Genomic DNA, 53,847 nt, shown 5'->3' with positions numbered 1-53,847 from the left:
GCGTCACCCGCAGCGAGAACGGCACGAACTTCGCGACCAACCAGCGGGCCCAGATCGACGCCTACCTCGACGTCCACCCCGACCCCGACTCCGCCCGTGTCTCGCAGGGGCTGGTCGTCATCCCGACCGACACCGCGACCCGCGAGCAGGAGGCCCGCTACCGCGCCTACGTCGCGAGCCGCTCGGGGCGCGTGGGTGTGCCGATGGGACCCGCGGGGATGCTCTTCGCCGCCGACCTGGTGGGGACCTCTGCCGAGATCGCGGACCGGTTGCGTGCCGACGCCGGCTACCAGGCGGTCACCGAGGTCGCCTTCGCACTGCCGTTCTCGTTCGAGCCGGACGACTACGCGCAGATCATCACGGACATCGCCGAGCACCTGGGTCCGCAACTCGGCTGGGCGCCGGGACCGGCGGCCTGAGAACGGCGCCAGACCGCCGGACGGGAGGCACGGGGCCAGCTTTCGCCGTGCCTCCCGTCCGCTCTGTGGTCGCGCCCAGGGCGCGTGATCAGTCCTGCTGGTCGGCCTCGACCGCATCCCGCAACCGGTCGAGCACGTCCGGCACCGCGGAGCGCACCCGGCTCCAGCTCGGGATGAACGGCTTGTCGTTCGGGCGCGCGGTGAACGCGCCACCGGCGTCGAGGATCGCCTTGGTGAAGAGCTCGACGGCGGCTTCTTCCGCGTGCTGGTCGAAGCCGAGGCCGCTCATCTCCGCCTCGTGCCGGTAGACCTCGACGATGTCGAGCGCGTTCCGGTAGTACGTCGCCTTGAGCACCCGGAACGAGTCCGAGGTGAGCGGCACGCCCATCGTCGCGAGCTTCCGCAGCAGCGACTGCACGATGTCGTTCCCCATGCGGGCGAGTCCGCCGGTGCCGTCGGCCTCGGCGAGGGGTTGGTGCTTGTGGTCGTAGGCGTCCGCGATCTCCACCTGGCACACCTGGCGCGTCGCGTAGTCGCGGTACACCTCGGACAGCATGCCGATCTCGAGGCCCCAGTCCCCCGGGATCTTCAACCCGTTCAGCACGTGCGCGCGCATCGCGAACTCGCCCGACAGCGGGTACCGGAAGCTGCTGAGGTACTCCAGGTACTCGGACTCGCCGTAGACCTGGCGGAGCGACCGGAGCAGCGGACCGACGAGCAGGCGTCCGACGCGCCCGTTGATCCGGCCGTCGGCGACGCGGGCGTAGAAGCCCTTCGAGAACTCGTAGTCGAACGCGGGGTTCGCGACCGGGTAGAACAGCCGCGCGAGCATGCCCCGCTCGTACGTGGTGATGTCGCAGTCGTGCAGCGCGATGCACTCGGCGCGCTCCGACGCCAACGCGTAGCCCGTGCAGTACCAGACGTTCCGGCCCTTGCCCGGCTCGCCGGGAGCCAGCCCCTCGCGCTCCAGCTCGGCGTCGAGCTCCCGCAGGCGCGGCCCGTCGTTCCACAGGATGCGGTGCCGCTGCGGCAGCCGTGCGAAGAACTCCCGCGCGTGCTCGAACTGCGCACGGTCGGCGCGGTCAAGCCCGATCACGATCTCGCTGAGCCAGTCGGCCTCGGCCAGCTCGTCGACGATCCGTGCGAGCGCGGGACGCTCGAGCTCCGAGTACAGCGCCGGCAGGATCAGGCTCATCGGCCGCTTCTCGGCGAACCCGCGCAGGTCGTCCTCGATGCTCGCGGTGCTGCGGCGGCCGAGGTCGTGGAACGTCGTGATGACGCCGTTCTGGTGGAAGTCGCTCATCGGTGGCTCCTGACGGACGGGGTGGTGAACCGGGTGAGGCCCTCGGCCCAGCCCTGCGGGCCGGGGGCGGTCGTGCGGTGGACGCGCTCGGGGCGGTCGTCGGCGAGGGGTCCGGGTGCCGGGCCGTGGCCGCGCACGACGACCGCCAGGTCGACGGCGTCGAGGAGCGCGGTGTCGTTCGGGCCGTCGCCGAGCCCGATGGTGCGCGGGACGGCGCCGGTGCGGCGCTCGTGGTCGGCGACGAGCAGGCGGACCGCGGTGCCCTTGTCGCGTCCGGCCGGCAGGACGTGCCAGAAGCGGCCGCCGCGCACGAGGTCGAGGCCGGCCGCGGCGAGCGCCCGTCGGAACGCCTCGGCGCGGTCGTCGTCCTCGGCATGCCAGAACAGGACCTCGGAGGCTTCGCGCTGCCGGGCGGCGGCCGCCGCCACGACGTCGAGTCCGGTCCACGCGGCGACGACCGCGTCGGTCTCGCCGCCGAACGTCGCGAAGTGCAGGTCCAGGTCCGCTCGGATGCGGTCGAGATCCGCACAGAGCCGCGCGACTTCGCCGTCTGGCGGTCCCGCGAGCACGTTGCCGTCTCGTCCCACGACGATCGCGCCGTTCTCCGCGACGAACGCCTGCCCGTCCAGACCGGTCCGCCGCTGCAGGGCGGTGATCTCGGCCCGGGTCTTGCTGCTGCAGAACACCACCGGCACGCCGTCCGCGCGCAGGCGTTCGAGCATCGGCAGGGCAGCGTCGAACGAGTAGTCGTGGTGGTCGAGGAACGTCCCGTCGAGGTCCGTGACGACCATCAGGTCGGGTGGTGGCATCGTGCTCCGCTCGCGGCTGGCTGGGCTGCGGGCGACGATGCCCCGGACCACCCTGCCATGCGCGGGAGTCCGGTTGGTGAACGGCGCATCCCGGCATTTTCCACGCACGTGTCGGAAAAGTCGTATGGTGGGTCCGTGCAGAGCAGCGCGCCCGTGCGGGCAACCGATCCCCGTCCAGCGCGGACCCGTGCCGCGATCGTCCGCGCCGTCGAGGGCCTCGCCGCCGACGCGTCGACGGAGATCACCGTCAACGCGATCGCCCGCGCTGCCGGGGTGAGCCGGAGCGCGTTCTACGCGCAGTTCGCGGACCTCGACGACCTCGCGGTCGCGATGCTGGTCGACGCCTTCCGGGACATCGGGCTCGACGACCTCCGGGCACGGGACGACCGCGATGCCGACCTGCGCACCCTGGCCGTCTCGGCGAACCGCCGGATGCTCGCGCACATCGGTTCGCGTTCCGCCTTCTACCGGGCGTCCCTGGACTGGCGGTTGTCCGGGCGGGTGCACGAGAGCGTGGTCGCCGCGTACGCGCAGCAGGTCCTCGCGACGATCCGACTGCTCGGCGTGCGCGTCCCCCGGACCGTCCACGCCGAGGACACCGCCCGGTTCATCGCCGGCGGTGCGATCGCGATGCTCACGGCGTGGCTGCGCGACGACGCTCCCGCCGAACAGGACGCGATGGCCGAACGACTGGTCGCCGTCATGCCCGAGTGGCTGGTCGGCAGCGACTGACCCCTGACTTCTCCGCTGCCCGAGCGGAGCTCGCGCGCTCCCGCGCGCCGACGTCGACGATGACGAGAGGAACCACCATGAGCAGGACGTACGTGGTCACCGGAGCCGCTTCCGGTATCGGCAAGGCCACCGCAGAACGACTCGAAGCCGACGGGCACCGCGTGATCGGTGTCGACATCAAGGACGCGGACGTCGTCGCGGACCTCAGTACCGGCGAGGGCCGCACCGCGCTCGTGCACGAGGTCGAGCAGCGCTCCGGAGGCCGGGTCGACGGCGTGATCGCCGTCGCCGGGCTCGTCGCGGCGAGTCCCGTGACGGTCGGGGTCAACTACTTCGGCGCGACGGCCACGCTCGAGGGACTCCGCCCGCTCCTCGCCGGCTCCGACGCCCCGCGCGCCGTGGTCGTCGCGTCCCTCGCGGCCCTCGAGGAGGTCGACGAGGGCCTGTACGAGCGGCTCCTCGCGGACGACGAGCCGGGCGCACTCCAGGAGGCCGAGCGCATCGGCACCGCGACGAACGCCGCCGGGTCCAGCGCCATCTACTCGACCACCAAGAAGGCGATCGCGCAGTGGGTCCGCACCCACGCGAAGGACCCGGAGTGGGCCGGCGCCGGCATCGCACTGAACGCCATCGCTCCCGGCGTCATCGAGACGCCGATGACCGCCGCAGCACTGGAGAGCGCCGAAGGCCGCGCCGCCCTCGACGCGGGAGCCCCGTCTCCCCTGGACGGTCCGGCCGCACCACCCGCAGCCCCGGCAGCGCTCCTGGCCTGGCTCGCCAGCGCCGAGAACACGCACGTCACCGGACAGATCGTCTTCATCGACGGCGGCGCCGAGAGCATCCGACGCCCCGAACGCATCTGACCCCCACCACGAGAGCAGGAGACACGACATGGCACGACTCGACGACAAGGTCGCGATCATCACCGGCGCAGCGAGCGGCATGGGCCTCGCCGGAGCCCAGCTGTTCGCCCGGGAGGGCGCGACCGTCATCATGACCGACGTCAGCGAAGCGGCACTGCAGCGGGAAGCGGCCACGATCCGCGACGAAGGAGGTCGGGCCACCGCGATCACGCTCGACGTCACGTCGCCGGAATCGTGGAACGGCGTCGTCGAACGGGTGGTCGCCGACCACGGACGCGTCGACGTGCTCGTCAACAACGCGGGCATCCACATCGCGAAGGGCATCCTCGAAGCCGAGCTCGACGACTGGAACACGGTCATGGCGGTGAACACCACCGGCGTGTGGTTCGGCATGAAGTCGGTCATCCCGCACATGCAGCGGCAGGGCGGCGGCTCGATCGTCAACGTGTCGTCCATCGCCGCGATCGTCGGCGGCGTCTCCGATGCCGGCGGAGCCGCGTACTCGGCGTCGAAGGGCGCCGTGCGGTCCCTCACGAAGCACGCCGCACAGTGGTTCGCCGGCGACGGTGTCCGCGTCAACTCGATCCACCCCGGTTCCGTCTACACCGGCCTCGCCGCCGCTGCGGGCATGACGAAGGAGACGATGGCCGAGCAGCTCGGCGGCGAGGTGCCCCTGCCGCCGCACGTCGGCGAACCGACCGACATCGGCTACGGCATGGTCTACCTCGCCTCCGACGAGGCGAAGTACGTCACCGGCGAGGAACTCGTCATCGACGGCGGCTGGACCACCCACTAGCCGCTTCCGAGACGGATGCGGCCTCCTGCGCGCGTGGACCGGGCCCGGGACGCGACACCACGGCGGACGGGAGACAGGGTGCCAGCCGGCACCGTGCCTCCCGTCCCTCGTCGCCCCGACAGTGGACACTGAAGACGTGAACGCACGAATCCCTGGCCGCGTCGGCGTCGGTGCCGCCGTCATCCTGACAGCGGCTCTGAGCGCTGCCGGTTGCAGCAACGCTCCCGGGAGCAAGGCGGCGGATCCGTCCGAAGCGAAGCAGTCGATCGTCAGCATCGTCGAGGAATCCGCCGACGCCGTCGGCGGTGACTGGACCGTGTACCGCGGCCCTGCCGCCGAGGTCTGCACCCAGTCGGGCGGTGGGGACGGCGCCCGTTTCGTGTACATCCTGGAGCGGAGCGACACCGACGGCACCGACGCGGCTGACATCCGTGCGGTCGAGGATCTCTGGCAGGCGAAGGGCATCACGACGGAGCGGTTCGAGAGCGGCGGCTCGGACCCGCTCACCGGCATCCGGGGTGTCGACGGCACGGTCACCTCGATCGGCTTCAACGCCTACCCGCAGCGGTACAGCGTCACCGGGGTCTCGAAGTGCTCCGACGGGGATGTGCAGGAGCTCCGCAGCGCCGAGTGAGGCAGGCGCCATGGTCCGCTGATCGCGCCGTGACACCCGCCCTGACGGGAGGTGGGCCCCACCCGCCGGTACCGGCGCACCGCGCCAGCGGGGTGACGGCCGTGCCGGGAGGCCCGGTGCCAGCTGGCACCGGGCCTCCCGTCCCTCGTGGGGACGTCTACCGAGACAGCCCCGTCACGGGGCCGTCCTGGCGCCCGGCTGCGCGACTGATCGGCGAAGGATCGCCGAGCAGTCGTCGGGTCCAGTCCGCAAGGGCCGCGGTCGCGGTCCGCGAGATCGCGGCGTCGGGCACCATGCTCGTGAACCCGTGGAAGGCTCCGGGCCAGACGTGGAGCTCCGCGTCGACCCCTGCTGCCCAGAGGCGGCTCGCGAAGGCGACGTCCTCGTCGCGGAAGACCTCAGCACTGCCGCAGTCGATGTAGGTGCGCGGCAACGCCGACAGGTCTGCGGCACGAGCCGGAGCGGCGTACTCCGAGACGTCCGCCGTGGCACGGCGTGCCCCGAGGTACGCATCCCACGCGAAGCGGTTCATCTGACGGTCGGCGACCCCGACGCCGTCGATCTGCTGGGTCGAGACGGTCTCGTCACGGTCGTCGAGCATGGGTGACACGAGGATCTGCGCCATCAGGTCGGGACCCTGCCGGTCACGGGCGAGCAGGGCTGTCCCCACGGCGAGTCCGCCGCCGGCGCTCTGCCCCGCGATGACGATCCGTGCCGGGTCGATGCCGAGCTCGTCGGCGTGCGCCGCCACCCAGACGAGACCGGCGTAGCAGTCCTCCACCGGGTACGGATCGGGGTACTCGGGTGCGAGGCGGTAGTCGACGCTGACGAGGACCACGTCGTGGTCGAGCAGCCAGTCGTCGAACGAGTCGAGGTTCCCGAGGTGGTGGCCGAACATCATGCCTCCGCCGTGGATCGAGAAGACGGCCGCGGTCGCGCTGGTCGCGCTGGTCTCCTCAGTGCGCTCGACGCGGTCGATGATCGCGAGGTCGACGGGGTCGCCGAGGTGCCCCGGCACGGTGACGGTGCGCCGCTGGTACCCGCGGGAACGCAGGCGCTCGTCGACGACGTCCTCGGGCACGTCGAGCTGTCGCATGCGGGGCAGCATCTCCGCGGTGAGGGTGAACGGACCGCGGGCCTCGAGCGCCGTCAGGAAGGTCGCGAGTTCGGGGTCAAACGGCGGGCGGGCGATGGGGTCGGACACGGGCGCACTCCTTCGATGAAGAAGTGGCGACTCCCGTGAGACGCGTGTGCGGTCCCGCCTGCCGGAGCAGCGCGGGCTTTTTCCCTCTGCCGACGACAGTAGTGCACACGACACCACGGGTCGCACACCGCTGTACACGGAAGCGGGCGTCAGCTGTAGGACGCGCGGTTGATCGCCACGAGGAATCGCCCCTCCGTGGCGTCACCACCGCCTCGGACGTAGTCGCCGATGACCTCCATCGCCAGGTCGCGGCGCTTCGGCACGCGCTCCTTCTCGGCGGCGGCGAGCCAGTCCGGCATCTCGGCGCGCGTGCGGTCGGTGCAGTAGACGGGGGAACCAGGCTGCTGACGCCACGACTCGGCGAGGACGCCGGCGTCGACGGCGTCGAAGCCGGTCTGCTCCACCAGCTGCATCGCGAGGGCTCGATCGGCGTCGCGGTCGGCCGCCACGGGGATCGCCACACGAGCAGGGTCACCCGGTTCCACGGCCTTCGCATCGAACGACTGCGAGGTGATCGCGTTCCACGCCTTCACGACGGGGCGTCCGAACAGCTCCGACAGCCACACGCTCTCCGGAACGCCCTCCTCGAAGGCGCGCACCGAGCCGTCGCGCATCGGGTAGTAGTTCGAGGTGTCGATGACGACTGCGCCTTCTGGAGCGGATCGGACGTACTCGGCGATGTCGGCGTTGCGGTTCATCGGGACCGAAACGATCAGGACGTCGACTCCATGCGCGACCTCGGCCGCGGCGACTGCCCTGGCTCCGGTACGCAGCGCTGCCTCGTCGATCGTCTCGGGGCCGCGCGAGTTGGCGATCATCACGTCGTGACCCTGCCGGCTCAGGCGTCGGGCGATGGTGGAGCCGATCGACCCTGCACCGATGATCCCGATCGTCAGGTGGTCTTCTTCTACAACAGACATCCCACTAGGATCAACCTTCTCATTAGTGTGAAGGTCAAGTCGCCCGAGGAGGACGCGTGCGCATCGGAGAGCTGTCGAAGCGAACGGGCGTGCCGTCTCGCATGCTCCGCTACTACGAGGAGCAGGGGCTGATCACTCCGAGGCGTCTGGACAACGGGTACCGGGAGTACGACGAGTACTTGATCGATCGCGTGGGCAAGATCAAGGGCCTGATCGACGCGGGCATCCCCACACGCATCGTGTCGGACATCCTCCCCTGCCTCGGGCAACCCCAGACGATCGTCGTCGAGAACGCCGAACCCGGGTTGTTCGCCCTGCTCGAGACCGAACGCGACCGGATGACCGAGAAGATCGACTTCCTGGTGCACAACCGGGACGCCATCACCAGCTACCTCCGAGCCCTCGAGCTCGCCGGCATCCAGTCACCGGAGACCCGGGCGAGCTAGTCCGGTTCGCCGTTCCGGGCCGGACTGACGGTCCGTCGTCAGGACTTCGCCAGGCAGTTCGGCCAGTACGATCGCACGATGTCGAGCATCGCCGGAAGCCGTTGGGTCATCACCGGTGCTGCCGGGAACATCGGGTCTGCACTCCGGTCGGCACTGTTGGAGCGTCACGCGGTCCTCGTCTCCACCGACATTCGTCCGATCACCTCCAGCGCCCCACACGAGTCCGTCGCAGAGGTCGACCTCGCCGACCTGGAGAACCTGGTGGAGCTCTTCGCCGGAGCGGACGGCGTGGTCCACCTCGGTGGCATCGCCGACGAGGCCGACTTCCACGACCTGGCCGAGGCCAACATCCTCGGGACCTACCACGTGCTCGAAGCCGCCCGGCGGGCAGGGGTACGCCGGGTCGTGTACGCGAGCAGCAATCGCTTGACGGGCTCGTACACCGCGGGTGACCACGTGACGCCCGACATGCCGCCGCGACCTGACGGTTTCTACGGGGTGTCGAAGGCGGCGGGGGAAGCGCTCTGTCGGCTGTACGCGGACAAGTTCGGGATGAGCACCATCTCGTTGCGCATCGGCAGTTACGAGGAGCAGCCGTCGTCCGCTCGAGAGCAGCGGACGTGGCTCAGCCCCTCGGACGCGATCCGCGCCTTCGTCGCAGCGATGACGACGACCGAACACACCGCAGTGTTCTACGCCGTCTCCGCGAACACCGATGGCTGGTGGGACCTCCAGTCCGGGGAAGCCGTCGGTTTCTTCCCGCAGGACGACGCGGCCGCATGGAGCACGCGGGAGCTCATCGACCCCGACGTGCCGCAAGGTGAGAAGTACGCCACCCCCGAGTACTCGACAGACCGGATGCGCCGGTAGGCGATCGTCGACCGGGCCTGTTCCCGAGGCCACGCTCGGGCGCGGCGACCACCGGACGAGCCTTCCCCACCGCCCGCCCGACGCGTACAGTCCCCCGCAAGGTACGACTGGTGAGCGGGGAACGCGATGCGACTGATCACGGGGACGACACTGGTCGTGGCGCTTGCCGCAGCCGCGATGGTCGGCCTGGCGCCGCCAGCGGCTGCGGCCGGGTCGGGAACGATCGCCGTGCAGCTCGCAGCGCCGGACGGCACAGCGATCCGGCTGGCGGACGTCGAGCTCGCGGCGATCGGCATCGACGCCGTCGTCGGGAACGCCACCACCGATGCCGACGGCACCGCGACGTTCACCGACATCCCCGCGCCGGACACCGTCACGGTGACGACACGGCAGCTTCCGCCGCACGGAGCGGCGACCTACGCGCCCGGACTCCGCTCGGACATCGAGGTCCGCGGCGGTTCGACGGTCGCGGTCACCGTGCCGCTCGTGATCGGTGCCACCGTGCAGGGCGGTGTGGCCAGCCCCACGGGGCCCGCCACTGGGCGCCTGATGTACGCCTGGAACGAGGACACCTCGCAGGTGTTCCGGACGACCTCGGACGACAGGGGCCAGTACCGGTTCGTCGGGTTGAGCACCGGGAAGTACCGCATCGAGGCGTACGCCAGCGGAACGGCGTCGCCCGCCGTCTGGAAGACCCGGGTGTACCAGCAGCGTGGGACCCTCCCTGCTTCGCAGGTGACGTTGTCGAGGCACTACGCGCACAGTGACTACGACCTGGTCGTCTTCGCGGCCACGTCGTCCCGCGCCCCCTCGGCGCAGCTCAGTGGCGCGAGGGTGACGGTGACGAACGCGACGACCGGCGCGTCGTTCTCGACCCGGTTCTCGACGCTGCTCGACAGCGAGCAGACGGCGCAGTTCCAGATCCCCTCCGGGCAGTACGTGGTCGAGCTCCGGACAGTGGCGACGACCGCGACGCCGGCGCGTTCGCTGTGGCTCGGACGTCCGGGCGGCGTGTACCAGTACGTGGCCGACCGGGCGCAGGCCGTCCCGGTGAAGGTCGTGTTCGGAGGGTTCAACGGCTGGGGTGGGGCGGTGCCCGAAACGTCCGTGGCCGTGGCCGCTTCGACCGCAGCCACGTCTTGATCCACATGTCGACGCTCCGGGGTGACCGAAGCGGAAACGAGCGGAGCCGGCGACGCCGGGCGCGTGGCCGAGTACAACTAGCCGAGGGTGGTCCGTCCGGCGAGGACGGCGAGGGCGACCTCGGCGAGCGGGAGCTGGTTCCGCCGCGCGTGGTCGCGCAGCAGGGAGAACGCGGTCGCGGTGTCCACCCCGTTGCGGTTCGCGATCCACCCCTTCGCCTGCTCGATCACCGTGCGGCTGTCGAGCGCTGCTTGCAGCTGCCCCTGCGTCGTCACCGCGTCGTCGATGGAGCGCTGCTGCAGGAGCGAGATCGCTGCGATGTCGGCGAGCGCTCGGGCGGCGACGAGGTCGTCCTCGTCGAACGCGCCGGCGGACTCGCCGAACAGGTTGAGCGATCCGATGACGGTCGTCCGGAGCCGCAGCGGGATCGAGTGGACAGCCGTGTACCCGGCGTCAGCCGCAGCCCGGCAGAAGTGCGGCCATCGCGGCTCGGCCAGTCGGACGTCGGGGATCGAGACCACGCTCCCGGTCCGCGCTGCCTCGAGACAGGGCCCGTCGCCGACTTCGAGCTGCAGGAGCTCGAGCAGTCCGCTGTGGTGTCCCACCGAGGCGGTGATCTGCAACCGGTGGTCCGAGCCGAACAACATCAGCCCGGCAGCGTGGACGTCGAACAACGCCGCCGACTCGTCCGCCAGATGCTGCAGCCGCCCGCTGAGGTCCTCTGAACCGGTGGCACTGCCGACCAGCGCGATGATCATCTGCAACAGTCGTCGTTCGCGATCGGCGCCCACGGGGTCACTCCAGATGCTGTGATCAGAAGTGGCTGGTCGTGCCCTGCTCCAGCAGTCGAAGACCGCGTAACACCACCGTACGGCCCGGGGATGCGAACACACCTGGCGCGGGTTCACGTCACCCCGGTGATCCGATCGCAGACGCGCCGTGACGGGTGATGACGGAGCAAGCCGGCGCCGCTCCGCCGGTTCGAGCTGTGTCCGATCGCCGATCCTGCAACGGGTGATCACGGTCCTTGCGCCGGCGGTCGGTCACACCTACGCTGCCCGCATGTGGTGGCGGATCGGAACCGGTGTCGTCCTCGCGGTGCTGCTCGTGCTGTGGTTCGTCATGCACCGCTGGACGGACTTCGGCGCTCGGGCGGCGAAGTTCGAGGGGACTGACCCTGAGGTCGCGGACGCGCTTCGGCAGGCCGAATCGGACATCGCGCGGGGGCGCATGTACTTCTGACGCTCGCTCGCGCGCTGGTGGTCGTCCTGGACGTCATCGAGGGTGATGTCGAACACCCGTCGCAGGGACTCCCACACCGGCTCGTCGGCGGGGCGCTGATCGAGTGCTTCGGCCATCCGGTCGCCGAAGAGGTCGTACTTGCCGATCACGAGGGCGTCCGGGCTCGACACGAGATCCGGGAACGCTGTCACAGCATCCAGCAACTCGACCACCCCGAGGTCGGCCAGCTCGAACTGCTGGTCGAACGCGCTCCTGGTGGAAGTGGAGGTCGACCCATCGACGGACGGGAGGCCCGGTGCCAGCTGGCACCGGGCCTCCCGTCCGTCAGTGGTTCCGCTGCAGATCCCCGATCCCGTATCCGGGGCACGGTCGCGACCGAAAACACGTGCTCGACAAAGCGTTCTACCTCTGCCATGTTAACCACTGAACGGTTGGACTTCACCGTTCAGGGGGGGGGCAGTCAATGAGCAAGATCGGTCAGCAGGCTCGTCGAGTTGCTGCAGGCTTCGCCGCAGTAGTTGTCGGCGGGACAGTGTTCCTCGGCGCGATCCCTGCGCATGCGCAGGGTACGGGAGAGGGGGTCGTCGGCGGGTGGTCCGAGAGCGCCGGGACCATCGATGGCGCAGGAACCGGGATGTCGGTGTTCGCGGTGAACCACCGTGGTGCAGCGGAGCGGAAGACGATCAACGGGACGACGCACAAGCGCTCGCACGGTTGGACGACCTGGGCAGGCGTGCAGCACTACACCCGTGCGCGGCTCGAGCACGGCAGCCGCATCATCGCGGACTCTGGCCGGAAGTGGGGCAAGTCCGGCACCGAAGCAGTTACCGTGTGGAAGCCGTTCCGGCCGAACCAGCCCGGCAGCGGTGTCGGCACCGCGAACACTTACTACGGCAAGTGACACATCGCAGCGGGTGCGAGCCGACAGCTCTCACCCGCTGCGGCGTGAGGAGACGACGTGACGAAGCGACAGCTCACGGTGACAGCTGGCCTGGTCTTGCTGGCCATGCTCCTGACCGTGCTGATCGGAGTGTTCGACGCCCGTCGACGTGTCGTCGCCGTGGAGGGCAACGACCTCCGCGCTGGCCAGAGCGCGTGGGTGACCGCGACGCTCGACGAACTCCGGCGTGCAAGGAGCGCGTTCGAACCGGGAACGAAGGTGTTCGTGGACCTCGAGGAGAAGTTCCGCGCCGTTGCGGTCCTGTCGGGACGGTGGGTGGATGTTCCGCTGCATGACGGGCACCCATTGTCGGGGCGTCCCGGCGAAGCTCTCGTCGGCTCTGACGTCACCGTCCGCGGTGACGACCTCGCTGTCGGTGGCAAGACGTACACCGTGGTGGGACGTCTCGGCGTCCGGGCGGACAGTCTGCTGTCCGATGATGTGGTCCTCGCCGATCCGTCGCAGTTCTCGGGGTCACCCCAGCGGCTGCTCCTGGACGGCCCGAACAGTGTCCGCCACTACAACGCGCAGTTCCCTGGCCGAACCGTCGAGATCATCGACGACGGCACGAACCGCAGGACGAACGTCGACGCCGTGTCGCCGGTCCTGGTCGCGCTCGGCGCGCTCGTCATCATGCTCATCGCCGTGGTCGCAGGTCTTCAGGCTGGACGATGGGAACTCCGCGCTGCCGCCGTCCGCTTCACCACCGGGTTCCGACCGCTGAACTCCCTTCGCAGCGCGGCCGCCAGAGTCGCTGTGATCGGCACCGCCGCCTGTACGACCGCCCTCACGGGCGCGGCGGTCGTCAAGCAGACCACCACCCTCGACCTCGACGTCACCGCCGCAGTCATGGCGGTCGGAAGCGTCGTGTTTGCCCTGTCCGTCGCTTCGTTCTGGCATGGAAGCCGTCGATGGAACTGCTGAACGACCTCCGGTCCAACTGGCCGATCATCGTCGCCAAGATCGTCCTGCTCGTGCTGCTCGCACTCTGCTGGTACAACGTGGCGTCGTTCACCCAGTCCACATCGCAGGCCGTGGCCCAGGGACTGTCCGCTGATGCCGACGTCGACCTCTACACGGTGGTCGACGATCTCGACCCGGACGCTTTCGAAGCGATCCGGCGAGACCAGAACGCGCTCGACGCAGTCGCGTCGTTCGTCGATCGCATCGACGACGAGCCCGGATTCGACTTCATCTCTTCCTTCGACCAACCCGTCACCGTGCAGGACTTCCGCGGCGACGACCGCTTCGACGTCGGCTACGGCACCGAGTACACGCTCAACGGGAAGTACCAGGACGAGTCCGGACGGAGCGTCCAGGACATCAAGTCCATCCAGCTCAACGAGACCGCGTACGAGTTCGCGGGGCTCTCCGTGCAGGACGGCGAGCCGATCGAGTGGGATGCCGTCGACTGGGGGTCCGGCCAGATGCCGGTGCTCCTGGGCGCTGAGTACCGCGGCGTGTACGAGCTCGGACAGCGACTCACCGGCTCGGTCATCCTGCAGGAGCAGGAGCTCGAGGTCGTCGGTTTCCTCGAACCGAACAGTGCCATGTACTTCCGCGGTGAATCGAACCACTACCTCGACGACACCGTCATCGTGCCCTACCCGCCGACACTCGCCGGACTCGACCGAGCAGCACTCGACCGGCTGGATCCCGAGCTGTTCGGGCGCCTGGTGTTCCAGGTACTCAACGCCGACCTCGCCGTCGATCGCAGCCTCGATTTCAGTGGCGTCGTCGCGCGACTCGACGAGATCGGAGACGACACCGGCGTCCGGTCGTACACGTTGCTCGGAGTACCGACCTACCTCGTGCAGCTCTCCCTCGTCCGCCAGCTCATCCAGGACAACCTGATGCTCGTCACCGCGCTGCTCGTCTCGCTCACCGCGGGAGTGGGCATCATCACGGCGTTCCTCAACCGACTTCTCCATCACCGTCGAGCGCCAGTCGCGCGGGTGCACCATCTCCTCGGAAAGAGTCCGAACCACACGAACCGACTGTTCCGCGCAAGCCGCCTCACCGAGTACGCCGCCGCGTTCGGGCTGTTCCTCGCGACCAGCGCGGTGCTCCCCAACGACAGCGCAACGGCTCGACTCGGCGCCAGCACCGTCCTCCTGCTCTGGTGCGTGGTGGACGGCGCTGTCAGCCGACGAGCCGTCCGCATCGAACTGACCACCCAACGCCGAAGAGGTACCCCACGATGATCGCGCTGCGCGACGTCTCGAAGACGATCACCGAGCCCGACGGATCGACCCGAACACTGTTCGACCGACTCGACTTCGACCTTCGCGACGACGATCGGTCAGTAGCCATCACCGGGCGCAGCGGATCCGGCAAGAGCACACTGCTCCGGATCCTCGCCGGCCTCGACACAGACTTCGGCGGGACCTACGAGCATGACGGGCACGTGCTCGAGCGCACCGCGTCCAGGATGGCGGCGCACCGGCTCCGTCACATCGGCATCGTCACCCAGGATCACAACCTGCTCGGCGACCGCAGCGTGCTCGACAACGTCCGGCTCGGCGTTCCTGCTCATGCCGGCTCGGCCGCCCGAGCACATGACGCCCTCGATGCGGTCGGCATCAGTCACCTTGTCGCCAAGCGCCCACGGCGACTCTCGGGAGGAGAAGCGCAGCGCGTCGCGATCGCTCGAGCCATCGCGAAGCGCCCAGCCGTCGTCCTCGCCGACGAGCCCACCGGCGCACTGGACGAGACGACCGAAGACGACGTGCTCGCCCTCTTCGATCGGCTGCAGCAAGCAGGCACCAAGTTCGTGATCGTCACCCACAATGAGCGCGTTGCACAGCGATGTGGACGCCAACTCCAGCTGCACCACGAGCAACTCATCGCGCGCGGCTGAAGAACTCGTCGAACATCTCCCGTTTCGCCGCGTGCGAATCAGTCTCGAGCTCAAGTCCCTCCATGTTGAGGTCGGTTCCGAACAGTCGCAGGATTCCCGGGCCGTTGGACCCCGCGGTCTCGAGGGACACCGAGAACAGCGTCGGCGACGTCTCGCCAGCAGCAATCCGCCGGGCTTCTGCGAACGCCGCACGGTACGTCGCGTCGGTGACGCGGATCACACTGACTGACCAACTCGTGGCGTCCCAGTCGGGCGCGACCATCTCACCGCTCGGCGCATGGAAGAAGTGCACGACGAACGTGTCGCGCTCACCTTCGGTGCCGTACCGCCGTTCGTCCACGTCCTCGATCTGCACGGACTCATCCTGTCAGCGCACGCTGGGGCGTTCGAGCCCGTGAACCAGCAGGGCGCTACGCTCGGCTCGACCTCGGTTCACGGAGACCGCTGGCGGAGCAGGAACGATCGAGGCAATCCCCATGAAGACGCGTTTCGCGAGCACGTTCCGCAGAAGGAACGCTGCTCGAGACGACCTGGTGATCATCTGGGCTCTCAACGTGGTCGGGATCGTCGCCGTGGTCACCTCGTCCGGCTACGTGTTCAACGAGAACCTGTCCGCCTACGGGCTCTGCGCGGCCCCTCCACACACCGGCTGCTCGAACGCACCCTGGTTCAGCAGTATGAGCCTCTCGTTCTTCGGAGGCATTGCCGCGGTGGGCGTCGGCGCTTTCCTGGGCCTCCGACGGTACGGAAATGGCCGTCGCGGCATGTGGTTCCCGCTCGCTGCACTCGGAGCCGTGGCTGCGTTGACGGGATTGTCGATCGCCATCCTCACGATCGCGACTCCGTTGTAGTCCTGCTCGCGCCGAGTCGGATCGGCGTCCAGCAGCTCGGCGTCACTAGGCTTCTCCGGATGTCTTCCAACCCGTTCGGCGAAGTCCCCGTCCTGCCGGTCGCCATTCCCGTCGGCGTGGTCGTGTTCGTCGTCCGACTGGCGCTCCTGCTCCGCGGACGGCGCTTCACGTGGCCGCGTGCTGCCGTCGCGGCCGCGATCGCCGTCTACGCCGCAGGAATCATCGCGAACACGATCTTCCCGATCTTCCTCCGCCCGACGCCGAGCGACGAGCCGTGGGCACCGGCACTGGCGTTGATCCCGTTCCACGACTACGAACTCGCAGATGCGCTCACCAACGTTGCCGTGTTCGTACCGCTCGGCATCCTCCTCCCGCTCCTCATGCGTCGTCCGTCGTGGTTGCGGGTGCTCCTCACCTCAGCGGCGGTCAGCCTGACGATCGAGCTCCTGCAACTCGCCGCGCAGAAGCTGTTCTCCGGTGGTCACGTCGCTGACATCAACGACTTCATCTGGAACACATTCGGTGGGGCCATCGGCTACGCGATCTTCGTCTTGCTCACACGCGTACCGATCGTCGCCGTGCTCGTGAACCGGTTCCGCTGACGCTCGACCGCTCGGGCCTCACGCACCGCCTGAGCTGCAGAGCACCGTCCGCTTGCGATCGGTGAGCGGTCGCTCGCACCGAGACCTCGAACGCCGGGCGGATAACCTTCGGGACATGCCGCCCGAACAGCGTCCGCCGGAGAGCATCGTGCCGCCTCTGGAGGACGGGGAGCGCGACGTCTGGCTCATCGAGTGGCAGGTCGCGGAGGACGCCTTCGACGTCGCCGTTGGCGAACACGTCAGGTGGGACGTCGTGGACGCCGACCGGAGTCGTCTCGGCCATCTCGGCGGCCGACGCCTGGTGATTAAGGAACGCAACACCTACTCCGAGGAACTCGGTGCCGGGCCAGAGCGGCCGATCGTGGGTGTGGTCACCCGGATCGACCAGGTGTCGGTACGGTACGGGCCGTCCGCGAACGGCTCGGGGCAGGAACCGATCTCTGGCTCTGCGATGCAACACGCCGCGCGGGCACTGGCACCACGAATCCCGCACGAGGGGACGATCGTCGGTTGGGTCGTCCGCATCCGGGTCGACTGAGGCCGCGGGATCGCGTCCGGTTCGGCGTCGAGCCGTGCCCACCGGGGTAGGACGCCTCCTTCTTCCGCGCCCACGACGCCGGAGATGCTCGTGCCGAGGAAGCCATCGGGCGAGGGCGGTGGTCCTTCCGACCGGGCACGCCACCCGCTGAAGTTCAGCCCCTCGGTGGCCTGCGATTCGCGCGGACGACGATGACGGCGGAGATCATCACGCAGAGACCACTGACGGCGGTGAAGTACGGCCCTGGCCGGGAAGGATCGAGAGCGATCAGCACGACGTCGGCCAAGAACACGACCAGCGCGCTCCTCCCGTCCGGTAGCCAATCCCTTGCCGGACGCAGTCGTACGCTGTGTGAGTGGTGAGCATGATCATCCTGGTGATGGCCGAGTACATGGTCGACGATTCCCCGCTGTGGTACCGCGGATCGCGGTCCAGAGAACACTTCGGGGTTGCCGAGGCCACGGACCTCGGACTGAGCGCGTCACTCCGGCACGACCTGCAGGCATGGAACGACGTCTTCGAGCAGGTGAGGCAAGAGGTGTTCGACGATCGTGACGAGTCGCGCGCAGTCCCGTCGACCTCGGCGTCCCCCGAAGTGTTGGAAGCTCACCGAGTCGAGTCCTTCACCCTCGCGAGTCGCGTCCAGCTCGAGCTCGGTGACGACGTCCACGTCTGGTGCGGCGCAGGCAGTGGCATCGACATGGTGACCGAGTCGGGGACGGCCGTCGTGCTGCCGAACGGACGACCGGGCACCGATGTCGAGTTCCTGCGTGACGGGAAACGCGACGTCAGATCGGCGCGTGCTGCGGGCGCACGTGAGGGAACAGCCAAAGCAATCGTCCACTGGCGTGCCCTCACCGAACGAGCCGGGACCCCGTTCGGCGACGCCGAGACCCGCGCCCTCGGACTCCGAACAGCCGGGCGCCTGCAGGGCGACGTCGGACCTCGCGCCCAGGTCATCTTCTACGCCGGCGCGTCCGCGCCATACCGGGTCGACGAATTCGACTGAGGTGGCCAAGCACGACAACCGATCGGTTGTCGGAGGGGTCAGCGATCACGGACTTCGCCGAGCCAAGTCGTTCCGGCGGTAGTACTCCTCCAAGGCCGCGCGGTCCGGCAGGAACACCTTCGGCCGATCGAACTCGTCGAAGGCGTGTCGATACCGGAGACGGCTCTTCCTGGCGGGTCCGAGCAGGAACCGGACCATCTCGATGCGGACACGGTCGCGAGTACCGTCCAAGCTCCCAGCGCGGTCGGGCTCGAAGAGACTGCGTCGGAAGTACCGGCTGATGCTTGCTGCCGTCGAGGCGTCCAGGAGCACCAGACCAGTCGCTCGCCGTAACCGGCCGGGCAACCAGCGCGAGTAGTTGCCCTCGATGACCCACTGCTCGGTGTTCATCGCCTCGTTGTGCATGCGCTCGAAATCGGTGTCCGGACGCTCGACCCACTGTGTTCCGGGCAGGTGGCGGTACTGGTCGAGGTGGATCACAGGGAGCGAGCGGGCCCGGCCGATGGCTGCCGCGAGGGTCGACTTGCCGCTGTTCGATGGCCCCAGAATGCAGATTCGCTGGCCGAGGTCGTCGAGGTCCATCTGGCGAGTTTCGCAGGCGCACCGCTGGCCGGGCCCTCGTCCACGTTGACCCGTGCGGTTTTGGCTACCGGACCAGCTCGCGTTCGTAGAGGCTGGAAGCGAGTTGCCGCCCACCGTCAAGGGCACTGACCGTCACGTCGCGGACGTGCCGGAACCCTTGCTCTTCGTAGAAGCGCCGCAGACCCGGGTTGTCCGTCGCGCAGTCGAGCCGCACGAAGGCCGCCCCGCGCTCGGCGGCTCGCTGCCCTACCCACACCAGCAGTCGCTGCCCTAGCCGGCTGCCACGATGCGTCTGCGCCACGGCCAACCGGTGCACGTACACAGCGGAATCGTCCTCCGCGCACCACGTCTCGGAGTCCGAGTCGGACACCGTGACCATCGCCACGACCACCTGGTCCTGACTCACGACGAAGAGATTCCCCTGCTCTGCGTCGCGCAGCAGAACCGCGTCCGGCACCTGGTCCTGCCACTGATCGATCCCACGCGAGCGGAGCCACTGCCTCGCATCGTCGATGAGCCTCTGAGCCGCAGGAACGTCCGCGGCCGAGGCCGCTTCGACCGCCAACACGTCTTGATCCACGAGACGACGCTACGGGCGGACCTCAGCGGACACGAGCGGAATCGCCGCCGCTGACCGTCCGGTCGCCGATCAGGCGAGTACGGACACCGGCTCGCACTCCCCCGCGATCGGAAACGCGTCTCATACGGCGTGCTCGTCTGGTGGAGTTCTCGTGGTTGACGTGGTGGGGGCTCATGGTCATCGCGCTGACGGGGCTTGTGCTGATCGGGCGCGCTGCCGTCATGGCGGTTCGAAGAGATGGGGTCGCACTCGACAGCTGACTGCTGGCAGACCGAGATCGACTCGGTACGGGAACAGCCACCGAGGTCCCCATCTGACCCTGGGGTAGAGCGGCCGGTACGCTCCGACCATGAGCGTCAGAACTCCCTGGTCTACGCGACGGTGAGCATCGAGTCGTTCGACGTTGAACCGGTCGACCATCGCAGGTTGTTTCGATGGCTGCTCGGTCTGGTGGCTGCTGTCACTGGTGTTCTTGCAATCATCGGGTGGCCATTGCCGGCTGCGCCGGGACGATACGTGACGTCCGATTCATGGGAACGCACGACCGCCGTGATCGAAGCGTGGTGGACACACGACGGTTGGCGAATGTCGGGGGCGTCATGGTTTTGGGGCGGAGTCGCGATGGGCGCGACAACTGGCGCCATCGCGATCTGCGCCGGGAAGGAACGGACTTGGCGCAAGACATGGTTGCTGACCGTGCTACCGGGCGGAGCCATCGCGGCGCTGGGCCCGTTGGTCCAGGTCGTGTTGGGCATTCCGTGGTCGAATTACTCACAGAACGACGACACCCGCTCCACGATCATCGTGTACGTGGTCGGACTGGCGCTGGCGGTGGGCCTGCCATTTCTGCAGGGGTCGGTGATGCACGGCCGCGAGCAGAGCGAAGGCGACAGCGCGTTCCGACCTTGACTCAATGAGGTCGCCAGTGCAGGACGAGTCGCCGACTCGAAGCGTTGTCGTCGGATGACCGCCGCAATCCGAGTCGTCCATCCTGCAACGCTCTCCGGTGATGAGTCCGGTACCCGATCCCCTACCGGCGCGCTTTGAGGACCAGCTGCACCGCTTGCCTCGCCGTTTCCGGCACCAACGGGATTTGGGTGAGCAAGGCAACTTCCACCCACCTCGGCACGTACTGGTTCAGTTCTGATGCTCGTTCGATCTCTGGGCCACCGAGCATCAACGGACCAGGACGCACTTGGGCTGCGAAGTAGGCCGCTGGAGCGGCGCTATCCACTGGCACGTCGAGCAGATCACCGATGATCGCCTCAAGGCCAGTCTCCTCGCGCAGTTCGCGCCGGCAAGCCTCGCGGAGGCTCTCACCTTCCTCCACCCCACCACCAGGAAGCACCCAGTAGTTCCGACCGTCCTTCAACCGATCGATGACGAGCAGGCTCTCGTCTCGGATGACGACGGCCGCTGATCTGACGCGCATCCGGCTAGCACACCACGAAACGCCTGTTCGTGTCCCACAGCCCGGCGTCGAGGGGTCCCGAATGTCGATCCCTCCGCGGGACGCAGCCACGCCGTCCGCGCTCGGAGCGCTGACCGGCTCGTTACTCAGAGGCTTGGGCGTTCCGTCGTCACTTGCTGGCTTCGTCGATCAGCGTCGTCAACACACTGCGGTTGATTGGTCCGAGGATGCGGGCGCTCACTCGGCCCTCCTCGTCGAGAACGATGGTCGCCGGCGTCGAGTTGGGTGCGTTCGTACCGGAGAACGCGAGCTGCACGGCCGCGTCCTCATCGACGGCGTTGCTGTACGAGACGTCGTGCTCCTTCACGAAGGCACGCGCGGTCGCTGCCGAGTCCCGGACATCGACGCCGAGGAAGGTCGCCTGCGCGTGCCGATCATCGCTGACGGCTTGGAGATCCTTCGCCTCGATCCGGCAGGGCGCGCACGACGCGTACCAGAAGTTGAGGACGAGCGCCTTGCCGCGGTACTCGTCGGCGCGGATGACCTTGCCGTCGAGGTCGTGCGTTTCGAAAGTGACCGGAGCACCACGATCGTCTGCGGCGTAGTCTGTGACAGCGCCGTCGCCCGAGATGTAGTTCTTCGTGTCACCGTCCCGGTACTGCTCGGCGAGTCCGTCGTTGCCGGTCGTACAGCCCGTGAGCGTCGCGGCGACGCCGACCAACAGCGCAACACCCCAGACTCGAAGCACCCTCATGACGCCAGGGTACGCAACCTTGCGGGCAGAAGCGTGCCGCCCTCCCTCACCTCACGACGGGCCAAGGCCATCACGCAGCGAGCAGACGGAGAGGCTGTCGGACACTAGGCACCCGGGGCATGGGCCGTTGTGCGGTCAGGCAGCGTCCTTCGTTATGACCGTGATCTTCAATCTGACCGGAGTGTGTGACTCGGGCGTTCCGTCAACGATCCGGACAGTGGTGACTTCTCCGTGCCCGAGACCAATGGCGGGCAACAGCACAGCGTTTCGACACTGTCCGACCGCCGACCGTCGACCGTCGACCGTCGACCGTCGACCGCACCACGGCAACATCATCGGGTGGATCGTCCGCGTCCAAAGCGATATGTACCTCGTCCGCGGCAACGCTGCCGTCCGGAAGCCGATCGGCTACCGGACGGTTCGAGTGGTAGCCCGCTCGCGATCGAGCATGGCGTACTGGTAGCCATCGACCCAGCCCAGGTCGGCGTGCCAGGAGTCCTCGACGCCGTGCTGCTCACGTCGCATGCCGTTCTTCTCGAGGACGCGGGCTGAGGCGATGTTGTCGGCGTTGCAACTCGCCGTGACGCGTCGGAGCCGGAGCACGTCGAACGCTGCGGTCAGGAGACCGCGGACCAAGTCCGTTCCGAGTCCGCGTCCTGCGAGGTCGGGTTGCAGCATGTATCCGATGACCCCTTGTGTGCCTTGGGGCATCCCTGGTTGCCCCAGGCCGTCGACGACGTCGAAGAACCCCAAGCCGGCGACCCGGCCGTCCAAGTCAGCGATGCACGAGTAGTCGGTGTCGCTGTCGGGGATGCTCGCCCACTCTTGGGCGTAGACGTCCGGGTCGACGGAGGTGCGGAGCATGAACCGATTTACAACCGGGTTGTTCCGAAGCGCGACGAGCGTGTCTGCATCCTCGGGCCGAGGGTCGCGGAGGAGGAGGCCGGCGCTCCGAGCGGGTCAAGGAGAGCTGTTCACGCTGTCATCCTCCCAGGAGCCCGGCTCGGCGACCGATCGGCTACCAGACAGCAGAAGAGACCCGCGGCACTTCCTGGGTACTGCGGGTCGCTCTGGCTGGATCAGCCCCGATCGCGTGCCATTCCTGCCTCGGTGTTGCGTGGTCCGACAGCGACGCCGTGCGGGGAAGCAGCTTCGATGCGGTCGAGATCGCTCGTGGTGAGCACCACGTCAGCAGCGGCGACGTTCTCCTCGACTCGTGACGCTTTGGTCGTGCCCGGGATCGGGACCGTGTTGGCTTGGATCAGCCACGCCAGCGCAAGCTGCGCGGTCGTCACACCCTTCTCATCAGCGATGACCTTCAGCGCCTCGACGACGCGCAGATTCGCGTCGATGGCTTCGTCGGAGAACCTGGGGAGGTTTCGCCGCGCATCTCCTTCGGGGAGGTCGTCCTTCCGAGTGACGGTGCCCGAGAGGAACCCACGTCCGAGCGGCGAGAACGGCACGAACCCGATCCCGAGCTCCGCGGCGGTGTCGAGGACACCATTGTGTTCGGTGTCGCGCTCGAACAGGCTGTACTCGGACTGGATCGCAGTGATCGGGAATGTCGCGTGTGCACGGCGCAGGGTCTCGGATGAGGTCTCGGAGACGCCGATGTAGCGGGCCTTACCAGCGGTGACCGCTTCAGCCATCGCGCCGACCGTGTCCTCGATCGGCACGTTCGGGTCGGCTCGGTGCAGGTACCAGAGGTCGACATGGTCGGTGCCGAGGTGACGGAGGGACCTGTCGATCGCTCGACGCGCATGTTCTGGGGACCCGTCGAGTCCGATCGGGGTGCCGTCGTCGGTGAAGTCGGTGGCGAACTTCGATGCGACGACCACACGGTCCCGATCCCCGCCGAGCACGCGTCCGAGGAGCTTCTCGTTCTCGAACGGCCCGTACGCCTCCGCGGTGTCGAACAGGGTGACCCCGAGGTCGAGGGCCCGTCGGATGGTGTCCACGGAGCCCGCTTCGGTCGCGCCGCCGTAGTAGGCACTCATACCCATGCACCCGAGGCCGAGCGCGGACGTGACGAGGCCCTGGGAGCCGAGAGGGATCTGCTGCATGCGTGTTCTCCGTTCGTCGCCGGGAGCACCCGGACGCCGTCGACCCTCCACCCTGGTGTGCACACCATGTCAAGTGGAAGACTCGACCTTATGCTGCTTCCCGAGGTCCACGTCAACGAGCCGGTCACGATCAGCGCCGCCGCGGACCTACTCGGCATCACGGTCGACACGATCCGGTACTACGAGAAGGAAGGGATCGCACCGGCAGCGGAGCGCGGTCCGGATGGGTGGCGGCGGTATGACACGGCGGCGCTGAGCTGGCTGGCCGGGACGGTGATGCTCCGCGGCACCGGGATGAGCATGCAGGAGATGCGCGAGTACGCGGCCGCGTACCGGGCCGGCGCTGACGACGTCGCACGGCTCGCGCTCCTCGAGCAGCACCACGAGGCCGTCCTCGCCCGGCAAGCCGAGGTGTGGCGACACCTCGCGGCACTGGAACGGAAGATCGCGGCATACCGCGAAACCATCGCCGTGAGCGACACCCACTCGACAATGTGACCCCTCGCCCGGACACGACAGACGACAGTCGATGCCCCGTCTCGATGGACGATCGGCTATCGGACACCGATCCAGAGGCCGAGGAGTGCCACGAGGACGCACGCGACGAGGTTCACGAGGCCGTGTGCCGCTGCTGCGCGGTAGCGGTTCTCGAGTGCGAGCCGGACGGCTTCGACGCTGGCGGTGCTGAACGTCGTGTACCCGCCAATCAGGCCGGTACCGACGACGGTCACCCAGACCGCTGGCAGGACGGTGGTACCGAGCCGGTGATGATGCCGAGCGCGAGGGAGCCGGTGAGGTTGATGACGCTCGTGCCCCACGGGAACCGGGACCCGAGCCGGTTACGGACGGCGGTGTCGAGAAAGACCCGCAGCGAGGACCCTGCCCCACCCGCGATCGCGGTCCCGAGAATCAGCCAGCGGCCTCGGCGTCGAGGTGTTCACGAATTGACTCCTTTGTCAGGGAAGGTGCAGATCAGACGCTAACACGAAAATCTACACTGGTGTAGGTGTTTTCACACCTACCATCCCGCTACTCGCGAAGCGACAGAATGGACGCGATGAACACCAAGACCGAAAAGGGCTATGCCGCCGGCCGAGCTCGACGCGAGCAGATCGTCGCCGAAGCCACTCTGCAATTCGGTCGAGTCGGCTTCAACGGGGCCACGATCCTCGAGATCGCCGCCGCCTGCGGAATCTCGCAGGCCGGGCTCCTGCACCACTTCGCGACCAAGGAGTCCCTTCTCGAGGCGGTGCTCGAAGAGCGCGACCGGGCAGACCGAGCAAGTTTCCGTCGCAGCGGCTCCGCCCAGTCGGGCGGCGTGGGCGTCCTCCGCGGCATGGTCGACCTGGCTGCACGGAACGCCGAGCTCCCCGGCATCATCGCGCTTTACGCCGTCCTCTCGGCGGAGGCAACCGACCCGGCGCATCCCGCTCACGAGTACTTCGTCAAGCGCTACGCGCGCATCCGGTCAGGCACCGAGACAGCCCTTGACAAGGCAAAAGTGGCTGGCGACTTAATCGACAGTGTCGACGTCGCCGCGGCAGCCATCGAGCTCACCGCCTTGATGGACGGCCTGCAGGTGATGTGGCTCCTGGACCCCGATGGCATTGACATGGCTGCACAGGTCCGACGCGCCGTTCAACGACTCCTAGTTTTCCCTCTGTGAGGCACTCGATTTCGCCATTGCGCTAGCGATACGGAGGCGGCTTTGCCGGTGGTGCGGACGCGAGGCTCGTCGCGGCATCAGCCCTGGATGGTCCAGGCAGCGGAGATGCTCCGGTCGACGACACGGCGCCATCCGTCCGGAGCGGCAGGGTCATGGCTGGCCATCCCGGCCATCCACAGGACGGTCATCAGGTCCTCGGTGGTGAAGTCCTCGGCGAGCACGCCGGCGTTGTGTGCGTTGGCGACGAGTTCCGCTCCGAGCGCCATCGATCGTTCGCATGCGTTGATGAGGAGCACGGCGTCGGGGTATCGCCGGAGCATCGCGTCGTTCATCGCCGGGTCGCTCCGCTGCAGGTCGATCATCTCGGCGATGAAGGTCTCCAGCTGCGCGCGCGGACTGTCCTGGGCCAGTGTCCGTTCCCGCAGGGTCCGAAGCTTCGCGCCCGCGATGTCGGGCACGACGGCGTCGATGAGGTCTTCGCGCGATCCGATGCGGTTGTAGAGCGTGCCGATGCTCACCCCGGCTTCCCGGGCGATGTCCTCCAGGGGAGCGGACAACCCTCGCTGCGAGAACACGGCGATGGCGGCAGCGCGCAGCTTCTGGAGGTTCGCCTGCGCGTCTCGACGCAGACGGGGTGGGGTGCTCACAGCGACTCCGAAGGAACTTGAGGGCGGTCTCAACATATGCTGCAGTGGATTTGAGGACGGTCTCAACTTACCGCACCAGCTTGCAGGGCCCGGCGGTGGGCCACGGAAGGACGCATCATGCCCCTCATCACCATCATCGGCGCAGGCCCTGGTCTGGGTCTCGAGATCGCGCGGGCCTTCGGGCAGAAGGGCTTCGACGTCGCGCTCGTGGCCCGCAGCCAGGCGAACGTGGACTCCCTGGCGGGTGAGCTCGTCGCGGAGGGCATCCAGGCTCGTGGTTTCACCGCCGACGTCAGCGAGCCCGACACGATCCGGACTGCTCTCCGATCGATCCGGGAGACGCTCGGGCCGATCGACGTCCTCGAGTTCTCCCCGGCTGACCGGACCCTGGAGTCGGTCGACGCGGTGGACGTGACGATGGAGAACCTGCAGCCACAGCTCGACTTCTACCTCGGCGGCGCCATCGCGGCCGTCGGGGAGGTCCTGCCGGGCATGATCGCGGCGGGCGCCGGCACGGTCCTCGTGACCACCGGTGGCGGTGCGCTCGCCCAGACGCCGGTCCGCGGGAACGTCAACATCGCAGCGGCGGGGCTCCGGAACTGGACGCTCAACCTCAACGCCGCTCTCGCTGACAAGGGTGTCTACGTCGGGTTCGTCGCCATCACCGCGCTGATCGGCGGTGGGCGACCGGACGCTGAACCGGCGGTCATCGCGCAGTCCTACGTGAAGCTCCACGACGAGCGGCGGGATGCCGAGCTGCACTACGTCGCGTACGACGGCTGACGCTCCTCCCGCCCGGGCTGCTGGCCTGGGCGGGATCCGCCGGGCTGCCGGGACCCGGGTCCGCGCGGTTCAGCCAGCGCCAGCCGCTGCCGCTGCGAAGGTCCGGAGAGCCGCCACCTGCTCGGCCGTGCTCGGGGGCGCGTCCGCCATCTGCCACGTCGACACGAGCGCGATCATGCCGCCGATCGTGAAGGTCCGGGCGTCCCCGGTCAGAGCGATCTCCGATCCTCGGTGATCGTGGTCCGACTCCGACAGCCAGGTCGTCATCGCGTCTGCGAGCACCTCGGCAACACGCTCGCCACGTGGAACGGCGCGAAGCTTGTCGAAGAAGCCGCGATCCGCACGTCCCGCGGCGAGCAGCGGTTCGATCCCGCGCTCCCTAACGGCGTCAGTGAGGGCCTGTGGGAGGTTCGCCGCGGCCTCGTCGAGCGGAAGCTGGTCCTCGAGGAGGCGGCTGATCCAGAGGTCCGTCGCCAGGTCACCGACATTGCTGTAGTGGTTGTGGAGGGCCTGCCTGCTCAACCCAGCACGCTGTGCCACGGCGCTCATCGAGATCGTCTCGCCCTTCGGCGTCTCGGACACCAGGGCGGCCAGCGCCCGGATCAGGGCGGCGCGGGTGCGGATGATGCGCGGGTCCACCCGCTGGCTCGCGCGTGGCGCCGTGCGCGCTCCCTCGGTCATGAGTCCATCTTGCCAGAGCCCGAACCCTGATGTACGTTCGTCATCTACTGGACAACTGTAAAGGACACCATGACGCACGTAACCGAGCCCGCCACTGGCCGCGGAGACGGCCCGCAGCACCCCGAGTTCGAAGCGGCGGTCGCGGGCGGCGCGCTGGACTCCGAAGGGCCGGGATCAGCGCATCGCTACCGGAACGTGATCCTCGGCGGGATCGCGATCCTGCTCCTGGCGATGGCGATGCTGACGAGCTACTCGAGCGCGTTCGGTAACCCGACGCCGAACAACGTGCACCTCGCGGTCACCGGCGACGCTGACGCGATCGTCGCGCTCGAACAGCACGGATCGCTGGATCTCACCGTCGTGGCCTCCGAGCAGCAGGCGCGAACCGCGGTGCTCGACCGCGACGTCGACGGCGCTGTCGTGTTGCCTGCACCGGGGAAGGGCGCCGGCGTCACCACCTACATCGCCAGCGGCGGCGGCCGGGGCCTCGGACAGGCGATCTCAGGTATCGGTGACTCGATCGCAGCGAAACTGCAGACCACCAACACGGCCACAGACCTCGCGCCCCTGCCGGAGAAGGACCCGGTCGGGTCGATCGAGTTCTACGCGATCCTCTTCGCCGGCCTGGGGGCCGCCCTCGGCGCGACAGTCTTCGGGCGCATCCTCGGCACGGTCGACACAGCCGCGAAGTTCGTCGAGCGCAGCATCGTCCTCGTGCTCTACGCCGGTCTCCTCGCCGCACTGATCACCCTGTGGATCGACTCCGCCCTCGGCGCGGTGACCGTCGGCCCCTGGGCGGTGTTCGGGATCCTCTGGCTGACCGGAGTCGCCATCGGGGGAGCGGTAACGGGCGTCGCAGCACTCGGCGGAACCATCGCGGCGCTGGTGATGACGCTCGCCCTGGTGATCCTGGGGAACACGTCTTCCGGTGGTCCCCTCGGGATCCACGTCCTCAACGATTTCTTCCAGACGCTCTACTACGTCTTCCCGCAGGGCGACGCGCTCGACCTGCTGCGGTCCGTCCAGTACTTCGACGGCGCCGCGGTCGCCGCCCCGATCATCCGGCTGAGCATCTGGGCTGTGGCAGGCATCCTGCTCACGCTGACAGCGATGCTCATCCGGAACCGACGCGAAGCTGCGGCTCGACCGAAGGGCGGCCTCCGCTCCGAGCAGGATCCCCGCCCGACTGTCGGACCCTCGGGCTCCCACCTCGAGGCCGCTGCAGTCACGCCCAACGCGGCCTTGCTGCCGTTGACCCCAACGCCCTGAACACAACAGGGGTCCTCGACGGGCGGGGATCCCTCATGACACCCACTCCTGCACACGACAACCAGCCCTCATTGCTGAGGACGATCGGAGGACCGCACCATGCCAGGAAAGATCGATGTCCACCAGCACCTGCTCCCGCCACGCTACTTCGAGGCACTGGCAGCGGCAGGATCGCAAGCGATGGGGGCCGGCGCCCCGGCGGGCGCCCGGGCGGATGCGCCGGCTGCGACCGGAGGGTCCGCGCAGTGGGACCCGTGGGGTGCGAGCGGCGGGACCGCACCGCGACGAGGCCCCCGGGCCATCGGCGGCTGGTCGATGCCGGAGTGGAGCCCCGAAGCGACGATCGCGATGATGGACGAAACGGGGATCGAGACCGGGATGCTCTCGATCAGCGCACCGGGCGTGCACTTCGGTGACGACGCCGCGGCGCGCGAACTCGCCCGCGAACTGAACGACTACCAGGCCGAGCTGGTCCGTGAGGCGCCAGACCGGTTCGGGCACTTCGCGGTGCTGCCGCTGCCGGACTTCGACGGCGCGGTCGCCGAAGCCGTGCGAGCACTCGACGAACTCCACGCCGACGGGGTGCTCCTGCTGTCGAACGCGCACGGACGGTACCTCGGCGACCCCGCGTACGAGCCGCTCTGGGCAGAACTCGCCGCCCGCTCAGCCGTGGTCTTCGTGCACCCCACCGCACCAACGATCGCCCAGTTGCCGGGGATGCCCACCGCACTGCTGGACTTCCCGTTCGACACCACCCGCACCGCCGTGGACCTCGTCGCGCACGGTGTGTTTGACCGCTACCCGAATCTTCGCGTGATCCTCTCCCACGCCGGCGGGTTCCTGCCCTACGCAGCCAGTCGTTTCAGCGCCGCCGCGATGTTTAACCCGGACACCACGCCGGAGAGCATCCAAGCGGGCCTCCGGAAGTTCTACTTCGACACCGCCCTGTCCGCATCTCCCACCTCGCTGCCGTCACTGCTGGCATTCGCGGAGCCCGGCCACGTCCTCTACGGCAGCGACTTCCCCTACGCACACCCCGACTGGAGTGCCCGCTTCGACCACGACCTGGACACCTACGACGGCCCCGGCGCAGAACGACTGGGCGAGGTGCTCCGAACAGCCGCCGAACAGCTCTTCCCTCGCTTGACCGCCGAGCGCGTTCCGGGGAGCGAGTGAGTGTCGAAGCGGTTCGTGAGTCATCAGGGTGCGCCAGCCTGACCGTTCAGCCGAGTGTTGGCGGGAGCGCCCCGATCTGCCCGAGGATGCTGAGCACGTCCGGCTGGCCGACCTCGTCGACGATCAGTCCCTCGTCGAAACGGTAGAAGTTGCTCGCGTTCGCGACCACCGTCCTCCCCGTAGCGGGGACACCGAGGAACTCGCCGTCGTGCGTGCCGCGGAGTTCGAAACGTGCTGCGACTGTGTCGCCCTCGACGACGATCCGGTCGATGCTCCACTGGATGTCAGAGAACGCGCTCCGCATGATCGTCAGGATCTGCAGGTACCCCGGCAGCCCGCGCAGCGGCTCGGGCGAGAACGGCGTCAAGAACGCCGCTTCCGGTGCGATGACCGTCTCACCGATGGACGGGTCGGCGCTGTTGATGAAGTCGACGAATCGCAGGAAGGAGAGGCGTGTGTCTGTGGTCATGGACAACTACTTTACATAGCAAGTAGATGCCGTAGAGTCGAAGCATGAGCACGGACCTTGCACCCCTCCACGGAACCGACGCCCCGGATGACCGGACTGGGCGAGCGGCGCGTCTGCGGGAGTACTTCGCCGCGCTGGTGCGGCACGAGACCGACGTGTGGAACGCGGTCGAGAAGCGGATGCGGGGCGAGGGCGTGCTGAGCCTGGCCCGACTGGAGGTGTTGCGGATCGTCCAGGCAGCCCCATCGGGCGCCCGGGTGCAGGACGTCGCGACCGGCGTCGGGACGTCGATCGCTGCAGCCAGTCGCTTGCTCGATCGGCTCGCCGCGGATGGTTTCCTCGAGCGTTCGACGGACCCGGACGATCGGCGCAGTGTCCGCAGTGTGCTCTCGCCCCAGGGGAGAGATGCCTTCCCCCTCGCGGACGAGCGGTTCGACCAAGCGCTGGACGCCGTGCTCTCGGATGCCGGTGCCGCGGCGATCGCAGACTGTATCGCGGCACTCGAGCGCCTGCAGTCGACGTTGGAGGCAAGGCGATGACGGCGACCATGCGGGCCGTCGTGATCGACGCACCCGGCGGCCCCGACGTGTTGCACCTCCGTGAGCTGCCGGTCCCGATCCCAGGCCCGGGCCAGGTGCTGATCCGTGTGGGAGCGTTCGGACTCAACCGGTCCGAGCTGCACTTTCGCCGCGGCATCGGCCATTTCGGAAGCTAGCGGTGCGTGGTCGGGTGAAGTTCCACGCCCCTGCCCCGGACGCGAAGATCGACTGGGACGCGGCGGTTGCAACGGCTGGCGCCCTCGCAAAGATCTGACCGTCGGCGTTCGGCATCGGGCGCGACGTATCGCGGACTGTGCCGGTGCCGTCGTGTTCCCAGGGCCACGGCTATGCGCAGGGGTCTCACCAGCTCCTGCGCGGACCGGAGTCGAGACGAAGTTGCAACGGCCCGCCCCCACAGCCCAGTGGGTTCGTGCAGACCGTGCGGTGAGCGATCGGTGAGCGAGGCAATAGCCGGCACTCGATGTACACCGCCGGCAGCCTGACCGGACAGCTCAGTTCGGCTGTGCTGCAAAATGGACGACGGTGGCAGCGAGGGCAAACAGGGCGACGATAGTGAGGATCGCCGCTGCTCCAGACATCCACGCGCGACGACGGGCACGCCGACGGCGTTCAGCGACCGACGCCCAAATCACTGTGCTGACGACGGCCGCGATCGGGAAGCCGATGTAGGCGACCGATCCGGCGGTGTAGTTGCACCCCCCGTTACCACACGCGTCGAAGGCGAACATCGAGAGCACGACGCCGAACCAACCGACAACGAGCATGGGCAGGCTCAGACCGAACAACGTCAGTGTGGCTGCCAGATCTTTCCAGCCTGCAGGCGCCTGGATTGAGTGCGTGTGGCGGTCAGGGGCCCCGAGCGGGAAGAGCTCGTCATCGATGTCGTCCTGCCTCATGGCTATAAGTCTGCCGTGGAGCACCGCTACGCTGCCTGCCGCTTCCAGTCACAGGGCCAGGCATCCCCGACATAGTCGGCGGCGCGAAGGTCGCCAGTCGAGCACCCGCGGTATTTCGCTGGATGCCCAGCACGACCCGCCGACGCCGACCCGACGGCCCGTCTCGATAGCCGGTCCCCCCGCGGACTGCCGTACCGGACTCGAACCGGACGCCGCTCCGAGAAGAGCCGAGTCTCATGTGAGCAGCCTCGCTCTGTGTCGTCGTTTTCGCTGCGATCGGTGTCGGGTCAGGTGGTGCCGATGACGAGGGTGCTGCGGGCGGCCTCGACGACGTCGTTGGTGATGACGTCGAGCTCGTTGATCTTCAGGACGCGTTGGATCTGAGGGAGGAGGCGCTCAAGGAGCCGGAAGTTGCCGCGGGTGATGCGTTCGACGGCGGCGATGGCTTGCGCGTCGGTGAAGTCGTCGGGGTCGAGCGTCTTGCCGAGCTTGCGCCATTGACGTTCGAGGACGAAGAGCAGCTCGTCGTGGCCGAGCGGACGGTACTGGTGGGCGAAACCGAGGCGGCTGTAGAGCTGCGGGTAGTGGCTGAACTGCTTCTCGATGCCGGGCATGCCGATGAGGATCATCGCTATGCCGGTGCGGTCGTACTGGTCGCGGAGCCACTCGATCGCGTTGCCGGTGAGGCGTTCGGACTCGTCGATGATGATCAGCTCGAGCAGGGACGGGTTGGGGCCGTGTGCGTGGTCGAAGTGGCGACCCTGGAGCAGGAGGTGTTCCTCGATGCAGCGTTCGGTGCGGAGCATGTCGTGCCGGAGGTCGTCCTGCAGGGCGCGCATCGTGGCGGAGACCTCGGGCGTGTAGAAGACGGTGCGGGCTCGGTGGGCGGCGGCGTAGATCTTCGTGTCGTCTTCGCTGCGTGCGGCCCATCTGGCGATGAACGGGCCGATGCTGTCCCAGTGGGCGTAGCGGCGTGCGGAGAGGGTCTTGCCGACGCCAGCGGGGCCGAAGCAGACGCCGATGGTGTTCTGCTTCCGGACGGCGTCGGCGAACTCCGCGAACCGACGGTGTTCCTTCGTGATGATGAACTGGCTCGTCATGACCGGTCCTCCTCGTAGGTCATCAGTCGCGGTTGATCCGGTGCCGGTGCGGGTGCTGGTGGGGTGTGATCATCGGGTGTGGGGCGGACGATCGCGATGCGTTCGCGGATCTGCCCGCGCAGGGCTCTTCGTTGCGCGTTCCGGGCGGCCTGGATCTGCTTGAGACTGATGGTCTCGGTCTGATGCGCGGTACTGATCGCGGTGCACAGGAACGCGTCGCGGTGAAAGACACGGATCTCGGTGACGTCGCGGGGGTCGTACCGGACGCTGACGGTGCTGCCCACGAAGGGTGCGAGAGTGGTTGCGGTGTAGCGGAGCCCTTCGAAGTGGATGCCGTCTCGTTGCACGACACGCGTGGTCGGGACGGTGAGCAGGAACCCGTCGAGCTGCTCGAGGGAGTCCGGCATTCGTGGCAGCCACCCGTCTGCGATCCACGCTTCCAGTGGGCTCTTCCGGAGCTGGCGGTGGATGCGGGCGTTGTAGCGGCGGATGAACGTGTTGATGGCACTGTCGACACCGGCGAGATCCAGCGCCGGCGTCGGCGCCGGCGCCGAGGATCCGGGTGCGAGGTGGCCGGGGAGCGTTGGGAGCAGCTCGGTGTTGATGGTGCCGAAGAACCGCTCGATCTTCCCGCGGCCCTGGGGGCGAGCGACCTGCGAGTGGATGATGCGGAGGTGCAGCACGGCGGCGGTGTCGCCGATTCGGTGGCTGGTGAAGTCGGACCCGTGGTCTGTGTAGAGCACGTCTGGGATCCCGCAGACAGGCCAGTCCGGTTCCGGCTTGTGCCAGATCGCTTGCCGGAGCGCGAGCGCGGTGTTCGCGGCGGATGGGGCGCCGAGGAACACCATGTACCCGCAGACCGCGCGGGAGTAGTCGTCGAGGATCACCGTCAACCACGGCCGTTCGGGCTTGCCGTCGGGTCCGACGATGAGCAGATCGAGCATCGTGTGGTCCGCCTGCCAGATCGCGTTGGGGCGATCCGCACGACGTCGGAGCAGCAGTTCGTGCTTGTCCCGATATGACGCGGGCCCCTCAAGCGCGAGCGTCACCATCCCGGGATCAAGCCCGTTCACGATCGACCGCACAACGGAGTACGACGGCGCTGAGAGACCTCGTTTGGTGCAGTAATTGTCGACCTGGCGGTGAATCGTGGCGATCGAAGGTCGTGGCTTGGTGAGTGCGAGCCCCTCAATCAGGCGCACCAGTTCCGGTGCCGTCCGTCGGGCGCCGTGATCGGTGCGGGTGCCGTCGGCGAGAGCCGGGTATCCGCCGGTTCGGTAGCGGGCCAACCAGCGTTGCAGGGTGCGCTCAGCGACGCCCGTGGTGCGGGCCAGGGTGGCGAGCGGGATGGCGTCCTCGACGTGCAGTCGAAGGATGCCCCACCGCTCGCTCGCGTCCATAGCCAGCTACATCGTTGGGGAAGGCTTGGTTCGTCGCGCCGCGACGGGCTCGGCGTGCTTCGCGAGTGCACGGTAGATGGTGGTGCGGCTAACGCCGAGCACGTCGCCGATCTGCGCGACGGTCATGTCCTGCTGTTCGTAGAGCCGGCGTGCGGTGCGCACCTGGTCCGCGGAGAGCCGAGATGGTCGGCCGCCGGTGCGGCCGCGGGCTCGAGCGGCGGCGAGGCCGGCGTTGGTGCGTTCCTTGATGAGGTCCCGTTCGAACTCCGCCAACGCGGCGAAGACGTGGAACACGAGCCGGCCGCCGGGCGAGGTGGTGTCGATGGTCTCCTGCAGGGACCGGAACCCGATGCCGCGCTCGGCGAGAGCGTGCAGCTGATCGATGAGGTGCCGGATGGACCGGCCGAGCCGGTCGAGTCGCCAGACGACGAGAGTGTCGCCGGGGCGGAGCTGGTCGAGGAGCTTGTCGAGCTCGGGCCGGTGTTGGAGCGACCCGGACATGGTGTCGACGAACACGCGGTAGCAGCCAGCGGCGTTGAGCGCGTCGATCTGCAGCGACGCGTCCTGGTCTGTGGTGGACACGCGCGCATACCCGAGAAGGTGACCCATGAAGAGAACGTAGCGAAACTCGACCAGGAGGGGTAGTGGCGGCACGTAGATTCTGGGACTGGGTTCCGCTACAAGACACGGCGCCTCGCACCCGGACTGAGCGCCGGTACGGATAGTTGTAGCGGAATCGTTCGTATTTGTTACGTCTGCCGCGCTCGCGCGGCGAGCCGGAGTGCTTGCACGGAACGGAGGTGTTGTTCCGATCGGTGGCGGCCGTTGGCGGGAGACGGATGTGGTGCTGCGATGACCGGAAGGAGTCGGGGGTGCTCGTCCAGGGTGAAGTGTCGCATGACGCCGTCGAGGGCAACGGCCCCGTACGTGACGATCGCAGTGAGAGCGGGGAGGGCCGCGAGCAGTGTGGCGAGGGCATGCCGCCCCTCGTCGATGTCCTCGAGTCGCACGCGGTCGGGCAGTTCCCATGGGACAAGGTTCCAGCGGACGTACTCGCCGCGTGCGAGTCCGGACTCGATACGGGCTGCTCGGAACGCGGCCGCGGTCGGGCCCGGGTTGTCCTCGCTGCAGATCGCTGCGTGCGCTGCGGCGATGGTCTGGGGGCCAGGCGACTGCATCAGGACCAGGACACGGCTGAATCTGCCGCCGGATCGTGGGTCGAAGCTCGGGACGAACCGTCGGCTGCCGTCGGGCGCGGTCCGCCACGTCTCCGCGAGACCGTTCAGCGATCGAACGTCAGCGAGTTCCTCGGGGGTACTCATGCCGGCTGTGGCGGTGCCAGCAGGGTGCCACGGATGACGGATCCGTGAAAGGTGCGAAGGGCAACGGTGATCCATGCGGCGACGAGGCCGGCGTAGTAGATGACGGCGAGGACGGCAACGACGGTCAGGCCTGAGTGCAGGGCGAGCCCGTTCAGGCCGGTGACGCAGGTCCCGACGGGGAACGTGAAGGACCACCAAGTCAGGCTGAACGGCAAGTGTTCGCGGGCAGTGCGGATGGTGATCGCGAGGGCGATGACGGTCCACAGCAGCGCGAAGCCGAGCATCGCGAACCCGTACACCAGCGCCACGACCAGCAGGGCATGCGCGGTACTCGCATCGACAATGGTGGGGGCGTTCGATGCGAGGAGGTTCACCGCGGTGATCGACTGTCCGACCGGCCCGAGGACGATCCACAGAGTCGGGACCATGCCGGCGGCCCCGACCTTGTGCTGCGCGAGACGGTTCCAGATCAGCGTGATCACGACCAGCGACGTGATGAGGCTGAGGCCGAAGAAGCCGTAGCAGGACCACAGCAGCGTCTCCCGCGCCTGCCCGGCGGGGGCGTACGGCAGCAGGAGCGCACCGGTGGAGGCGGACACCATCGGCGGGACGATCGGCATCAGCCAGCCGCCGAACGCGGAGTCGGGCTTGTTCTCGTGGCGGGTGAACGCCAGGTACGGCACGAGCACTGCCGTGAGCAGTCCTCCGATGGTGCCGATGGTCCACAGGACCCAGTCGATGGTGACGGCGGCGGGCAGGCCGACCCAGTCCTTGCCGAGCAGGAGTGTCCCGGCGCCGACGGTGAGGAACGCCATCGGTGGTGCGCCGTAGAAGTGCGAGATCACCGGGTTGAGCTGGTGCCCGGCTGCAGTGCTCCGGTAGCGGATCCAGTGCAGCACCGTCGCGGTCGTGAGGGCGACGAGGAGCACCGCGGCGATCGCCCACACGACCGTCGCCGCGAGGCGCAGCCCGGGGAACTGCAGCGGCAGTGACGCAGCTGCGACAGCGACGATCCCCGTGCCCATGATCGACGCGAACCAGTTCGGTGTGAGATTCGACACGATCAGGCCTGGCCGCTCCAGGTCACGGAACAACGCCGTCTGCGGCCGTTGGGGCAGCTGGCTACCGTTCGCGGGTGCAGGGTCCGTGCGGAGCGTTGTCATGGGCCAAGCCTGCGCGAATCCTGCCTCTGGCGGTACCCGGAACCTCTTGGCAGGGCACAATCAATGATTGTGGCACTACGGCGACTCACGGACCGAACCCTCGACCTCGACACACTCGACGTGCTCGCACGCGTCGCCGAGACCGGCTCCCTCTCCGCTGCCGCTGGAGCGCTCGGCGTCACGCAACAGGCAGTGTCTGCTCGGATCCGGGTCGCCGAGCGCATGGTCGGTCACTTGTTGGTGCACCGCTCGACCACGGGGTCGGTGCTGACCGAGACCGGCAGGCTCGTCGTCGGGCTGGCCGGACCGGTCCTCGACGCGTCTCGCCACCTCGAAGCAGGAGTGGCTGCGCTGCGGACTCCCACGGGTTCGCTCGTCGTCGCAGCGTCACAGACGATCGCGGAGCTGCTGCTGCCGGGCTGGCTGCTCGAATTCCGCCGCCGCGAACCCGACGTGCGGGTGCGCCTGATCGCGGGCAACTCCGCCGCGGTGACGGACCTCGTGCAGTCGGGTGGCGCGAACCTCGGGTTCACGGAGACCCCGGTGACGGCGGCAGGTGTGTCCGCGCAGGTGATCGCGGACGATGAGCTCGCGGTCGTCGTTGCGCCGGAACATCCCTGGGCTCGGTCGACCGGGATCACTGCGGAGGTCCTGGCGGCGACGGCTCTGCTCCTGCGGGAAGAAGGTTCCGGAACTCGCGCGACCCTCGCCGCATGGCTCAGGGAGGCCGGTTTGAGCATGTCGGTTCCGGCCGCGGTGCTGGAGACCACGAGCATCATCCGGGCGAACGCGCAGGCTGGAATTGCACCGGCGGTGATGAGCCTTCGCACGGTCGCCGCCGACATCAACGACGGGTCGCTGGTGCGGGTCCCGCTCGCTGGGCCGCCACTTGCCCGGCCGTTGCGGGCGATCTGGTCGGGAGAGCCTCAGCCAGCTGGTTCTGCTTTCCTGCGCGTCGCCCACGAGGTGACCGGTCGGGGTCAGCGCAGCCCGTAGGGCAGCTCCGGATTGTTCTCCGCGATCTCGGTGAGCCGGTTGTACTTGGCGACGCGTTCTCCGCGGGCGGGTGCGCCGGACTTGATCTGTCCGGTTCCGGTGCCGACGACGAGGTCCGCGATGAACGTGTCGGTGGTCTCGCCGGACCGGTGCGACACCATGCTCCGCATCCCGAGCGAGCGTGCGACGCCGATCGCGTCGAGGGTCTGGGAGACGGTGCCGATCTGGTTCGGCTTGATGAGCGCCGCGTTCGAGAGCCCGTCCTTCCCACCGTCGCGGATGCGCTGCGGATCGGTGACGTAGAGATCATCGCCGACGATCTGGAGCATGTCGCCGAGCGCGAACGACATCGCCTTCCAGCCGCCGTGGTCATCTTCGGAGAAGCCGTCTTCGATGCTCCGGATCGGATACCGGCTGATGAGGTCGCGGTAGTAGTCGACCATGCCTGCGCGGTCGAGCCGGCGGTCCACGACCCGGTAGCTACCGTCACCGAGCGCGAACTCGTTCGCCGCCGGGTCGAGTGCGATCGCGACGGTGTCCACGCCGGGCTCGTAACCGGCGGCACTGATCGCGGCGACGAGGAGGTCGAGGGCCTCCTCGGGCGCGGCGATCGACGGGGCGAAGCCGCCTTCGTCCCCGAGACCGAGACTGCCGAACCGTTCCCGGACCAGTGCCGCCAGCGCGTGGTAGACGTCCGATCCGATCCGAACCGCGTCGGTCATGGTCTCGGCGTTCACCGGGGCGATCATGAACTCCTGGAAGTCGAGCGCGTTCGCTGCGTGCGCTCCGCCGTTGAGCACGTTGAAGTGCGGGACGGGCAGGCGGGGCGTGCTGCCGGTGACGTCTGCGATCCAACGCCAGAGCGGCAGCTCCGCTGCGGCGGCGAGAGCGCGTGCCATCGCGATCGAGGTCGCGACGACACTGTTCGCGCCGAGCCGGCGGTGGTTCGGGGTGCCGTCGAGGGCAGCGAGGGCGGCGTCGGCCTGCCCGATCGAGGTCCACGACTGGCCGGTGATCATCGGTGCGACGTCCGTCGTGATGAGGTGCAGTGCCTGGCTCACGTCGCGGCCGCCGTAGCTGCTGCCGCCGTCGCGAAGCTCGACAGCCTCATGCGCGCCAGTGGATGCGCCTGCGGGGGCGTCACCGGTGACGACGGTGCCGTCCTCGAGCTCGAGACGCACCTGGATCGTCGGGTAGCCGCGGGAGTCGAGGATCCGGGAGCCGTGCAGGCTGCTGATGGTGACGGGGCGGCTGGTGTGGGTCACGTACTCGCCCTGATGGTGGGTGGTGTGGTGGACGTTGCTGATGTAGTCGTTCACGGCGGTTGTCGCCTTTCGGGTTGGTCGTGCGGGTGTGGGCCGCGGGGAGGCGGAGGGACGACCTCCTGGCGATCACTGGGCGCCAGTTGCCTCCCCACGGCGGTTCAGGGCGCGCACTGGATGGTGTCGGGTGCGCGGGTGCCGGTCAGGGGTGCGGGGTGAACCGTTCCTGTGCGGCGCGGATGATGGCTTCGGCGTCGACACGGTTCGCCCACCCGTTGGTGGTGACGTGCTTGCCGTGCTCGATCTCCTTGTAGTGGGCGAAGAAGTGCTCGATCTCCGCCAGGACCGGCTCGGCGACGTCGGAGATGTCCTGGACGTGGTCGAAGCGGACGTCTCCGGCGGGGACGGTGAGGATCTTGTCATCGCCGCCGTTCTCGTCGACCATGCGGAGCATCCCGACCGGGCGGACGTCGATGACGACGCCGGGGAACGTGGGCCGGGGCAGCAGCACGAGCGCGTCGAGGGGGTCGCCGTCATCGCCGAGAGTGTCGTCGATCGAGCCGTAGTCCTGCGGGAACACCATGCTGGTGAACACCGCCCGGTCCAGGCGGATCCGTCCGGTGGCGTGGTCGACCTCGTACTTGTTGCCGCTGCCGCGGGGGATCTCGATCGTGATGTCGAAGTGCATGAGCTGTTCGTCTCCCAGTCGGATGGTCAAGTGAGGGTGCCGAGGGTGACGCCCCCGGCGGCTGCGGCGACGGAGACGACGAGCATCCCGAGCCCGTTCACGGCAGCCGCGGTGGTGCGGCCAGTGCGTGCGAGGCGGACGGTCTCGAAGCTGGCGGTGCTGAACGTGGTGTAGCCACCCATGAGCCCTGTTCCGAGCACCGCGACGGGGGTGGCGCCGAGGTGACCGGCGGCGCCGGTGATCAAGCCCAGCAGGAACGAGCCGGTGATGTTGATCGTCAGCGTCCCGACCGGGAGCCGGAACTGCCGACCCCGGTTGATCGCACCATCCACGAAGAACCGTGCGGCCGCGCCGACACCGCCAGCGACCGCGACGCTGAGGAAGGCCAGGGCGCTCATGATGTGGCCCCGTTCGGTCGGACCAAACCCGCGATCGCGAGGCCGCTACCGGTGGCGATCGCGCCGGCGAGGACCGTCAGGAGCGCGTACCCGGTGCCGGCCAACCCGCGGCCAGCGAGGAACAACACCGCGGTGCTGGTCGCGAGGGTGCTGTAGGTGGTGAACCCGCCGAGGACACCGGTTCCCAGAAGCAGGCGCAGTGTCCGGCGGCGACCCTCGTCAGGTCCGCGATGCGCGAGGTGTTCCAGCAGCACACCCAGTAGGAGCGCGCCGGCGATGTTGATCCAGAAGATCGCCCAGGACACCTCCTGCTGAGCGGGGAACGCGGTGCTGAGTCCGTCGCGTGCGGCGGTACCGATGGCGCCGCCGAGTGCGACGACACCGAGGTACCGCCACCGCAGATGCACTGGCCGGTCGATACGTTCCGGGTCGTTGGCGTCGATGTCTGGGTCGGGCGGGAGCTGCCCATCGGGCAGGTGCGTGTCCGTTCGGGAGGTCATGTTCCACCTTCCGCAGCGACCGCTGCCGCTGCTGCTCGTGCTGCCGGATGCAGGTACTCCCCACCCCGCGGACAGAACCCACCGTCGCCGTCGAACCGGTAGATCAGGGGTTCGCCCGTGGGGAGGTTCAGGTCCGCGAGCTCACCGTCAGTTAGGCCGTCCATGCAGGCACACAGTGCCCGCAGTGAGTTGCCGTGCGCGACGACGAGCACTGTCTGCCCGTCGCGGAGTGCCGGGGTGATGCTGTGCGACAGGACGGGTTGGACCCGGCGGATGACGTCGGAGAGTGTTTCGGTTCGACGAAGTGCCGCCCACGGCAGTCCACGAAGCGCCGGCGTCCGCCGGAGCGCCAGCCACGCGCGGATCGACATGCGTGGTGGCCGTCCCGTGCGGGTCCGACGAACAGCGAAGAACTGCTCCGCCCCCAACGCCGCTTGCGCATTCTGCTTGGACATGCCGGTGAGGGCGCCGTAGTTCCGCTCGTTCAACCGCCACGTCGACTCGATCGGCGCATCACGTCCGAGGACGTCGGTGACGAGCTCCGCCGTGTGGAGCGCCCGCTCGAGCGTCGACGTGAGCACGAGGTCCGGTCGGATGCCGGCATGCAGAAGTAGCAACCCAGCCCGATTCGCTTCGGCGCTGCCCTGTTCGGTCAGCGCGACGTCTCGCAAGCCGGTGAAGGTACCGGCAGCGTTCGCAGTGCTCTGTCCGTGGCGGAGCAGAACAAGCTGGCCGGTCACGGGGTGTCCCACGGCAGTGGGGCATCGAACCCGACCGGATCAACGGGCACTACGAGCACTGAACGGTGCTGCTGATGGGTCAGCCGTACCGCGACCGACCCCGTGAAGAACTCCGCGATTCGACCCGCTCCCGTCCTGGCCCCGACGACCAGCATCGCCGCGTCGCGGTCTTCGGCCACTTGCGACAGTGCCCGGCTCGGATCCCCGACACCCGGGACGAACGTGACGTCGACGCCGTAGGTCGTTGCGGCAGCACGTACTGCCGCCTTGTCACTGTCCGACAAGCCCTGCGGTGTCGTGTCAGCGGTGTCAGGGTCGATCGGTTCCACCATCACCGACCCGTCCGAGCGCGTACCGGCATCGAAGAGCGATGCATCCACGCTGACGCACACCAGCGTCGTACCGAAGCGCCGCGCGATAGACGACGCAACCTCGATGACCCCCGGAGCGAGGCCGGGCAGGACGCCGACGACGACCGGTCCGGAACCGATTGGTGCTGTCATGACACTCCCTACCTCAGGCGCGCAGAAGCGCGACCAGCTGAGATAGGGACTGTTGTCGACAACTGTCGAGGTTGGGTCCGGCAAGCCCCACTACCGGGTCCGAAGACACCACCATTATGCACCCGAACCCCAAGTCACGCGGGCCGTCTCGCGCACCCGCGACGTCCCGACACCGAAGGAAGCGATTCCGACGACACGGAGCGAAGCTGCCCACAGTCTCACATGGGTGGTCCGCTGATTGTCGCAGTGAGGGAGCCCTATGCGTACGACCCACGACAGCCGCCGGAACGAAGAAGCCCACCGAGATACTCGGTGGGCTTCTGTCGTCGTGTCAGACACGTTTCGGTCGGGCTGACAGGATTTGAACCTGCGACCCCTTGACCCCCAGTCAAGTGCGCTACCAAGCTGCGCCACAGCCCGCGAGTTCCGGAGAACTCAGGATCCCGGAGGATCCTCGCCCGCGTCCGACCGGAGCGCGAGCGACCGGTCCAGCATAGCGGACGTCAGACCCCCTCCGTGCCACGGCGCGTCGGACCGAGCGCGCAGCCAGAGCCACCGGAACGAGCACGCATGCACCCTCAGCCCGGCCGCACCACCTCGCGCCGCGCCGCCAGCCACGGCAACCCGAGCCCGACGAGCAACCCACCGGCCCCGTCCGCGGCCAGGTCCCCGATCGTGTCGTCGTAGCCGACGTAGATCGCCGAGTCGACGAAGTTGTGCCCGAGCCACTCCCCCATCTCCCACGCCGCCCCGATCGCGAGTCCCGCACACAGTCCGAGGATCGCGACGACCACCCGTCGCTCCCCGTCCGGCGCCGGCACCGCGCGCAGGTCGGCGCCGATGACGTAGAGCACGGCGGCGAGCAGCCCGGTGAGGACGACGTGCATGAACTTGTCCCACAGGAACACGCTCGTGTACCACTCGAGCACGCTCGACCACCCCGCGAGGAGCACGAGGACGCACACTGCGAGGTCGAACGCGGGCCGCAGCCCGAGCATCCGCGGCACCACAACCCCGAGCAGCGACAGCGCCATCACCGGCAACGCAGTACCGCCCCACCCGATGCTCGCGACGACAAGGCTGACGAGCGTCAGGGCACGCACCACGTCGGCCACCAGGAACTTCGGGCGCAGGAACGTCGGCCCGAGCGTGGCGATCACGACGCCCACCGCACGACCGCGTGCACGGCCGCGTGGTCGGAGGGCCACACCCCGCCCGGCCGCCGGTTCGACACGGCGACCCGCTCGACGGTCGCGTCCGGCGTCACGAGGACACCGTCGATGCGCCGGCCGCCGACACGTGGACTCCCGTAGTGCGGGTACGTCCCGTACGGCTCACCCACCTGCCGGGAGGCCCGCCCCCAGCTGTCGACGACACCAGCGTCCGCCAGTACCCGCCATGGTGCGGATCCTGCCGGGCTGTTCCAGTCGGCCATCACGACGGCGGGCAGGCCGCGCTGTCGCACGATCCGGCCGAGCAGTTCGGCGGATCGCAGCCGGGCCCACGGCGAGGCGACGTCGAGGTGGGTGGCGATCGCCAGGAACTGGACGCCGGTCGCGCGGTCGTCGACGACGGCGCCGACGGCGTGCCGGGGGAACGACGTGGCCCACGAGCGGGATCCCGGACGGTGCGGCGTGCGGGAAAGAGCCCACGTGCGGCGCTCGACGACGTCGAGGCGCGAGCGGTCGAGGAAGAGCCCGACCTGTTCACCACCGCCGCGCGCGCCGCGCCCGGCCAGGACGGGTTCCCAACCGGACCCGAGGCCGGCCGTCAGGTCGTCTGCCTGCGCGGGGAGGGCCTCCTGGACGGCGAGGACGGTGGGCGCTTCGGACGTGACGAGCGCGGCGATCGCGTCGCGGCGACGCTCCCAGGCGTCCGGGTGCGCGGGCGGCCGCGGCACGCGGCGCCGCACGTTCAGGGTCATGCAGTGGACCTCGGGCGACCGGACGGCTCCGATGAGAGGGTGGTCGTCGAGGTGGTGGGGCATGCCTCCCTTCTACGAGACGACACCCGTCGGATTCCCAGGGACCTCTCCGCGTGGCTCGTAGGGTGGCCCGATGCGTTCTCGTCCCACCCCTCGTGTCCTCGTCGCGATCGCGGTCTCCGGACTGCTGCTCGGAGCCGCCGGGTGCACCTCGAGCGGCCCGGACACGAGCCGCCCGACCCTCGCGAAGGCCACGGCGGGGACGGTCACGGTCGCCGACGCCTCCGACGCTGCAGCACGGTCGGTGCGGGTGAGCAAGGCCCTGTTCGCGAGTGCTCCCGGCGCGATCGTGGCGACGGCCGGCGATGCCGACGCGATCTCCGATGCCGCGAAGGCCGCGGCGAGCGCCCACGTTCCGGTCCTGCTGACCGCGAAGAACGAGCAGGACACGAAGGGCGGCGCTGCCGTCGCCCGCGAACTCGACCGGCTCGGGGCCGACTGGTACCAGGCCGAGGGCGACGTGTCGCTCGACACGGACGTCGACGAGCGGAAGGCGCCGGAGGGTGGCGACGCGCCGGAGTCGACCCGGGCCTCCCGGCAGGCGACCGTGGTGGTGGCGGACGCCAGTGCGGACGCTGCTGCCGTGGCGACCGCGAAGGCCGCCGGCGCTCGTGTGGTGACCATGCCGAGGGGCGTGACCGACCCGGCTGCCGCACCCGACGTGGTGACGGCGCTGCACGAGCGAGCGAAGCACCCGACGGTCCTCGTCGGTGCGGCGTTCGACGCGCTGCAGGACCCGGAGTGGACGGTGCGCGCGGCCGAAGGCGGCTTCCAGCTGCGGAACGGCGGGCAGCGACCCTTCGACGGGCACCGCTACGTGGCGCTGTACGGGGCTCCCGGGTCGCCGGCGCTGGGCGTGCTCGGCGAGCAGGGGCCGGAGGCCACCGTCCGTCGTGCTGAGCAGGTCGCGAAGCCGTACCGGGCGGAGTCCGACGAGCTCGTGACGCCCGCGATGGAGGTCATCGCGACCGTCGCTGCGGGTGACGCCGGGGCGGACGGCGACTACTCGACGGAGCTGCCGGTGTCGACGCTCGAGCCCTACGTCGATGCCGCCCACGACGCCGACATGCCCGTCATCATCGACCTGCAGCCGGGCCGCTCGGACTTCCTGTCGCAGGCGAAGAAGTACGAGTCGCTGCTGCAGAAGCCCGGTGTCTGGCTGGCGCTCGACCCGGAGTGGCGGCTGACGAAGGACCAGGTGCCCCTGCAGCAGATCGGGAGTGTCTCGGCGTCCGAGGTGAACGAGGTCTCCTCGTGGCTGGCTGCGCTCGTGCGCAAGGAAGGGCTGCCGCCGAAGGCCCTGGTGCTGCACCAGTTCCGGCTGTCGATGATCCAGGACCGTTCCGCGCTCGAGACCCACCCGGAGCTCGACATGCTCGTGCACGTCGACGGGCAGGGCTCGCAGCCGGACAAGCAGGCGACGTGGAAGGCGCTGCACCAGGGCGCGCCCGAGGGCCTGCACTGGGGCTGGAAGAACTTCTACGACGAGGACACGCCCATGCTGACGCCCGGGCAGACGATGTCCGAGGTGTCGCCGACTCCTTCCCTGGTCACGTACCAGTAAGCGCGTTCCGTCGCGTTGTCCACAGTCTGGAGGCGCGGGTCGGGTTTCGTCGGTCGGTGCTGACAGCATGGGGGCATGGAAACCACCGCCCCGCCTTCTGCAGACATCGCCGCCGAGGCACAGCAGGCGCTCGCTGCGCTCACGGGGCGTCCCGACGCGGTCTTCCACCCCGGCCAGCTCGAGGCGATCTCCGCCCTGGTCGAGCACCGACAGCGTGCCCTGGTCGTGCAGCGCACCGGGTGGGGCAAGTCCGCCGTGTACTTCCTCGCGACCCTGCTGCTCCGTCGCCGTGGTGGCGGCCCGACCGTCCTGGTCTCGCCGCTGCTGGCACTGATGCGCGACCAGGTGGCAGCGGCTGCCCGCGCGGGGGTCCGTGCGGTGTCGATCAACTCCGCGAACGCGCACGAGTGGGGCGAGACCCAGGCAGCCCTTGCCCGTGACGAGGTCGACGTGCTCCTCGTCTCCCCCGAGCGCCTGAACAACCCGAAGTTCCGCGACGAGCAGATGCCGACCCTGATCGCCCGGATGGGCATGCTCGTGGTCGACGAAGCGCACTGCATCTCGGACTGGGGCCACGACTTCCGGCCGGACTACCGCCGCTTGGCCGAGCTCATCCGCTCGCTCCCCCACGGAGTCCCCGTCCTGGCGACGACCGCGACGGCGAACGAGCGCGTGGTCGAGGACGTCGCCGAGCAGCTGACCGCCGGCCCGGCCGACCCGGTCTTCACCATCCGTGGGTCGCTCGCCCGGGCCTCGCTGCGGCTCGGCGTGCTGACGCTTCCGGATGCCCGGCAGCGGCTCGGCTGGCTGCTCGCGCACCTCGGCGACCTGCCCGGCAGCGGCATCATCTACACGCTCACGGTCTCGGCGGCCGAGGACATCGCCCGACTGCTGCGTGACAACGGGTACGCCGTCCGCGCCTACACGGGGCGCACCGACACCGACGAGCGGGAGCAGCTCGAGCAGCAGCTCAAGGGCAACGAACTGAAGGCCCTCGTCGCCACGAGTGCGCTCGGCATGGGGTTCGACAAGCCGGACCTCGGGTTCGTCGTGCACGTCGGCGCTCCCTCGTCGCCCGTCGCCTACTACCAGCAGATCGGTCGTGCGGGTCGTGCCACCGACAACGCCGACGTGCTGCTGCTGCCCGGGCGTGAGGACCGCGAGATCTGGCAGTACTTCGCCAGCGCGTCGATGCCGACCGAGGCCCGTGCTTCGGCCGTGCTCGGCGCCCTGTCCACCGACACCGCGATGTCGACGGTCGCCCTCGAGGGCCTGGTCGACATCAAGCGCTCCACCCTCGAACTCCTGCTCAAGGTGCTCGACGTCGACGGGGCGGTCCGACGCGTCACCGGCGGCTGGGTCTCGACCGGACAGCCGTGGCAGTACGACGCCCCGCGGTACGAGCGGGTCGCTGCGGCACGCGCTGCCGAGGCCGCGTCGATGCTCGACTACGAGTCCACCTCGGCCTGCCGCATGCAGCTGCTGCAGCAGGACCTCGACGACCCCTCCGCAGAGCCCTGCGGCCGCTGCGACAACTGTGCCGGGGCGTGGTTCCCGACCTCGGTCTCCGACTCGGATTCGTCCGGCGCGGCTGCTGCGCTCGACAAGGTCGGCGTCGAGATCGCCCCGCGTGCCCAGTGGCCCTCGGGGATGTCGTCGCTCGGGGTCTCGGTGCGGGGCAAGATCGGCGCCGACGAACTCGTGCAGCCCGGCCGCGCGGTGGCTCGTCTGACCGACCTCGGCTGGGGCGGACCGCTGCGTGCACTGTTCTCGCCGTCCACACCCGACGCCCCGATCTCGCGCGAGCTCGTCGACGGCTGTGTGCGGGCGCTCAAGGTCTGGCCGTGGGAGACCCGGCCGACCGGCGTCGTGGCGATGTCCTCGCGGTCACGGCCGCAGCTCGTGGGGTCGCTCGCCCAGGCGCTGTCGACGATCGGGCGGCTGCAGTTCCTCGGCACGCTCGACCGGAACGGCGGCACACCCCGCGGCGACGGTGCGACGAACAGCGCTTACCGGTTGTCCGGCGTCTGGGACACGTTCCAGGTCGGGCCGGAACTCGCGGAAGCGCTGCAGTCGCACCAGGGCCCGGTGCTGCTCGTCGACGACCTGGTCGACAGCCGGTGGACGGTGACCGTCGCGGGCCGCGAGCTCCGGCGTGCCGGGGCCGCCGCCGTGCTGCCCTTCGCGCTGGCCACGGTCGCGTAGCCGCCGCGGGCGCTAACGGCGGGCGGGCTTGGGGAACGTGGCGCGCATGTGGTCGGTGGTGAGCACGTCGCCGATGCCGATCATGAGCAGTGAGAACACGATCTGCTCGATCACCATCCAGAACGGGTACAGCCCGGGGATCGCCGCGACGATGAGCGTCACGATCGGGAAGATCCGGCTGAACAACCGCACCCGCTGGTACGCCCAGTAGTACCCGAGCTGTGCCCGCCACGCGAACACGTAGAGCGTCAGGGTGATGAGCAGCACGACCGTCGCCCGGAACCACACCGCCCACGGCACGGTCTCCCCCGCGCGCGTCAGCAGCACGGCCACGACGATGGCGGCGAGTCCGACGATCGTCTCGGCGACGAGCAGCCACCGGATCCAGCGGAACGACCGAACGGTGTCGGGGTGCTCGAGCATGTCCTGCCGGATGACGTACCCGCCCTGACGGCCTCCGGCCAACCGGTCGAGCCGGAGTCGGCACCACGCGCGGTCGGCGAGACCACCGAGTCCGTCGTTGCGCTGCGTCACCAGTACATCGTGCCGCATCGAATGACCGTCGGCGTACCGCGCCGACCGCTCAGTCGCTCGGGACGAGTGCCGCGCCACCCAGCACCGTGCCGGTCGCCGCGTCGAGCAGGACGAGGGAACGGACCTCGTCGGGCAACGTCCACGGCTCGCCGAGCACGACGGTCAGCCCCTCTTCGAGACCGGCGGCCTGGAAGACGTCGAAGGACTCCCCCGCTGGCGTCCACGTCGGATCCTCCCCACCCGTCACGGTCCCACCGGACAACACGATGTCGACCGGCCCCGTCGTCCCCGTCTCCAGGTGCGCGATCTCGACCGCCAGCGTGGCGTCGCCCGTGTTCCCGGCGATGTGGACGTGGCCCGAGGCAGCGGCGCCGTCGATGCCGACGATGTCCCCGGAGACCGGCGGAACCCGGCGCCACCACGGTTCGATCGGCGACGAGTCGACCGGTTGCACGGCCGGGGACTCCTCGGGCAGGGGTTCGCCCAGGCCGTTCGACGGCCGCAGCCCCTCCGCGGGGGACCGCGCGGGTTCGGGGACGGCTCGATCGGAGCGGGTGACGAGGTCGTCCTCGGCTGGGGCGTGCGAGACCGTCCAGAGCGACACCGAGCCGACGACGACCACGGCGACGAGGACTCCCACCAGGGCGAGCCGACGTCGATCCGTTCCCCACCGCCCGATGCGCACGCTCCCATGGTGCCGCACCGACGCTGCGGACGCGATCCGGGCCTCCCGGCCGAACGCGAACGCGAACGCGAACGCACAACGCACAACGCGCCCCGTGCAGACGGGACGCGTTGTGTGTGGTGCGGCTGCGACTCAGCGCTTCCGGCGCTCGCGCACCCGCATGTTGACGTTGATCGGGGTGCCGGAGAAGCCCCAGACCTCGCGGAGTCGACGGGTGATGAACCGTCGGTACTGCGGGTCGAGGAACGCCGACGTGAAGAGCACGAACGTCGGCGGCTGGCTCGACGCCTGGGTCCCGAACAGGATGCGGGGCTGCTTGCCGCCGCGCACGGGGTGGGGGTGCTCCTGGACGAGCTCGGCGATGAAGGCGTTGACCTTGCCGGTGGGGATGCGGGTGTCCCACGACTCGAGGGCGGTCTCGAGCGCCGGCACGAGCTTCTCGAGGTGACGGCCGGTACGGGCGGAGATGTTCACGCGCGGGGCCCAGGCGACGTGCGCCAGGTCCTGCTCGATCTCACGCTCGAGGTAGCGGCGACGTTCGTCGTCGAGCAGGTCCCACTTGTTGTAGGCCAGGACGAGCGCACGGCCCGACTCGAGCACGAGGTCGATGATGCGGAGGTCCTGCACGGACACCGGCTCGGTGACGTCGAGGACGACGACGGCGACCTCGGCCTTCTCGAGCGCGGCGGTCGTGCGGAGCGACGCGTAGAAGTCGGCACCCTGCTGCATGTGGACGCGCTTCCGGATGCCGGCGGTGTCGACGAACCGCCACACCTTGCCGCCGAGCTCGATCTGCTCGTCCACCGGGTCGCGGGTGGTGCCGGCGATGTCGTTCACGACGACGCGCTCTTCACCGGCGGCCTTGTTGAGCAGCGAGCTCTTGCCGACGTTCGGGCGGCCGAGGATCGCGACGCGGCGGGGGCCGCCGACCTCCTGCTTGGCGACGGCCGAGGTGTCGGGCAGCGTCTTGATGATCAGGTCGAGCAGGTCCGCGACGCCACGGCCGTGCAGGGCCGACACCGGGTGCGGCTCGCCGAGCCCGAGGTTCCAGAGCTCGTAGGCGTCGAGTTCACGGCGCTCGTCGTCGGCCTTGTTCGCGACGACGATGACGGGGCGGTCGGTGCCGCGGAGCATCTTGACGACGTGCTCGTCGGTGGCGGTGATCCCGACCGTGACGTCGACGACGAACAGGACGGCGTCGGCGAGGTCGATCGCGACCTCGGCCTGCGCGGCGACCGAGGCGTTGATGCCCTCGGCGCTGGGCTCCCAGCCGCCGGTGTCGACGAGCGTGAAGCGCTTGTCGTTCCAGTCGGCCTTGTAGCTGACGCGGTCACGCGTGACGCCGGGGACGTCCTGCACGACGGCCTCGCGACGACCGAGGATGCGGTTGACGAGCGCGGACTTGCCGACGTTCGGGCGGCCGACGATCGCGAGCACCGGGTAGGCGGGCAGGTAGTGGACGCCGTCCTCGCCGACCTGGCCGCCCTCGAGCAGGGCGAGGTCCTCGTCCTCGAGGTCGTACTCCTCGAGCCCGGCGCGGAGCGCGGTGGCGCGCTGCTCGGCCTCGGCCTCGTCGAGTCCGGCGAGCCGCTCGCCGAGGGCGTCGTCGTACTGGGGGAAGTCGTCGTTGTCCGGGTTGTCCAACTGAGCCATGGTGGGTTCCTCGCGAGCGGCCGGAGCCGCGGTGTCGGTGGCCGTTCCCGGCCGGGCCGGAGTTCCGGCCGTGGTGTGACCAGGCGGCCGAGGCCGTCCGGTCGTGCGTCAGTGCGTGGCCGCGCGGGCCAGGTCGACGACCGCCTGCACGGTCTGGTCGAAGTCGAGGTCGGTGGAGTCGAGCGTCGTGACGCCGTCCGCGGCGTTCATGAAGTCGACGACCTTCGCGTCCGCCGCGTCTCGGCGAGCGAGTGCGGCGGAGGTCTCTGCGGCCGACTGGGTCGTGACCTCCGCCGAGCGCCGGGCCATTCTAACCGACTCGTCGGCCGTCAGCAGGATCCGGACCTCGGCGTCGGGTGCGACCACCGTGGTGATGTCCCGTCCCTCGGTGATGATGCCCGGTGCGTCGGTCTTCCGCATCACGTTCCGGAACAGCTGCACGAGGCGGTGCCGGACGTCCGGGAGCTTGGCGATGTGGGCGACCGCACCCGTCACGTCCGGGGTGCGGATCGCGTCGGTGACGTCGGTCTCCCCCACGCGCACGTAGTAGTCGTCGGGGTCGGTGCCGATTGCGTAGTCGAAGGTGTCCCAGCTCGCCAGGATCGCCGCCGCGTCGTCGAGGTCGACCCGCTGCTGCAGGGCGTGCCAGGCGAGCGCACGGTAGGCGGCGCCGGTGTCCTGGTAGCCGTAGCCGAGGGCACGGGCGGCCGCGCGGGACACGCTCGACTTGCCGCTGCCCGCGGGACCGTCGACCGCGATGACGATCTTCGCGACGTAGGCGCCGTCGGTGAGACCGGCCGGTACCGGGGCGCTGGTCGAACCGGGCTCGCCGCCGGGTTCGCCGAGGCCGCCGGCCGGACCGCCGAGTGCGCCGCCGTCGCCGCTGCCGCTGAGCGGACCGCCGGCACCACCCTGGCCCGGGGTCGGGAGACCGGTGTCGGGCCCGTCCGGGCCGCCGGTCACACCGGATTCGTTCGTCGCTGCGTTCGTGTCGTCGTTCAGGCCCATGCTGCTGCGATCCTCCATCCGCGCCCCTCGAGTTCCTCGACGAGTCGCTGTTCCTGCTCGGGCAGCACCGACACCTCGACGATGCCGATCTGCGCGCCCGGTGAGTGCTCGAGGCGCATGTCCTCGAGGTTGATGCCGATCTCCCCGATGAACGTCAGGAGCGCGGCGATCTGCCCGGGGGTGTCGTCGACGAGGACGACCACCTGGGCGAAGCGCTTGGTGGTGCCGTGCTTGCCCGGCAGCCGTTCGACACCGCGGTTGCCGGCGGCGATCGTCTCGGCGATGGTGCGCGGCGAGCCGACGCCGTCCGGGTCGCCAAGGGCGTCGATCACACGCGAGAGGTCGTCGCGCAGGTCGGTGAGCACCGGCCGGATGTGCCCGGCGTTCGCCCCGATGATCTGCACCCAGAGTCCGGGGTCGCTCGCGGCGATGCGCGTGACGTCGCGGACGCCGCCGCCGGCCAGGCCGAGCGAACCGTCCGGGGCGTCCCGCAGACGTGAGGCCATGAGGGTCGACACGAGCTGCGGTGCGTGCGAGACGTACGCCACGGCGAGGTCGTGCGACTCGGGGTCCATCGGGACGACGGTGGCCCCGACGTCGAGCGCGAGGTCCTCGACCACCGCGGCACGCTGGTACGTGATGCCGTCGTGCCCGGCGATCACCCACGGGCGTCCGACGAACAGGTCGGCGCGGGCGGCGGTCGGACCGCTGCGCTCGCGTCCGGCCATCGGGTGCGAGCCGATGTAGCGGGTGACGTCGGCACCGGCGGCAACCAGGGCGGCCAACGGACCGGACTTCACGCTGGCGACGTCGGTCACCACGGCGCTCGGGTGGGCGGCGAGCTCACGCTCCACCACGGTCGCGACGACGTCCGGCGGCACCGCGACGACGACGAGCTCCGGCTGGTCGCCGGCTGCCGGTCGACGCCCGGCACCGTAGTCCACGGCGAGCGCCAACGCGGCCGGCGACACGTCGTCGAGGACCACGTCCACGCCCTTCTCGCGCAGGGCCAGCCCGATCGAGGCGCCCAGCAGCCCGGCACCGACGACTCGGACCGGGCCGCGCAGACGGCGGTCGATGTCGGTCGGGGTCACGTCGGTCACCGGGCAAGCCTACCGACCGAGCACGGTCAGTCCGCCGTCTCGTCGTCCCACTCGTCGTCCTCGCCCTGGTCGAGGGCGACGTCGCGGTCGTCACGAGCGGAGGGCTTGGCGTCACGGACCGTTCCGAGCAGCTTGCCGACCTCGACCGTGCCGAGCTCACGCATCTTGCCCGGCGGCAGACTGCCGAGGTGCAGCGGCCCGAACGAACGACGGACGAGTTCGAGGACCGGGTGGTCGACGGCCTCGAGCATGCGTCGGACGATCCGGTTGCGGCCGGAGTGCAGCGTGATCTCGACGAGCGACTCACCCCGCGAGGACTCGAGCAACCGCACCTTGTCGGCCTTGATGGGACCGTCCTCGAGCTCGACGCCCTCGGTCAGACGCTGCACCACGGCGGGGTTCACGTTGCCGTGCACCTTCGCGATGTACGTCTTCTGCACCCCGAACGACGGGTGCGCCAGCACGTGCGCCAGGTCACCGTCGTTCGTCAGGACGAGCAGCCCGGAGGTCTCGGTGTCCAGGCGGCCGACGTTGAACAGGCGCTCCTCGTAGCGGTCCACGAACTCGGTCAGGTCGCGGCGACCGCGCTCGTCCTGCAGGCTCGAGACGACACCGGTCGGCTTGTTCAGCACGATGTACCGCCGCGAGGAATCGATCTGCACCGGCACGCCGTCGACCGAGATCGCGTCGGTCGCGGGGTCGACACGACGCCCGAGGGCGTCCACGACCTGGCCGTTGACCGTCACGCGGCCCTCGACGATCAGGTTCTCCGCGACTCGGCGAGATGCCACGCCCGCAGCGGCGATCACCTTCTGCAGGCGCTCCCCCTCTGCCTGGAGGCCCGGCTCGGCCCCGGCAGTCGCCGTCCCGTCCGCCGCGTCCCAGTCCTCGATGATCGGCCGTTCGGGCGTGCCCTCCACCGGGATGCCGTTGCTGTCGCGCTCACCGCTCGGCTTCGGCGTGGTGCGGCCGTTGGCGGCGTTGCTGCTCTTGCCGGGGCGGTCGCTGTTGCGGACGCTCGTGGTGCCGCCGACGTAGCGACGACCGTTGTGCCACACGCGGCTCTGCTGGCCGTCGGGGCCGCGGCGGTCGTCGCGGTTGTCACGCGGGGCCGAGCGGCGGTCGTCGCGGTTGTCGCGAGGCGCGGCGTTGCGGTCGTCGCGGCCGCGGTACCCACCACGGTCGTCACGGTTGTCACGCGGTGCCGAGCTGCGGTCGTCGCGACCCCGGTACCCACCACGGTCGTCGCGCGGAGCCGAACTGCGGTCGTCGCGACCCCGGTACCCACCACGGTCGTCACGCGGAGCCGAGTTGCCCCGGT

General features: G+C 69.1%; 61 protein-coding genes, 1 tRNA gene and 3 pseudogenes (1 of these 65 running past the window's edge). 27 read left to right on the top strand and 38 right to left on the bottom strand.

What is annotated here, in order from left to right; genetic code table 11:
- Positions 1–419 carry the final stretch of an LLM class flavin-dependent oxidoreductase gene (locus tag ACVKXF_RS12410; protein ID WP_456795876.1) on the top strand. The gene continues 613 nt to the left of window position 1, outside the view, so only the last 419 of its 1,032 coding nucleotides appear in the window; the start codon falls outside the window, past its left edge; it ends in the stop codon at positions 417–419.
- 88 nt (positions 420–507) lie between these two features.
- Here the strand turns inward: ACVKXF_RS12410 and ACVKXF_RS12405 are convergent, their stop codons facing one another.
- Together ACVKXF_RS12405 and ACVKXF_RS12400 are read right to left on the bottom strand one after the other, a co-directional pair.
- Positions 508–1,722 (bottom strand): glycosyltransferase family protein, encoded by a 1,215-nt coding sequence (locus ACVKXF_RS12405; protein WP_123313578.1) that lies wholly within the window; start codon positions 1,720–1,722, stop codon positions 508–510.
- On the bottom strand, positions 1,719–2,531 hold the full coding sequence (locus ACVKXF_RS12400) for an HAD-IIB family hydrolase (RefSeq protein WP_456795875.1): 813 nt from the start codon (positions 2,529–2,531) through the stop codon (positions 1,719–1,721). The genes ACVKXF_RS12405 and ACVKXF_RS12400 overlap by 4 nt, the downstream gene beginning before the upstream one ends.
- 135 nt (positions 2,532–2,666) lie before the next feature.
- Here ACVKXF_RS12400 and ACVKXF_RS12395 point away from each other — a divergent pair, with 135 nt between their 5' ends.
- The 4 genes from ACVKXF_RS12395 to ACVKXF_RS12380 all read left to right on the top strand — a co-directional run bounded on the left by ACVKXF_RS12395 (position 2,667) and on the right by ACVKXF_RS12380 (position 5,556).
- Entirely contained in the window at positions 2,667–3,263 is a 597-nt protein-coding gene (locus ACVKXF_RS12395) for a TetR/AcrR family transcriptional regulator (protein ID WP_456795874.1), read from the top strand.
- Positions 3,264–3,340: 77 nt separating this feature from the next.
- Complete coding sequence (locus ACVKXF_RS12390; RefSeq protein WP_456795873.1) at positions 3,341–4,126, top strand: SDR family oxidoreductase; 786 nt, start codon at positions 3,341–3,343, stop codon at positions 4,124–4,126.
- A gap of 28 nt (positions 4,127–4,154) precedes the next feature.
- Positions 4,155–4,922 (top strand): SDR family NAD(P)-dependent oxidoreductase, encoded by a 768-nt coding sequence (locus tag ACVKXF_RS12385; protein ID WP_456795872.1) that lies wholly within the window; start codon positions 4,155–4,157, stop codon positions 4,920–4,922.
- Positions 4,923–5,058: 136 nt separating this feature from the next.
- Complete coding sequence (locus ACVKXF_RS12380) at positions 5,059–5,556, top strand: hypothetical protein (RefSeq protein WP_456795871.1); 498 nt, start codon at positions 5,059–5,061, stop codon at positions 5,554–5,556.
- Positions 5,557–5,713: 157 nt separating this feature from the next.
- Here ACVKXF_RS12380 and ACVKXF_RS12375 read toward each other — a convergent pair whose 3' ends face one another.
- Positions 5,714–6,760 (bottom strand): alpha/beta hydrolase, encoded by a 1,047-nt coding sequence (locus ACVKXF_RS12375; RefSeq protein ID WP_456795870.1) that lies wholly within the window; start codon positions 6,758–6,760, stop codon positions 5,714–5,716.
- Between the two features lie 149 nt (positions 6,761–6,909).
- Positions 6,910–7,686 (bottom strand): annotated as a pseudogene (locus tag ACVKXF_RS12370) (NADPH-dependent F420 reductase); the annotation flags it as partial.
- A gap of 50 nt (positions 7,687–7,736) precedes the next feature.
- Here ACVKXF_RS12370 and ACVKXF_RS12365 point away from each other — a divergent pair.
- From ACVKXF_RS12365 to ACVKXF_RS12355, 3 genes are all read left to right on the top strand, one after another.
- On the top strand, positions 7,737–8,126 hold the full coding sequence (locus tag ACVKXF_RS12365; protein WP_123313571.1) for a MerR family transcriptional regulator: 390 nt from the start codon (positions 7,737–7,739) through the stop codon (positions 8,124–8,126).
- Positions 8,127–8,204: 78 nt separating this feature from the next.
- Positions 8,205–8,996: an NAD-dependent epimerase/dehydratase family protein gene (locus tag ACVKXF_RS12360; RefSeq protein ID WP_456795869.1), complete on the top strand. Its 792-nt coding sequence runs from the start codon at positions 8,205–8,207 to the stop codon at positions 8,994–8,996.
- 126 nt (positions 8,997–9,122) lie between these two features.
- Complete coding sequence (locus tag ACVKXF_RS12355) at positions 9,123–10,139, top strand: carboxypeptidase-like regulatory domain-containing protein (RefSeq protein WP_456795868.1); 1,017 nt, start codon at positions 9,123–9,125, stop codon at positions 10,137–10,139.
- A gap of 77 nt (positions 10,140–10,216) precedes the next feature.
- On the opposite strand, the gene ACVKXF_RS12350 is transcribed toward ACVKXF_RS12355, so the two are convergent.
- Positions 10,217–10,930 (bottom strand): ANTAR domain-containing protein, encoded by a 714-nt coding sequence (locus ACVKXF_RS12350; RefSeq protein WP_456795867.1) that lies wholly within the window; start codon positions 10,928–10,930, stop codon positions 10,217–10,219.
- Between the two features lie 271 nt (positions 10,931–11,201).
- On the opposite strand from ACVKXF_RS12350, the gene ACVKXF_RS12345 reads away from it, so the two are divergent.
- The 5 genes from ACVKXF_RS12345 (at position 11,202) to ACVKXF_RS12325 (ending at position 15,181) form a co-directional block, all read left to right on the top strand.
- On the top strand, positions 11,202–11,381 hold the full coding sequence (locus ACVKXF_RS12345; RefSeq protein ID WP_456795866.1) for a hypothetical protein: 180 nt from the start codon (positions 11,202–11,204) through the stop codon (positions 11,379–11,381).
- A 634-nt stretch (positions 11,382–12,015) separates the two neighbouring features.
- Positions 12,016–12,282 carry a hypothetical protein gene (locus ACVKXF_RS12340; protein ID WP_456795865.1) on the top strand — a complete coding sequence of 89 codons (267 nt, stop codon included), beginning with the start codon at positions 12,016–12,018 and terminating at the stop codon, positions 12,280–12,282.
- Between the two features lie 57 nt (positions 12,283–12,339).
- Positions 12,340–13,245, top strand: coding sequence for a hypothetical protein (locus ACVKXF_RS12335; RefSeq protein ID WP_456795864.1), 906 nt, complete (start codon positions 12,340–12,342; stop codon positions 13,243–13,245).
- Complete coding sequence (locus ACVKXF_RS12330) at positions 13,233–14,525, top strand: hypothetical protein (protein ID WP_456795863.1); 1,293 nt, start codon at positions 13,233–13,235, stop codon at positions 14,523–14,525. Before ACVKXF_RS12335 ends, ACVKXF_RS12330 begins: the two co-directional genes overlap by 13 nt.
- Positions 14,522–15,181 carry an ABC transporter ATP-binding protein gene (locus ACVKXF_RS12325; protein WP_456795862.1) on the top strand — a complete coding sequence of 220 codons (660 nt, stop codon included), beginning with the start codon at positions 14,522–14,524 and terminating at the stop codon, positions 15,179–15,181. Before ACVKXF_RS12330 ends, ACVKXF_RS12325 begins: the two co-directional genes overlap by 4 nt.
- On the opposite strand, the gene ACVKXF_RS12320 is transcribed toward ACVKXF_RS12325, so the two are convergent.
- The gene (locus tag ACVKXF_RS12320; protein ID WP_456795861.1) at positions 15,165–15,536 is read right to left on the bottom strand and encodes a hypothetical protein; all 372 of its coding nucleotides are present in this window, start codon (positions 15,534–15,536) and stop codon (positions 15,165–15,167) included. The two genes, ACVKXF_RS12325 and ACVKXF_RS12320, sit on opposite strands and share 17 nt — an antisense overlap.
- A 121-nt stretch (positions 15,537–15,657) precedes the next feature.
- Between ACVKXF_RS12320 and ACVKXF_RS12315 the strand changes: the two genes are divergently transcribed.
- From ACVKXF_RS12315 to ACVKXF_RS12300, 4 genes are all read left to right on the top strand, one after another.
- Positions 15,658–16,032: a hypothetical protein gene (locus ACVKXF_RS12315; protein ID WP_456795860.1), complete on the top strand. Its 375-nt coding sequence runs from the start codon at positions 15,658–15,660 to the stop codon at positions 16,030–16,032.
- A 59-nt stretch (positions 16,033–16,091) separates the two neighbouring features.
- Positions 16,092–16,634: a VanZ family protein gene (locus tag ACVKXF_RS12310; RefSeq protein ID WP_123313562.1), complete on the top strand. Its 543-nt coding sequence runs from the start codon at positions 16,092–16,094 to the stop codon at positions 16,632–16,634.
- Between the two features lie 115 nt (positions 16,635–16,749).
- Positions 16,750–17,172, top strand: a complete 423-nt coding sequence (locus ACVKXF_RS12305) for a DUF6578 domain-containing protein (protein WP_456795859.1) — start codon at positions 16,750–16,752, stop codon at positions 17,170–17,172.
- A 358-nt stretch (positions 17,173–17,530) separates the two neighbouring features.
- On the top strand, positions 17,531–18,181 hold the full coding sequence (locus ACVKXF_RS12300) for a hypothetical protein (protein ID WP_456795858.1): 651 nt from the start codon (positions 17,531–17,533) through the stop codon (positions 18,179–18,181).
- A gap of 45 nt (positions 18,182–18,226) precedes the next feature.
- Here the strand turns inward: ACVKXF_RS12300 and ACVKXF_RS12295 are convergent, their stop codons facing one another.
- Complete coding sequence (locus ACVKXF_RS12295) at positions 18,227–18,763, bottom strand: P-loop NTPase family protein (protein WP_396290738.1); 537 nt, start codon at positions 18,761–18,763, stop codon at positions 18,227–18,229.
- 64 nt (positions 18,764–18,827) lie between these two features.
- Positions 18,828–19,343, bottom strand: a complete 516-nt coding sequence (locus ACVKXF_RS12290) for a GNAT family N-acetyltransferase (RefSeq protein WP_456795857.1) — start codon at positions 19,341–19,343, stop codon at positions 18,828–18,830.
- A gap of 381 nt (positions 19,344–19,724) precedes the next feature.
- Between ACVKXF_RS12290 and ACVKXF_RS12285 the strand changes: the two genes are divergently transcribed.
- Positions 19,725–20,252, top strand: coding sequence for a hypothetical protein (locus tag ACVKXF_RS12285; protein ID WP_456795856.1), 528 nt, complete (start codon positions 19,725–19,727; stop codon positions 20,250–20,252).
- A 121-nt stretch (positions 20,253–20,373) separates the two neighbouring features.
- Here the strand turns inward: ACVKXF_RS12285 and ACVKXF_RS12280 are convergent, their stop codons facing one another.
- The 4 genes and pseudogenes from ACVKXF_RS12280 to ACVKXF_RS12265 all read right to left on the bottom strand — a co-directional run bounded on the left by ACVKXF_RS12280 (position 20,374) and on the right by ACVKXF_RS12265 (position 23,571).
- Complete coding sequence (locus ACVKXF_RS12280; RefSeq protein WP_456795855.1) at positions 20,374–20,775, bottom strand: NUDIX domain-containing protein; 402 nt, start codon at positions 20,773–20,775, stop codon at positions 20,374–20,376.
- 148 nt (positions 20,776–20,923) lie between these two features.
- Positions 20,924–21,475, bottom strand: coding sequence for a TlpA family protein disulfide reductase (locus tag ACVKXF_RS12275; protein WP_456795854.1), 552 nt, complete (start codon positions 21,473–21,475; stop codon positions 20,924–20,926).
- 441 nt (positions 21,476–21,916) lie between these two features.
- Positions 21,917–22,438: pseudogene (locus tag ACVKXF_RS12270) on the bottom strand (GNAT family N-acetyltransferase); the annotation flags it as partial.
- Between the two features lie 149 nt (positions 22,439–22,587).
- Entirely contained in the window at positions 22,588–23,571 is a 984-nt protein-coding gene (locus tag ACVKXF_RS12265) for an aldo/keto reductase (RefSeq protein WP_340196594.1), read from the bottom strand.
- 90 nt (positions 23,572–23,661) lie between these two features.
- Here ACVKXF_RS12265 and ACVKXF_RS12260 point away from each other — a divergent pair, with 90 nt between their 5' ends.
- Positions 23,662–24,069 carry a MerR family transcriptional regulator gene (locus ACVKXF_RS12260; protein WP_070417508.1) on the top strand — a complete coding sequence of 136 codons (408 nt, stop codon included), beginning with the start codon at positions 23,662–23,664 and terminating at the stop codon, positions 24,067–24,069.
- A 56-nt stretch (positions 24,070–24,125) separates the two neighbouring features.
- On the opposite strand, the gene ACVKXF_RS12255 is transcribed toward ACVKXF_RS12260, so the two are convergent.
- On the bottom strand, positions 24,126–24,302 hold the full coding sequence (locus ACVKXF_RS12255) for a fluoride efflux transporter FluC (RefSeq protein WP_243736460.1): 177 nt from the start codon (positions 24,300–24,302) through the stop codon (positions 24,126–24,128).
- A 326-nt stretch (positions 24,303–24,628) separates the two neighbouring features.
- On the opposite strand from ACVKXF_RS12255, the gene ACVKXF_RS12250 reads away from it, so the two are divergent.
- Positions 24,629–25,237 carry a TetR/AcrR family transcriptional regulator gene (locus ACVKXF_RS12250; protein ID WP_456795853.1) on the top strand — a complete coding sequence of 203 codons (609 nt, stop codon included), beginning with the start codon at positions 24,629–24,631 and terminating at the stop codon, positions 25,235–25,237.
- A gap of 77 nt (positions 25,238–25,314) precedes the next feature.
- Here ACVKXF_RS12250 and ACVKXF_RS12245 read toward each other — a convergent pair whose 3' ends face one another.
- A complete protein-coding gene (locus ACVKXF_RS12245; protein ID WP_071303668.1) occupies positions 25,315–25,884 on the bottom strand; it encodes a TetR/AcrR family transcriptional regulator in 570 nt (189 codons plus the stop codon).
- 117 nt (positions 25,885–26,001) lie between these two features.
- Between ACVKXF_RS12245 and ACVKXF_RS12240 the strand changes: the two genes are divergently transcribed.
- Positions 26,002–26,667, top strand: coding sequence for an SDR family NAD(P)-dependent oxidoreductase (locus ACVKXF_RS12240; protein ID WP_071303667.1), 666 nt, complete (start codon positions 26,002–26,004; stop codon positions 26,665–26,667).
- Between the two features lie 69 nt (positions 26,668–26,736).
- Here ACVKXF_RS12240 and ACVKXF_RS12235 read toward each other — a convergent pair whose 3' ends face one another.
- Positions 26,737–27,348: a hypothetical protein gene (locus ACVKXF_RS12235; RefSeq protein ID WP_071303666.1), complete on the bottom strand. Its 612-nt coding sequence runs from the start codon at positions 27,346–27,348 to the stop codon at positions 26,737–26,739.
- A 69-nt stretch (positions 27,349–27,417) separates the two neighbouring features.
- Between ACVKXF_RS12235 and ACVKXF_RS12230 the strand changes: the two genes are divergently transcribed.
- Positions 27,418–28,617 carry a hypothetical protein gene (locus ACVKXF_RS12230; protein WP_456795852.1) on the top strand — a complete coding sequence of 400 codons (1,200 nt, stop codon included), beginning with the start codon at positions 27,418–27,420 and terminating at the stop codon, positions 28,615–28,617.
- A gap of 99 nt (positions 28,618–28,716) precedes the next feature.
- Entirely contained in the window at positions 28,717–29,793 is a 1,077-nt protein-coding gene (locus tag ACVKXF_RS12225; protein WP_456795851.1) for an amidohydrolase family protein, read from the top strand.
- A 46-nt stretch (positions 29,794–29,839) separates the two neighbouring features.
- Here the strand turns inward: ACVKXF_RS12225 and ACVKXF_RS12220 are convergent, their stop codons facing one another.
- Positions 29,840–30,262 carry an ester cyclase gene (locus tag ACVKXF_RS12220; protein WP_071303664.1) on the bottom strand — a complete coding sequence of 141 codons (423 nt, stop codon included), beginning with the start codon at positions 30,260–30,262 and terminating at the stop codon, positions 29,840–29,842.
- Between the two features lie 44 nt (positions 30,263–30,306).
- Here ACVKXF_RS12220 and ACVKXF_RS12215 point away from each other — a divergent pair, with 44 nt between their 5' ends.
- Positions 30,307–30,801, top strand: coding sequence for a MarR family transcriptional regulator (locus tag ACVKXF_RS12215; protein ID WP_456795850.1), 495 nt, complete (start codon positions 30,307–30,309; stop codon positions 30,799–30,801).
- Positions 30,802–31,313: 512 nt separating this feature from the next.
- On the opposite strand, the gene ACVKXF_RS12210 is transcribed toward ACVKXF_RS12215, so the two are convergent.
- The 7 genes and pseudogenes from ACVKXF_RS12210 to ACVKXF_RS12180 all read right to left on the bottom strand — a co-directional run bounded on the left by ACVKXF_RS12210 (position 31,314) and on the right by ACVKXF_RS12180 (position 36,601).
- The gene (locus ACVKXF_RS12210; RefSeq protein WP_456795849.1) at positions 31,314–31,718 is read right to left on the bottom strand and encodes a hypothetical protein; all 405 of its coding nucleotides are present in this window, start codon (positions 31,716–31,718) and stop codon (positions 31,314–31,316) included.
- Between the two features lie 287 nt (positions 31,719–32,005).
- Positions 32,006–32,818, bottom strand: coding sequence for an AAA family ATPase (locus ACVKXF_RS12205; protein ID WP_055960810.1), 813 nt, complete (start codon positions 32,816–32,818; stop codon positions 32,006–32,008).
- A complete protein-coding gene (locus tag ACVKXF_RS12200; RefSeq protein ID WP_456795890.1) occupies positions 32,815–33,870 on the bottom strand; it encodes a Mu transposase C-terminal domain-containing protein in 1,056 nt (351 codons plus the stop codon). Before ACVKXF_RS12200 ends, ACVKXF_RS12205 begins: the two co-directional genes overlap by 4 nt.
- A 213-nt stretch (positions 33,871–34,083) precedes the next feature.
- A pseudogene (locus ACVKXF_RS12195) lies at positions 34,084–34,218 on the bottom strand (helix-turn-helix domain-containing protein); the annotation flags it as partial.
- Positions 34,219–34,224: 6 nt separating this feature from the next.
- Positions 34,225–34,827 carry a recombinase family protein gene (locus tag ACVKXF_RS12190; RefSeq protein ID WP_055960814.1) on the bottom strand — a complete coding sequence of 201 codons (603 nt, stop codon included), beginning with the start codon at positions 34,825–34,827 and terminating at the stop codon, positions 34,225–34,227.
- Positions 34,828–34,967: 140 nt separating this feature from the next.
- Entirely contained in the window at positions 34,968–35,396 is a 429-nt protein-coding gene (locus ACVKXF_RS12185; protein ID WP_228506156.1) for a uracil-DNA glycosylase family protein, read from the bottom strand.
- A gap of 140 nt (positions 35,397–35,536) precedes the next feature.
- On the bottom strand, positions 35,537–36,601 hold the full coding sequence (locus ACVKXF_RS12180) for a TDT family transporter (protein WP_456795848.1): 1,065 nt from the start codon (positions 36,599–36,601) through the stop codon (positions 35,537–35,539).
- A 165-nt stretch (positions 36,602–36,766) separates the two neighbouring features.
- Between ACVKXF_RS12180 and ACVKXF_RS12175 the strand changes: the two genes are divergently transcribed.
- Positions 36,767–37,699: a LysR family transcriptional regulator gene (locus ACVKXF_RS12175; RefSeq protein ID WP_208385475.1), complete on the top strand. Its 933-nt coding sequence runs from the start codon at positions 36,767–36,769 to the stop codon at positions 37,697–37,699.
- Here ACVKXF_RS12175 and eno read toward each other — a convergent pair.
- The 9 genes from eno to ACVKXF_RS12130 all read right to left on the bottom strand — a co-directional run bounded on the left by eno (position 37,684) and on the right by ACVKXF_RS12130 (position 43,777).
- On the bottom strand, positions 37,684–39,018 hold the full coding sequence (gene eno, locus ACVKXF_RS12170) for a phosphopyruvate hydratase (protein ID WP_083393829.1): 1,335 nt from the start codon (positions 39,016–39,018) through the stop codon (positions 37,684–37,686). The genes ACVKXF_RS12175 and eno overlap by 16 nt on opposite strands.
- Positions 39,019–39,163: 145 nt before the next feature.
- Positions 39,164–39,649 carry an inorganic diphosphatase gene (locus tag ACVKXF_RS12165; RefSeq protein WP_055960822.1) on the bottom strand — a complete coding sequence of 162 codons (486 nt, stop codon included), beginning with the start codon at positions 39,647–39,649 and terminating at the stop codon, positions 39,164–39,166.
- Between the two features lie 26 nt (positions 39,650–39,675).
- Entirely contained in the window at positions 39,676–40,047 is a 372-nt protein-coding gene (locus ACVKXF_RS12160) for a fluoride efflux transporter FluC (RefSeq protein WP_055960823.1), read from the bottom strand.
- Positions 40,044–40,454 carry a CrcB family protein gene (locus ACVKXF_RS12155; protein ID WP_055962328.1) on the bottom strand — a complete coding sequence of 137 codons (411 nt, stop codon included), beginning with the start codon at positions 40,452–40,454 and terminating at the stop codon, positions 40,044–40,046. Before ACVKXF_RS12155 ends, ACVKXF_RS12160 begins: the two co-directional genes overlap by 4 nt.
- An 89-nt stretch (positions 40,455–40,543) precedes the next feature.
- Positions 40,544–41,287, bottom strand: coding sequence for a 2,3-bisphosphoglycerate-dependent phosphoglycerate mutase (locus ACVKXF_RS12150; protein ID WP_055960826.1), 744 nt, complete (start codon positions 41,285–41,287; stop codon positions 40,544–40,546).
- Positions 41,284–41,790 carry a universal stress protein gene (locus tag ACVKXF_RS12145; RefSeq protein WP_060915497.1) on the bottom strand — a complete coding sequence of 169 codons (507 nt, stop codon included), beginning with the start codon at positions 41,788–41,790 and terminating at the stop codon, positions 41,284–41,286. Before ACVKXF_RS12145 ends, ACVKXF_RS12150 begins: the two co-directional genes overlap by 4 nt.
- Before the next feature lie 346 nt (positions 41,791–42,136).
- Positions 42,137–42,210, bottom strand: a tRNA-Pro gene (locus ACVKXF_RS12140).
- 158 nt (positions 42,211–42,368) lie between these two features.
- Complete coding sequence (locus ACVKXF_RS12135) at positions 42,369–42,950, bottom strand: hypothetical protein (protein ID WP_456795847.1); 582 nt, start codon at positions 42,948–42,950, stop codon at positions 42,369–42,371.
- Entirely contained in the window at positions 42,947–43,777 is an 831-nt protein-coding gene (locus ACVKXF_RS12130; RefSeq protein WP_456795846.1) for an endonuclease/exonuclease/phosphatase family protein, read from the bottom strand. Before ACVKXF_RS12130 ends, ACVKXF_RS12135 begins: the two co-directional genes overlap by 4 nt.
- A gap of 70 nt (positions 43,778–43,847) precedes the next feature.
- Here ACVKXF_RS12130 and ACVKXF_RS12125 point away from each other — a divergent pair, with 70 nt between their 5' ends.
- Both ACVKXF_RS12125 and ACVKXF_RS12120 read left to right on the top strand, forming a co-directional pair.
- On the top strand, positions 43,848–45,338 hold the full coding sequence (locus tag ACVKXF_RS12125; RefSeq protein ID WP_456795845.1) for a hypothetical protein: 1,491 nt from the start codon (positions 43,848–43,850) through the stop codon (positions 45,336–45,338).
- A 75-nt stretch (positions 45,339–45,413) separates the two neighbouring features.
- Positions 45,414–47,543 carry a RecQ family ATP-dependent DNA helicase gene (locus ACVKXF_RS12120; protein ID WP_456795844.1) on the top strand — a complete coding sequence of 710 codons (2,130 nt, stop codon included), beginning with the start codon at positions 45,414–45,416 and terminating at the stop codon, positions 47,541–47,543.
- A gap of 12 nt (positions 47,544–47,555) precedes the next feature.
- Here the strand turns inward: ACVKXF_RS12120 and ACVKXF_RS12115 are convergent, their stop codons facing one another.
- The 6 genes from ACVKXF_RS12115 to ACVKXF_RS12090 form a co-directional block, all read right to left on the bottom strand.
- Complete coding sequence (locus ACVKXF_RS12115) at positions 47,556–48,077, bottom strand: hypothetical protein (RefSeq protein ID WP_123313552.1); 522 nt, start codon at positions 48,075–48,077, stop codon at positions 47,556–47,558.
- A gap of 49 nt (positions 48,078–48,126) precedes the next feature.
- The gene (locus ACVKXF_RS12110; RefSeq protein ID WP_456795843.1) at positions 48,127–48,762 is read right to left on the bottom strand and encodes a hypothetical protein; all 636 of its coding nucleotides are present in this window, start codon (positions 48,760–48,762) and stop codon (positions 48,127–48,129) included.
- 132 nt (positions 48,763–48,894) lie between these two features.
- Positions 48,895–50,415 carry a ribosome biogenesis GTPase Der gene (der, locus tag ACVKXF_RS12105; protein ID WP_456795842.1) on the bottom strand — a complete coding sequence of 507 codons (1,521 nt, stop codon included), beginning with the start codon at positions 50,413–50,415 and terminating at the stop codon, positions 48,895–48,897.
- 108 nt (positions 50,416–50,523) lie between these two features.
- A complete protein-coding gene (gene cmk, locus ACVKXF_RS12100; RefSeq protein WP_111084641.1) occupies positions 50,524–51,180 on the bottom strand; it encodes a (d)CMP kinase in 657 nt (218 codons plus the stop codon).
- Between the two features lie 233 nt (positions 51,181–51,413).
- Positions 51,414–52,526, bottom strand: a complete 1,113-nt coding sequence (locus ACVKXF_RS12095) for a prephenate dehydrogenase (protein ID WP_340196219.1) — start codon at positions 52,524–52,526, stop codon at positions 51,414–51,416.
- Between the two features lie 26 nt (positions 52,527–52,552).
- Positions 52,553–53,344, bottom strand: coding sequence for a pseudouridine synthase (locus tag ACVKXF_RS12090; protein ID WP_228510267.1), 792 nt, complete (start codon positions 53,342–53,344; stop codon positions 52,553–52,555).
- Between the last annotated feature and the right edge of the window lie 503 nt (positions 53,345–53,847).

The organism is Curtobacterium sp. PvP017, from assembly GCF_054060195.1.
This window is presented reverse-complemented; position numbering and strand designations above follow the sequence as displayed.

Coding starts and splice junctions, on each gene's coding strand:
- ACVKXF_RS12340 (WP_456795865.1), top strand. CDS start 12,016: ATGTCGGTGTTCGCGGTGAACCACCGTGGTGCAGCGGAGCGGAAGACG.
- ACVKXF_RS12225 (WP_456795851.1), top strand. CDS start 28,717: ATGCCAGGAAAGATCGATGTCCACCAGCACCTGCTCCCGCCACGCTAC.
- der (WP_456795842.1), bottom strand. CDS start 50,415: ATGGCTCAGTTGGACAACCCGGACAACGACGACTTCCCCCAGTACGAC.
- ACVKXF_RS12250 (WP_456795853.1), top strand. CDS start 24,629: ATGAACACCAAGACCGAAAAGGGCTATGCCGCCGGCCGAGCTCGACGC.
- ACVKXF_RS12390 (WP_456795873.1), top strand. CDS start 3,341: ATGAGCAGGACGTACGTGGTCACCGGAGCCGCTTCCGGTATCGGCAAG.
- ACVKXF_RS12355 (WP_456795868.1), top strand. CDS start 9,123: ATGCGACTGATCACGGGGACGACACTGGTCGTGGCGCTTGCCGCAGCC.
- ACVKXF_RS12165 (WP_055960822.1), bottom strand. CDS start 39,649: ATGCACTTCGACATCACGATCGAGATCCCCCGCGGCAGCGGCAACAAG.
- ACVKXF_RS12185 (WP_228506156.1), bottom strand. CDS start 35,396: ATGCAGTCGCCTGGCCCCCAGACCATCGCCGCAGCGCACGCAGCGATC.
- ACVKXF_RS12310 (WP_123313562.1), top strand. CDS start 16,092: ATGTCTTCCAACCCGTTCGGCGAAGTCCCCGTCCTGCCGGTCGCCATT.
- ACVKXF_RS12280 (WP_456795855.1), bottom strand. CDS start 20,775: ATGCGCGTCAGATCAGCGGCCGTCGTCATCCGAGACGAGAGCCTGCTC.
- ACVKXF_RS12190 (WP_055960814.1), bottom strand. CDS start 34,827: ATGGGTCACCTTCTCGGGTATGCGCGCGTGTCCACCACAGACCAGGAC.
- ACVKXF_RS12305 (WP_456795859.1), top strand. CDS start 16,750: ATGCCGCCCGAACAGCGTCCGCCGGAGAGCATCGTGCCGCCTCTGGAG.
- ACVKXF_RS12205 (WP_055960810.1), bottom strand. CDS start 32,818: ATGACGAGCCAGTTCATCATCACGAAGGAACACCGTCGGTTCGCGGAG.
- ACVKXF_RS12360 (WP_456795869.1), top strand. CDS start 8,205: ATGTCGAGCATCGCCGGAAGCCGTTGGGTCATCACCGGTGCTGCCGGG.
- ACVKXF_RS12400 (WP_456795875.1), bottom strand. CDS start 2,531: ATGCCACCACCCGACCTGATGGTCGTCACGGACCTCGACGGGACGTTC.
- ACVKXF_RS12315 (WP_456795860.1), top strand. CDS start 15,658: ATGAAGACGCGTTTCGCGAGCACGTTCCGCAGAAGGAACGCTGCTCGA.
- ACVKXF_RS12345 (WP_456795866.1), top strand. CDS start 11,202: ATGTGGTGGCGGATCGGAACCGGTGTCGTCCTCGCGGTGCTGCTCGTG.
- ACVKXF_RS12385 (WP_456795872.1), top strand. CDS start 4,155: ATGGCACGACTCGACGACAAGGTCGCGATCATCACCGGCGCAGCGAGC.
- ACVKXF_RS12160 (WP_055960823.1), bottom strand. CDS start 40,047: ATGAGCGCCCTGGCCTTCCTCAGCGTCGCGGTCGCTGGCGGTGTCGGC.
- ACVKXF_RS12210 (WP_456795849.1), bottom strand. CDS start 31,718: ATGAGGCAGGACGACATCGATGACGAGCTCTTCCCGCTCGGGGCCCCT.
- ACVKXF_RS12220 (WP_071303664.1), bottom strand. CDS start 30,262: ATGACCACAGACACACGCCTCTCCTTCCTGCGATTCGTCGACTTCATC.
- ACVKXF_RS12295 (WP_396290738.1), bottom strand. CDS start 18,763: ATGGACCTCGACGACCTCGGCCAGCGAATCTGCATTCTGGGGCCATCG.
- ACVKXF_RS12145 (WP_060915497.1), bottom strand. CDS start 41,790: ATGACAGCACCAATCGGTTCCGGACCGGTCGTCGTCGGCGTCCTGCCC.
- ACVKXF_RS12325 (WP_456795862.1), top strand. CDS start 14,522: ATGATCGCGCTGCGCGACGTCTCGAAGACGATCACCGAGCCCGACGGA.
- ACVKXF_RS12330 (WP_456795863.1), top strand. CDS start 13,233: ATGGAACTGCTGAACGACCTCCGGTCCAACTGGCCGATCATCGTCGCC.
- ACVKXF_RS12125 (WP_456795845.1), top strand. CDS start 43,848: ATGCGTTCTCGTCCCACCCCTCGTGTCCTCGTCGCGATCGCGGTCTCC.
- ACVKXF_RS12120 (WP_456795844.1), top strand. CDS start 45,414: ATGGAAACCACCGCCCCGCCTTCTGCAGACATCGCCGCCGAGGCACAG.
- ACVKXF_RS12405 (WP_123313578.1), bottom strand. CDS start 1,722: ATGAGCGACTTCCACCAGAACGGCGTCATCACGACGTTCCACGACCTC.
- ACVKXF_RS12175 (WP_208385475.1), top strand. CDS start 36,767: ATGATTGTGGCACTACGGCGACTCACGGACCGAACCCTCGACCTCGAC.
- ACVKXF_RS12235 (WP_071303666.1), bottom strand. CDS start 27,348: ATGACCGAGGGAGCGCGCACGGCGCCACGCGCGAGCCAGCGGGTGGAC.
- ACVKXF_RS12260 (WP_070417508.1), top strand. CDS start 23,662: ATGCTGCTTCCCGAGGTCCACGTCAACGAGCCGGTCACGATCAGCGCC.
- ACVKXF_RS12200 (WP_456795890.1), bottom strand. CDS start 33,870: ATGGTGACGCTCGCGCTTGAGGGGCCCGCGTCATATCGGGACAAGCAC.
- ACVKXF_RS12130 (WP_456795846.1), bottom strand. CDS start 43,777: ATGCCCCACCACCTCGACGACCACCCTCTCATCGGAGCCGTCCGGTCG.
- ACVKXF_RS12215 (WP_456795850.1), top strand. CDS start 30,307: ATGAGCACGGACCTTGCACCCCTCCACGGAACCGACGCCCCGGATGAC.
- ACVKXF_RS12230 (WP_456795852.1), top strand. CDS start 27,418: ATGACGCACGTAACCGAGCCCGCCACTGGCCGCGGAGACGGCCCGCAG.
- ACVKXF_RS12265 (WP_340196594.1), bottom strand. CDS start 23,571: ATGCAGCAGATCCCTCTCGGCTCCCAGGGCCTCGTCACGTCCGCGCTC.
- ACVKXF_RS12240 (WP_071303667.1), top strand. CDS start 26,002: ATGCCCCTCATCACCATCATCGGCGCAGGCCCTGGTCTGGGTCTCGAG.